This is a genomic window from Herbaspirillum lusitanum, assembly GCF_046025995.1.
GTDB lineage: Bacteria > Pseudomonadota > Gammaproteobacteria > Burkholderiales > Burkholderiaceae_D > Herbaspirillum > Herbaspirillum lusitanum_A.
The window spans coordinates 171149-228819 of sequence record NZ_JAQQFM010000005.1 but is presented as its reverse complement, the minus strand read 5'-3'; the positions used below and the strand labels follow the sequence as shown (position 1 = coordinate 228819).

The window sequence follows — 57671 nt, the reverse complement described above, 5'->3', positions numbered from 1 at the left end:
TCATCAATGGGGCCACTGAATCAGTTAGCAATTGACGCGTAGTGGGAGCAAATTGATGGACCAGCTTGACATCACGCGCTTGTTGCACAGCTTTCCAGTTTTCGCGCACTGCAATAGCACCGTCGGGAAGGGATGCTGCATCTTGCTGAATTTGACCGGATAGTAAATCAAAGGCAGCAAGGTCAGACTTGGCTAATGCGAGAGTCGCGAGCTCGATACGAGCCTCATAGCGGCGTTGCGTCAATGGCTTAGGCGTAGACGGCTCTGCCTCTTCAATATTTAGGTCGTGGAATTCGAAGTTGTTCCAGTGATCAAAGATCAGGAATTCGCCTTTATCCTTTCCAGGGCCGAAGAGGTTTTTGCACAGTCGAGTACCGCGTCCTATCATCTGCCAGAACTTGACCTTGCTTTTTACCGGCTTGGCGAAAACCAAGTTGACTACTTCTGGCACATCGATGCCGGTGTCCAGCATGTCGACGGAGATAGCGATGCGTAGGTCGCCATTCGGTTCTTTGAACTGGTCAATCAGCTCCTCGGCTCGCGCCTCTTTGGAATGGATCACCCGGCAAAACTTGCCGGCAAACTGCGGGTACATCTCGTTAAACAGTTCAGCCATCATCCGGGCATGATCGATGCTACGAGCGAAGACGATACTCTTCCCCGGTAGTTGACCATCGGCGTCACGCACGCCGTGATCCATGAGATTGCGCAGGATGACGCGGTTGGTATCCTTATTAAAGACGGCGTCGTCGATTTCCTTCGCATCGAAATCCAGGGTGTTGGGATCAATACCTTGGTCTTCGAGCTGACCGATTTGCTCGTCAGTCAGATGGGCTGTCTTGATGCCGTCACGAAGAAACTTAGTGGTATGCGTGACGACGCGAAAAGGCACTAGATTGCGATCCTGAATGGCCTGTTCCAGCGGGTAGTTGGCTGTAGGCAGTTTGTAGTCGCAACCAAAAAGGCGACACGTGCTGCGGCTAACCATCTCAATCGGAGTAGCTGTTAAACCTACCTGGATAGCATCGAAGTACTTGAAGAGATCGCCATACAGGTTGTAGATCGAGCGATGCGATTCGTCGGCAATGATCAAGTCGAAGAAACCTACATCGAATGACTCATAGTCGTTGATCAGCCCCTGGTAGATACCGATATAAATACGCGCATCCATCTTGCCTATGTCATTGGTTTGACCAATGACATAGATAGGTTCCTGGACAAAGTCGTTGAACGCATTTTTCGCTTGCTTTCTCAACTCTTTGCGGTCGCAGAGGAAGAGCACTCGCTTAACCCAGCGTGCATCTATCAGCAACTTCGCCAAAGCAATGGCGACGCGAGTTTTTCCTGTTCCTGTGGCCTGAACCACTAAAGCGCGGCGGTGGTGCTGGGCGAACCTCTCAGCAACGCGGGTAATACTCTCAAGCTGATATAGGCGACCAGCAATATTGGCATCTGGGCGTACGCCGTTGAGCAAATCCAACTTCTCGCGGCGCTGAAAACCCACACGGTATTGCAACGTGTCTTTTGAGAAGAAGCCAAATACTGCGCGGGGCGGATAACCTCCGACGTCGTCCCAAACCCAAATATCATGGCCGTTGGTATAGAAAATCATCGGCCGTTGGCCGTGCACCTTTTCCAAGGCATCGGCATAGAGCTTCGCCTGCTCTTGCCCAGCGCGCGCATCGACCAGAGTTTTCTTAGCTTCTACGACCGCTAAGGGTTTGCCGTTGTCATCCCAGAGTACATAGTCACAGTAACCCTTGCCAGTGGCTGTGGGTTGATAAGGTACTTCAATCTCCTGTCCAACAGATTCGCTGCTGGCTTTACCGGGTGGAACGCTCCAACCTGCCATACGGAGATCGCGGTCGATCAACCATTTACGTGTATTGTCTTCCGAGAAGCGCAGTCGGTTGACTGCGTTAATCGAGGCTTGACTGGTAAATTGCAGCGCCTCCGCGCTGATAGGCATGCTGAACTCAACTGCAGGGGCGCTCACCCGGTCAGCAGCTCTCAATGCTTCGAGCTCTTCCAGCGCTTGCCGCAACCGCTCTTCCTTAAGTTTATTTTCCTCCGCAAGGGCTTTTGCTTTGCGCTTGAACTCAGCCTTGCTATCGATGCCTTCGAGAGGTGGCTGCTGGAAATCAGTGAAGTCCTCGATTTTGCCATCGAGAAATGTCACGTGAAGCCACCGAGCGAGCTGCCAAGCCTCCTGAACGCATCGCACGGCATCTGCTGCTTCCACGTCTTCACCGTGCGCGCCGCGATTACCGAGGCGGCGAAGTAGATGTAGTTTGTCCAATACCAGCGGCTGAGCGATAGTTCTAAAACTAGCGTTCTGCAGCAAGTCCACAAAGTTAGACTGTGGAACTCGTTCCAGCTTGAGCTTGAAATACAGACGGTCAACGAGGCGCTCGGAAAAATTGCGCAACTTAACAAGCGCGCTCTCCGGATCCGTGTGAGCGTAGTGCTCCGCGTATCCGCCCATATTGGCAAGTTCAGGATAGACCGCGCGCAGCGGCTCGAAATTCAGCGATTTAATGTCTTGCATTGACATCTGGCTAGCTCTCGTGGCGTTCATGCCTTAGATTCTGCGAAAACCGTGCCAGCCTCCCCTAGTTTATTAATCTTGTGTTTCAAGCCCGAGTCTCTTCATCCAATTCCCCAGCGTTTGATGATTGGAGAACCCCAATATTTTGGCAGCCGCCGTTTTTCGATTACCCGTTTCTTGAAGTGCCCTCAGGATATGGCCACGCGCCATCTCATCTAGAAGCTCTTGCAAATCAAATCCTTGAGCCATCGTCCTACCATCTAGATCTGAGTTAGCAGGCTGAATTGGCAGTAGTGCCGCTTGTAGGTCTTCCCCCTCTATAACGGGGCCAGCAGACCAGATTACAGCCCGCAAAACGGTATGATAAAGCTCTCGAATGTTACCCGGCCAAGAATGCAGCCTGAGAAGTTTTTTTGCATTTTCGGAAAATCTCTTCTCTTGCGCCTCCGGGCGCCCTTTTGCATCAGCATTAATTTGGCTTAAAAACGCTGCGGCTAACAAGTTAACGTCGTCATCTCGTGCCCGCAGCGGCGGCAAACGAAGAATCCCTACCGCTAGTCGATGGAAGAGGTCTTCGCGGAATCGCCCTGCAGCAATATCTGCGACCAAATCTCGATGTGTTGCGGCCACAATTCGTACGTCTATTTTTATGGCTTTAGAATCTCCAAGCGGTGTAACTTCCTTGGATTGAAGCACACGCAACAGACGCACCTGAGTCTCGAGCGGCAGATCACCGACTTCATCAAGGAAAAGAGTACCGCCATGAGCCTCTTGGAAATGCCCCTTGCGGGCTGTGATCGCACCTGTAAAAGCACCCTTTACGTGGCCAAAAAGCTCAGAATTGGCTAGCTCCGGAGCAATTGCGCCGCAATTGACGGCGATAAAGGGCTTTTCAGCTCGTTCGCTGGCGGCGCAGATGGCCTCGGCAAAAAGCTCCTTACCCGTTCCCGTCTCACCAAGAATCAACACTGGCACATCATGGGCAGCAATACGGCGAGCCAGCTTCACTTGTTGACGCACAGCCTCACTGCAATGAAGGATCTTGCTGAACTGCGGGGAGCTTTCCTGCGGCCCTTGAGATAGGCGCTCAATTCTCTCGGCACTACGCTGCAGGAATTCGGGCAAGAAATCGCTGGCTAGGTCAAACGGGAAATCCACAGCTTCAAGGCCGTGCTCTCTCGAGGTTTGAATTAGTCGGGCCGGAAAGCGAGTCTTGGCCAGCATGATCCAGATAGCCGCCATAGCTGGCGTACCTGGACTTAGGTGAAATGTGAGCTCAATCCCCTCACGCGGCAACCCCAAATCTTTGAGGTGCTTGGCAACTTCCGCATAGATTGACGCGTAGTCGATCGGACTACGGAGCGTGACTTCTTGCAAATCGACGGCCAGTGAATCGTAGTTGCACTGTGACTCAAGCCATGAGCAGTAAGCCGAACTGCGATTATGGCCATAATTGGTCAACAAGCATACCCTATCAAAGCGCTCACCATTTAGTAGTGCGGTCGCAATTGGGCCACTGTTTGAGCTTGACGCCTCAACAGATGCCTGATGATCGGCGTTACCGATCCATGAAATGAGCCATTTTTTCTTAATCACCTCAACAATGATAAAGTAATTTTTATTTCGGTAAAAATTTTTATCAAGCGGAATTTGGTGCTCACCCATAGAGGGGTGAGGACAAATGGGTAAATTCCCAGTCGGCCACATAATGGCAAGTACCGCCCATGGCCCGAACCCTTTCTTTCGACTTAAGTGAATTCTCAAACTAGTGAAGCAGCGTTTCGAGAACACTCTAGAATTTTTCATCCATATATCACCTACCTGAACCGGGCCACACTCGCTCGTTCTACCCGCTTTTATTGGGTATTTTTAAAATTCAGGAGCCTTCATGTCATCAACTATCATTTGTCCAAAATGTCAGTCCACCAAAGTCATTACCCGAAACATTGCGCGTAAAGCAAGTAGTGCAGTAGGCGCTGCAGCAGGTGCGGCAGGTGCGGCAGGAAGCGCTGCTGCCATCTGGGGAGGCGCTGAAGCCGGCGCTAGCTTAGGCATGGTAGCTGGTCCGGTTGGCTCGATTTTCGGCGGAGTCGCAGGGGCGTTGATGGGTGCTCTGCTTGGAGGTGCCGCCGGTTCGATCGCGGGCGCAACTGCAGGCGAAGCAATCGACAACAACGTCCTCGACAATCACGAGTGCGTCGACTGCGGCCACACGTTTGGCCATCCATAGGCTGCAGCTTTTCCCTCTACCGTAATTTTCCATTATCCACATCAATGCCTACGGCCTAGCGGCCGTAGGCATTTTTGTTTTCACATCTTCTTCAATAGGATTTTAAATGCATCTGATCGAAACCATGGCCTACGCCAACGCAACGCCTTGGCACGGCCTCGGCAATAAGCTGCCGGCCAAGTCCGCCATTTCTGTCTGGGCTAAACAGGCTGGCATGGAATGGAATATCCAGGAATCTCCGGTCTACTTCCAGGCAAGCGAGGGCGCCAGCCACACAGCATTCAACGAGCAGAAAGTGCTCTACCGCTCCGACACGGGAGAAGCACTATCCGTTGTATCCCAGCGCTTCCAGGTCGTGCAGCCGCGCGACGTGCTCGAGTTTTACCGCGACCTCACCAAGGCCCACGGCTTCACTCTCGAAACAGCTGGCGTGCTGAAAGGCGGTCGCAAAGTGTGGGCGCTCGCCAAGACCAACATGTCCGCCAACATCAAGGGCAACGACACCTTGAATGGCTACTTGCTTCTGGCAACCGGCTGCGATGGTACCCTGGCTACGACCGCGCAGTTCACCAGCATCCGCGTGGTCTGCAACAACACGCTCGCCATCGCTCTGAAAGACGGCACAGCGGCAGTCAAAGTACCGCACTCGACGACGTTCGATCCGAAGGCCGTCAAGCAGCAACTGGGCCTGTCATCGGCGTCCTGGACGGATTTTATCTACCAGATGAAGAAACTGTCGGAACGCAAGGTCAAGAGCAACGAGGCCGAAGCCTTCGTCTCATCCCTTTTGACAGATCCTGCGGCCAAATTTACCAATGAACGTGCGGTAAAGAAAATCCTGGAACTGTATGACGGCCATGGCCGTGGTGCCGACCTGGCGTCATCCAAGGGTACGGCCTTCGGGCTCCTCAACGCCGTCACCGAATTTGTCGACCACGAGCGCCGTGCCCGCAGTACTGACTATCGCCTGGACTCGGCCTGGTTCGGCGCAGGCGCCAATCTCAAGAACGGCGCCCTGGATCAGGCAATTGCGCTGATCGCATGAATCAATCCCGCGTCAACGGCATAGCGCTCAGATCTTGCAATGGGCCGTTTGAGCGGGGGAGAAGAATTGGCTGATGCGACAGAGTTGTTTCAGTCCGCCACAGAGAGAAGATATAAATAGCAAAAAAGCAACTCTCGTGACTTACAGATTGGGATCGTAAATCAAAGATGAAGTCTCCGATCTTTATCATTGATCGAACATTTACCGTTAGGACTTGCCTAGTCTGGCTTGGTACTGCGCCACAAACGCGGCCGCATCAATATCGAGCGCCTCCGTGATCTCGACGAATTCAGCGAAATCCAAACGCCTTTCACCTCTCTCGTATTTCGAAATAAAAGACTGAGGCTTGCCGAGACGCTCCGCCACTTCAGATTGAAGCAACCCTTTTTCAAGCCGTATGTGGGCCAACATCTCCCTGAAAAGCGTGTAGTTCGACTGATGAATTGGATTAGGCATGGCGCCATTTTCAAACCCAATTTAGAATATCCCATAACCCACTATGGGTTACAAACCACAAGGAGAAAAACTTGAAACAAGCATTACGTTCGCTGGCCCTCACGAGCGCTTTGTTCGCCTGCGCCATTGCACATGCGGATGAAGCCCCTTTCGATGTCAACATGCATGTTGAACAAGGCGTCGGAGTTGTTCAGCTTCAAGCTGTGACCGACCAAGTCGTGCTCACCGGCTACAACATCAATCGCGGTAATTGCAAGACTAAGCTTGGTGGCATCTATCCTCTCCCACTTACCTTCAAATACGGCCAAGGCGTCAAGCTCTTTGCGTATACCTGCAAGGTCAAAGAAGTCGTCCTGAACACAAATCAAGGCAACTACACCTATACCTTTAACTAACTACGCTCATCTGCTAAGCCACTTCATATAGAAAGGAAACGGAACATGCTCAATCTTATTAAACTTACTCGCCCACTCGCGGCTAGCCTTGCTACCGGCGCCTTGCTCCTCTTTGGTTTCAACGCTCATGTTCAAGCTTCCGACTACAAAAACACTCGCGCCTACAAAGATGCTTTCGCGTGCGGCAAGGAGTCTCTGGAAGCGGATCCGTCTGGCAATTCGGCGGTGTCTTATTGCATCGGTAACTCACATGATCCGTCCAAGGTCGAACTACAAGCCTTTAAGGATGCTGTTGCGTCCGCAAAAGGCAGCGCCACAAGAAGAGCCGCAAACTCCCGCTAAGTCTCTCAGCTATTGATCCGAATTAAGGAGTAGCCCTCTCGGGCACTCCTCTTCTATTTTTTTTGATCGGATACGAACAGAGCTGCTGCTCCATCGAACATGTTTGATTACACTGAAATTGCCCTATAACCCGATTCGCCGGCATAGATCCGCCGGCAACCTATCGCCTGTAGGTTTTTGAAAAGCACCACGCACTAAATGACTCGTGATTGGCTACTAAATGTTGGTCGCTCCAGTGGCTGGTGCTTGGTACTTGTGTCCGCCATGTGGCATGAGCTCGTTGCAAAACTAGCGCCATCTTACGATCAGCACTTTCGCCTCGCCGGTTGAGCAATTCGTCACTCAGCTTGCTAGTGAAGCTTTCTACGAATTCGTTTTAACACGGGCCGCCTAGTGTAATAAAGGTCAGTGCGGCACTTGCATCACGCAACCAGTGCATCACTTCGCCGAAGTAAATTTCGCGCCATTATGCGCCTGGGGCGAGCATTTGAAGCTAACACAGACCGAAATCACTCAGCGGCTGACCATCTCGCAACCAGCATACGCCAAGCAGGAAAACACAACTCGCCCGGCATGGCAACTATCAATCAGAAGGATTACTACCGCCCTTGAGACCAGCCCCAATCAACTAAACGTCTAATCGGAAACGTCCACTGGAAATTGAACACTGGTCTTCAGACCCCACCAGAACTACGCATCCAAACGTCCGCCGATAAATAAACAGCTATTTATTCGGTACTTGATCCAGCACAAATACCTCCAGCGAACGATCACCATTCGCCTGATAGGTAAAATACGTCATGCCACGCTCTGTATCGTCATACCAGGACATCAGGCACCGACCGAAGGGATTGGTGGCTTGCAACTGGTCGCCATCCCTCAACAGCAGCACCTGCTTCTCGCTCTCACATGCGTTACCGCCAATCCAAGTACTGATTAATAAGATATCTGTCTGGGCATCCAATGAGGAGAGGCTTTGCATTTCGTAAGGCATCTCCATATCTTCCAGAGACGAGGTCGCGACGGTGTTACCACCGATGTCCAGCCTGGTTTTCTTCGTCATAACAGACGTAGACTGCTCCTCGACTATCTTCGCATCCTCGAAAGTCGGGTTCCCATTCGATGCATCCTTGAAGGTCTTCACCTTCAAGGCCGTCATCACTCCGACTACTTGCGCCGCGCTCGGTGGTGTCAGCTTGATCAGCCGGTGCGAGGAAGTCTTTCCGTCGAGGCGAGCAACGAGCGCACCTTCCAGCGCCAAACTGCGGAGCTTCGATATGCCGCTGACAGAGGCAGGTTCAACCTTGCTTGCAACAGCCGCCTCCGTTGTTGACGGAGTCAGCCACCACCCGAGCAGTGGCCCGATCAAACTCGCCAGGATCACCGCCGCCATATAAAAACCCACACGCACCCAGGTTTTGGCCCAGGCGGCTTTAAACCACGCTTGCTCCATCAACCAGCCAAGCAGAACCTTGAATATCCAGACGATCGCGCCCAATACGGAGGCAACGATGATGACGTCGGCCATGCTTGTCTTCGATTTACGCTGCCGATTCCCGTTTTCCATACACAACTTTCTCTCTAAATGATCCTGCTGATCCATACAGGTTGCACACCCGAGCAGGTGTTCACTCGAAAAAACCGTCTACGGCCTCTACGATCAGATTCTGATAGGTACATACCGTTCGCCCATACGAGCATGTACTCCCGACATCAGTAACGCTTATCTTGCCGAGACGATATGGAGCATACCGAGAGCGCGTTTCATCAATCCGATGCATTAACAGACAAGTCAATCTTGAGATATTCCACCAATACAGGAGGTAGCGAAATGACCCGACCACGCCCTTCTTCGGGAAACACGACATCCTCATCGGCATTCAGCTCCATTACATTCACTTCTTCCTCATCGCCGTCGTAGCTTTCTTCATCCACCGTCGTGGAAAAATCAGGCTGACCGAGCAAGACCTCGAATTTCTGCGCGCGCAAGAAGACAAGATCATATTGGTACTTCTCGTAGGCGTTCGCAAGGAACGGGATGCGGATATGCAAAGGCGTACCACGATCAGGTTTGGCCAGGGAGTCGACCCGATCCAGTCGTCCGATACGCTGTTCAAGCCGGGCAGGATTCCACGGTAGATCGTGCAGGATGATCTCGGCGCAATGGCGGTGCAAATCAATACCCTCCGAGCCAATTGACGAGCAGATCAGGATATAAGGCAACAGCGGAGAGTTGAAGGCGGCGCATAAGGAAACACGTTTTTCCGCTCCTACCGAACCGTCAAGCAAGTCGATGTTGCCGACACCCGACATGAACACGCCACGCCAGAGACTCTTGCGTTTCGAGTCCTCCTTGTCCTGCTGGCTGATGGACCCGTCTTCTTCTGCTAAGCCTGTTATAAAGCCGACAAGGCGCGTCAGCATGGTTTCCCCTTCGCCGACGGGCATCCGGGCGAATCCTTGGATCAATGATTCGTCATCGCCCCGAGCCGGTGAAAACGCCTTGTAGCGCTGGAGCAGCTCAGTACGCAATACAATCTTGCGAGCCCCCCCGATGAGATCCTCCAGTACGCCGAAAAATGCGTCCAGCGGCAAGCTAGTTGTGCCCGCTGCGCTCTCTCCCGCTTTATTGTGACGCGCCATCAGTTGCGCCGCTTCCGATTGCAGCAGCGCCCAGAAGGCCTGTTGCAGGTCACGATGCGGCTGTGCACACCAGAAATTGTGCGGCAGGCGATAGAGTCGACTGATGGCCAATGCAATCTCCTCTGCGGCCTCTTCATCGTCATGCGCGTCATGATCTTCGTCGATCGGCTGTACCTCGGTGCGCGTTGTACCGCTCACATAGCTGGGCACTTGGTGAATATCGACGGCGTCATCATCGAGCAACGCCGCAAACGCGGAAAATAAGGCAAGCACCGGCTGCCATTCTGGCGCGTTCAGCGCGTCCTTCACCGCCGCGCTGGCAATGACATGTATATCGGTCAGACGGCAAATGCGGCGCGCAGTCCGTTTGAGGTGCCACCTGGCCAGCCATTTCGCCACCTGCGGCGCAGCCGTATCGAGTGCCTCGTCGATCACGTTCTGCTGCAATACGCCAGCGTGGACCAGCGACAAGGCCCAGAGATTGTCAACGAATCCGGTTTTCTTGAGTAGGTTCTGACGCTCAGCCCCGGATGGTGCCGGCCATATGGCCGCAATTTTCTTATGCAAGGCCTGTTCGATTTCATGCAATGTCTCAAGGCGTTCACAGAAAATCAGCGTCTTGTTGCCCTGCTTGAAATTCTCCAGTGCGCGGCTGACTGTCGCATTTACCTTGGGATGCCCAGCCACATCCAGGATCTCGTCAAACATCTGTTGATATCGCACCAGCTCAGTCGCGTCCGCCTGGCTAAACGTAGGTACACTAATATCCTTGGCCAATTGGCTCTCCCGATACGCACCGATGCTGGATGTCATTCCGCCCATCAAGCGTGCACGCGCCTCCATGGAGCCTTTTTTAAGACGCATCGCCAGTTGCCCGAGACGCATCCCCACGAAGGCCGTGAATGCCGACGTAGTATTGCTGTAACCCTCGCTGCGATACAGGCCGTAGCGTTGCCCGTCGCCGCGCTGTGTCATCTGTTCATCGAACTCGTCGCCAATACAGAAATGACGCTTGGCACGTGGTTTGGTGTGACGCACGATCAGGAGAGAAAGCTTCTCCTGAAGCTGCACGATACACGTGCGATATGCCACTAAAGCCTGTGCGAACATCAATAATGGCGCGCCGGACGATTCGTCCGCGAGGATGCCAGCAGCACGACGACCGATTTCATCGCCATTGGCTGCGGCAAACAGATACTGGCATGCCCGCTCCTGGGCGCTGTCACCAAGTCCTTCCCACGCCGCCGCAAACGCCTTGCTAGCGTCCAGGCACGCAGTGACCAATCGCTTGTCCGCACCGAAGAGTTCGTCCACCAACGACCAACTCTTCGATGTCACGGCACAGTTAGTGATGAAGCTGAACACCTTCCTGATCTCGTCCTCTTCGATCTGAAACGGCGTGGCCGACATGATGAGTTTATGAGGGATCAACGTGCTGCAATTTTTCCTGAACGACTCTGCATTGTGCTTCCCGCCTTTCCAGTTGTGCACTTCGTCGATCACGGCTAAGCCGATGCCAGATCGCTGTAGCTTGTTCTCAAAAATCTGGTCGCGCATCCTGACGAAAAATACGGGCACGCCGGACGCATCTCCGGCAAGCATCGCAGCACGAAGTCGACACCACTCTTCCCAGTGCGCGTCGTGATAGAGCACTTCCCTGGTGGACGTGCGCAAGCCATACAGATCCAGATCGCGTAGGCTGGCGATGTATGCAAGAAAGCCAGCCCATGAACGTATCTGCTTGGCCGGAAAGACGCCGATGTCTGCCAGTATTTTCACCAAGGTCTGCTTTTGGTCATCGCTTCTCCACGCCAAGAGAAATGCCGCCATGTAGCGGAAGAAGAACTGGTTGTTACCCTCATTGCGCCTGGGAGCTGCCAGCGACGACATGGAGATCACAAAGACATTGGGTTCAAAGCTATCCTGGACAGCGGAGAAATCGCGCAACAGCATGGACAATTCTTGTCTCAGATCTCGCCCCTCTTTCAGCGCCAAAAAACGTTGCTTGAACAGCTGAAAGCGCAATGCATATTCACTATCAAGAAACCGCCATAAGGCCGCCATCGAGAACTGAGACTGGAAGGCCAGATACAGAAGATCCTCATCCGACTGAATTGTCAGTGCCGGCCAGTATTGACGGGAGCCGACATGCCTCCGCGATAATGCCCATTTCCGCAATGCGTACAGGAAAGCCGTTCCCGTGTCGGACGTCACCCGACGCAAATCGACATCGCCTACGTCATGCAGATTGCGGAACAACTCCCAATAGCTGCCGATCGCCCAAGGGCGCAGCTCCTTTCCGCCGGTCTCTTCCGGTAGCGCCATCGAGCGGAGATAGGCATGATTGAAACCGCGAATCTCCTGTACCCATTTGTGCCGCAGCACGGCACTCGGTGGCGTCACCAGCAAGACCTTGCGATGATTGGACTGTTCCTGCATCACATAGTGCGCCATTACGGCGAGCGCCACGTAGGTCTTTCCCATGCCGACCTCATCGGCGAGCAACATACTGTCGTATCCCCTTGCAAACTGCTCGCCGATCCGTTTGGCCGACGCACGCTGGCGATCCCAGTCGCCTTGCATAAGTGCTTTTTTGGACGTCCGGCTAACGATGCTGTCGAAAGGTATTTTATTAATCATGATCGCGCCCTCCCCTGATAGTGCGCATAACTCTGCATAGCGTTGTTGCCTGAGCTGCCACAGGCAGCGATCCTCTGTTCCAGCGTGTTCACCAGTTCCTTGATCAGCGGCAGCGACTCGCCCAATTTGCGGCACAACCCTAGCAATTCGCCAGCTTTGAAGAGCCAGATCATGTCTGCCATTTGTGACTCGCCGTGTTTCCGCATGCGGGCCTGCTCGCGATCCAGCAAGCATAGGAAAGTCGTCAGCGGCTTGCCGAAGTGCCGTCGATATCCAGTCTCGCTCAGCGGTTCACGTCCTGCGACCAAGCGCGCGCGTTCGATCAGCGCGGCTTCCGTATCGGCGAACAGATTCAGGTAACGCTGCATCGCAATGACTGGATTGGCCTCGCGATCAGGATAGTCCCCGTCCTCGCCTCCCGCATCATTGGGCAGGCGTTCGTCAGGCCCGCCCGTTGCCACACCGCTGTACGGATTCAAGTAGTAGGCCAGCCATGCTTCCGGATCGGGAAACAGGACCAGATCGGCCTGCTCGCGCAAGCCGTCCTGCAAGATGTAGGGCAGGTAATACCCCGCGATGTCAGGTGCCTCAAGAGGCTGAAAATGCAGATTCTCCCGTTGTAACAGCACGCTCGATGCGGCCGCCCAGGGGAAGGCCTGCGACCGCATCTCGCTTACCTCAAGCACGTGACGCCCCCACTGGATCCGGTAGTGGTCAAATGATGCAGGCTGATCGGGATGCGTCTCGAAGTGAAATTGCATGAACTGCAACGCTTCGCTGCCGTGAAGGGTGATACGGAGGATGAACTCCGGATACGCGATCCCCCCGGCATAGTCGCGATCTTCCTCGCGCTCCTGTTGTATCCGCACCGCAGGCAACGTGTCGTAATGGTTGGCCGGATCGGCGGACACGCCCTCCATCAGGCCACGCGCGACATCGCTGGATGCGCCGTCCTCAAACCAGGCGACACCAAGTTCCTGATTGTCGCCGAGCCAGGCTTTGCGGGTGAAATTGGCGCTGCCGATGTAGTACAGATTGTTCTTGCCTTGTTCACCACACAACACGATCACCTTGGCATGCAATGCCCTTGCCTCCAGCATCACCGTGCCGTCGCGGATATCATTGGCCACGGCGATACGCCGTCGCTCCTGCGCACTCATGTCGGCGTGAATCAGGTGTAAGTAGCGCGTCTCGAGACCACCGCCCGCTTTGCCGAAATGACGCTGGCTCAGATTGCCGACTTCTTTCGCACCGGTCACCACACGCATGGATGCGGGGACACCGATCCTGGCCACCAGATCATCGATCAGGTAGGACGAGGCCTGATCGAAGAAGGGCGACACCGCCACCACTTCGACGGGGGCGCCGCGATGGCGGCTGCGCCATAGAGCAGCCAACTGGTCGATGGCGGCATTGGCCTCCAGATGAGAGAAACCCGACGCGATCAGCACCCTCTGGCCACCGGCGACATCTGCCACCCGGCCCCGGATGGTGGCGGCTGCGCTAGCGAGCTCTGCAGAGTGTTGCGCCGCCCCCCTGCCGCGATAACCCTTCTCCAGAATGGCAGCGAAGTCGCGCCAGACATCGGCGTCTGCATGACTTTCTGGTTTCCCCGTGCTGTTTTGCCGCCACTCAAACTCGGCGAAGACCTCACGGTTGCGGCTCAACCCGGTGCGCGTCAGATTGAAGGATCCCAGCACCAGCCGCATCGACGCACCGGTAATGACCAGATAGGCCTTCGCATGATGGCAACTGTAGGGTGCTGCCTTCACCGGCAGCAGGTTCATGAAATGTGGCAGCGCGTTGAACGCCGAGGTATTGGATGCGTCATAGACAACCGTCGGCTGGCACCCATCCAGAAAACGCAGGCGATTCACGCTCAACGTCGAGTCATCGTTGAGTGGTACACCCGCCATCAGATTGAGCAACTGGCGGTCATCGAACTCGAAGGTCAGCGCGAGCAGTTGCTGGATCGGATCTTGGTCGGATTCGATGGCCAAGTCGGCAAACAACTCGGGCAGCGGACGATGCTGATAAGCGATGCTCATAGCGCCTCCGCATAAGCCTGATAACGCGATGCCCGCCCGAAATGCCAGTCGCGACGGTAGCGAAATGTCAGTTCGGCCTGCTGACGATCGGTGTCATCGTGTTTGTACACGTCGTCGAACATTCTAGCCACTTGTCGCGGATCGTACCGCTCGGCGATCACGACCCGGCCCTCGACGATAAAGGGTGAGACCTGCTTGGCGCGCTGATGTCGCTGATGATGGTGCACGATGAAATCGGTGACCTCGCGCGAACCGTGCAGTCGCGCCAGTCCCGCAAACATCCCCTTCGGATCGATATGCTCTGGGACGTCAACGTACTGGGCAGCGATGTCGGTGAGGCGCTTCACCAGCAACGGGTTGACTTCCTTGAGCACCAGGCCGTGCGCAGCCGCGCCACCGCAAGCGACATATTCAAGTTCAAACAGGAACTGGATCGTAGCGCTCATTTGCTCGAACTGGCGGATCAGCCCCAACTCGCTGCTCAGCATGTTGTAGCGCTGGGGCAGCAGCATACAGTGTGCGTCGTAAGTGCTGGCCGATTCGTGCAGTTTCTCCAGCTCGCGGGTGGTCAACGGAGCGGTCCACAGTGCCTTGGTCCGGGGATGTGCATCACAATAGGTCGCGATGACCTCCTGCCATACTCCGGCTTCCTGCCTCGATCGCGATTCGCGATCCAGCCGAAAAGCCCGAGCCTCGCCGATCTCCGCGATCGAGATAGCTTTGCCAGCCAGCCAGCGCTTGAAGATGTCGGTGCCCGACGTTTCATTGCGCTCGCCGAAGGCATCCGCCAGTTTTCTGCCAAGCGCCGTCAGCGTCTTGCCCCCTTTACCCAGCAAACCCCATTCGATAGACGGCCCTGAATAATGCCCTAGGGTACCGTAACCGAGGCGACGATAGATATCGCTTCCCTTGGAAATATCAGACAAGCTGATCCGTTCACGCCCCTGTATCAGACTGGCATATTTGGTGACATTGAGAATGGAGGTGCTCGGCGCGCTGGCATGGATAAGACCCCAGCAAATTTCCAGCTCACGAAATTTCTGTGCAAAATCTTTGCGGTTCGGAGTGATACCCTGACGTTCCAGCATCTGATAGAACAGGCACAAGGCCCCGTGATACGCAGGATAGTTCGACAGCACGGTAAATTGGCGGAACAGCTTGTCCTGCAAACGGGAGTATGGAATCGACAACCCCAATGGATCCGTGATCAGACCGGGCTTCTCTAGGATCGTATATTCTGAAAAAAACATCATGCCCCGATTCCTTTCTTGATTTTTTTAATAACGCCGGACCGCTCTGATGAGGAAAGTGCCGTGCAGGAAAAGGCGTCTACCCAACCATCCTGCCAGCCCAGACCGCTATCTTTGCCATTGCCATTGCCATGCTTCATCGTAAGCCGGGTGCGCTGCGCCAAATAAGCATGCTGGCCAGATACAGGAAAAATAGGCGTCGTAGGCATCACGTCGTGTAGTAATTTTTTGCGCAACATAGTGCACGGTGGCCTCGGCATTTTCGGAGTTCAATCCATACGATCAAACTTGTTCACCAACGCAAACATTCGCCCTTGGGCATGGCTAGAGATTTTCCCTTAATTCGGCAATGAGCTCAGCTTCCGCCTCGGACTTGAGCTGGGTGTAGTCCAATACCGCCAGAACGGCGTTGGCATGTTGCAGCCGTTCCCGGAATATGGTGCGCAACACTGACTGTGCCGTGACTCGTCGCATCCCAGCGTGTCGAGCAGCGCCAGGTTGACGGACTCGTCAAGGCCGTCGTGGCGATCCAGATTCACGAACTCAACCTCGATGAACGAAAAGCCTTCCACCGCGGTGCATTGGATAAAAGGAAACGCGATGTGATAGATGCCGGCTAATCATACGCATAAAGCAGGCCGTACGATTGCAGCAGCAGCCGCAGGAGCTGCAGGTGTCCGCCTGCGCCAACGTGGGTGAAAGTCTAGTTATAGTTACGTTGAGCCAAACAGCACTTTGCAGAGAAAAGGCTCAAGTGCAGTGTCCATGACCCGGACAACTCCACCATTGGGTGTTGCCCACTGAATGACCTCGCCACTACGATTCAAATAGAGGTAATAGTGACCGTCCCCAATCTCCAAAAGCGGAACCGCACCTGCGGGATAAGTGTGATCCTTTACCAACTCCTTGTACTCCTTGAACACATGTAGAAAGTAGTCTTCGGCCATACCCAAACCATACATTTCATGGTGCCCATATTCTATCTGACCAAACTCGGATAAGAAGTTTTTGTAGTCAGCCGACAGCGCAAATCCCAATTTCTGTTCAAGCGTTTGAATCTCAGCGGGATCGACTTTACGCGTATCAGCACCACTGCGAGCTACGAGGGCTTGAAGCTGTTTCATTATGCAGCGTCCTTTTGGTTGATCAGTTGTTCTGCGCGCGCCTGCCAGTGGGCTGCGCGCTCGTCGCCAAATTCCATGCGATCGATGGTCGATTCCCGCTTTTTATCATGCAAAATGCTGTCGTTACCATTGCGGCAATGTTCGTCCCGGGTTAATTCCGCCAGTGGTGCAGTATTCTCCTGGCCGATATGATGCAGTTGCAGTGGCTCACCTTTGCTGTCCAGAGGGGCAAGCCCCTTCTGCATGCGTTCTACGTTCGTCCTGCCACGATCATCTTTTGCGTCCGGGTCAATATCAGTACGTAAAAGTGCATCCTTGCCATTTACCTGGCCCCCTTCCAACGGAGCCTTGTCGTAAATGGCAGCTTCTGCATCGCTGCCAATTGCATCAAGAACGGAGCTCGGGAATCCCTTTCCTTCCAGTTTCTCCCTGGTCTCTGCTGACATCGGCGGCCGACTCTCCCGAGCTTCGGGCAAAATCTCCCGAGCTAACGGGCGATCCAGCGACTTTATATCCAGGCTTTTTTCCGGCATTTCCCTCGATAGTTCGGCCAGCCGGCCAAGCCCTTCCGGGGCGTTCGATACAAAAACTTCCAGACTCATACATTGCTCCTGGTCGTCAATTCAGTTCTCCACGCTGCGTAGATATCAACATGCTCCTCTTTCTGCAAGCTGAAATCCTTCATCAGGCATTGCTGGGTGGCCAGGGAATGGGCAAGGTCAATACCCGGCGCCTTTTGTTCGAGCATGGCATGCAGTGAGTCGCCCAATTGCGGGAAATCGATCGCACTACGAATCAATTTCTGTACCTGCTGCCGGCAGCCCAGCACATCAACGACGACCCGTGCTAACTGATCAAACGCAGCATCGTGCATGAGCAAGGTCTCTTTGCCAGCGCGCCGTGCCGAGATCAATTCGTACAAAACAAGCTTGCTGCTTCCGGACACCACCAATTTGTCGAGCTGCGTCGACAGCTTGTCCAGGTCTACATTCGCCGGTGTCGGAACGCGATGTCCCATCAGAAATTGAAGAAGGCAGTTCAGTATGGTCGCTGACGAAGCTGGCATCGCTCCCGGTTGCTGAACGGGAGCGATGTAGCGCCGCTCTTCCCCCTTGAACTTGCGCACCTGGCATAGCACAGGCTCAAGCCAGTCATTCTGATGGACGATGGCTACTCCCTTGGGCAATCGTGCGATCTCTTCGAGTTGGTCGTCCTTCAACCCGATTGATTTACCGATCAACCGCCGGTCGGCTTCGTCCGGCAAACGCATGATGATCTTGGTGTTGGTATTGCGGATGGCAGCTAAATCCACTGCATGCGGCGACTGGTCCACAATGATGAAGCCTTCTCCGTAAGTACGCATCTCTGCAATCGCATTGGTCAACATTTCAGTGGCTTTGCCGGCGAGACTGCCACCTTCAGCGCCTGTTTCGCCAGCATTGCGTTTGAGTAAGTGATGCGCCTCTTCAAGGACGGTCACATGACGCAACGGATGGTTGATGCCTCCATTTACCATACGATACTCACTCAGGCGCATCACCAGAATACCCATGATCAGCGACTTCGTTTCGGAAGAACCAATACGACTGAGATCGACGATTGCCTTGTTATTGAACAGGATTTCGCTATCGATTTCATCGGCACTGAAGATTTGGCCGTTCAAGCCATTAGTCAGTGATTTGATCCGCGTCGACAATGAACCGATGTAGTTTCCTTTGAGTTCGGCCGAATAGGCCGATTCAGATATGACTTGCTCCAGCGTGATGAGCAAATCGAGGAAGGATGGGAACAAGCTATCGCAGACACGATTAACGGAGGTTTCCAGATCCCAGCCGCACTGAGAATAAGCCTGGAGGATGGCGTCTTTCAATACCGCCGGCATGGCTGCATACATTGGCCAGCAGACGTTAAAGATCTCGATCAGTCGATCCACATGCTCAAGAATATGAATACCAGCCTCGAAGCGGAAAGGATTTATCCTCAGCAAGGTGCCGTACGCAGGATTTGTACCGAATACCTGAACGTCCGGGTGGTGTCCAAAGACATGTTTATACTCACCTTTGGCTGGTTCAATGACCAGAAAGGGGATATTTTCTGCATCGATCTGATGAAGCATCTCGTAGAGCGTGTTGCTTTTCCCGGCACCGGTTGAACCGCTGACGAACACGTGACTCGCCAATTGGTCCATGTCAAGCGAGATGTTCTGGGGCAAATTTTCCCAGAGATGGCGGATGTTGCCGAGCTCAATTCTGCGCTGGATTTTTTCGGGCCCGGACTTTCCATCCATCCGCAATACCTTGCGACCAAATGCCTGCGTGGATACTACGGCCACGGTAGAAGTCGAGCGACGTGGTAGGCTGAGCTGAATCGACAACTCCATACTAGAGACCAGTGTCGCTGGCGTCAGATGTGTAATTGGCAGATGTGGCGAGAACTGCGGCCGCAGGGCAGGATGACTCAGTGTTGAAAGCCAATCGATCACAGCTGACTTGCGGACAGAGTTCCACGTGGTCAGTGCAAAATCTTCGTGACTGGAATTGTTGCCGCGGATCAGACCAAGATACAGACTGGCCAATGTTTCGGACGACGCCACGCTATCCCCGATGAAATAAGCGGCGCTCTGCCACCCACCATAGGTCTGGGCTTCATCGATGCGTTTCAGGTGATGGTCGATCCGCGTCAGGAGTTGTTCAATACCTTTGTCCTGGATCTCCAATGAGTATTGCTTTGTGCTGCCACTGGTGCGATTAATAGAGTGTGTATCCGTATCGCTGCGGGTACGCGTAGTCGAAGAGGTGCTGGAGCGGGCAGTACCCTGGGTATGACTGGTGCTCTCACTGCTGCCTTCAGAGCGGGATTCGCTCGTCCCCGTAGTCTTCTGTTCATTGAGCAAGCCTGACATGGCTGAGCCGACCTGGCTCCCGACCATTGCACCTACGGGACCGCCTAACAACGTGCCGGCAACTGCACCGACCAATGGCGCCAGCGCGGCAGCCTTTGCCACACCTGTTTGCGCACTCAGAGAATCGGATGTTCCATGCGTTTGTGTCCGGGATGTACCGGTGGTCTGTGTCTGTCCCTGGCTTTCAGTGAGCGCAAGACTTTCGCCCAGAGAAGTACTCAAGCTTTGGCTGATGCTCATGCCAACGCTGTCGCTTTCTTGCTCTCCCAGGGAGATAGACATCTTTTGCAACGGCGAAAGTTGCGTGGCGACGCGTTCATAACCGCTGCGGATTTGCTCCAGGCTCCGGGGAGACATGGATTCGGCCAAAATCAGTGCCTGATAAACGCGTCGTTCTGCAGCATCGATGAAGCGCTCCAGACCTTGCATGAAGTGCTCTCGATTGTCGGTGGAGAGTGCCGGCACACCAGTGACGGCCGTCACGCTTGCCGATGTGTTGGTCTTCTCCTTGAGCAGTCGCTCGAAGATGGCATCAGTCTGTTGTGCATCAAGCGGCTGCAGTGCGCTACCGGAGAAATGCCCTTTGAATGCCTCGCGCAGCAACTCACCGGAGTTGTGGCCCAGCATCTGCCCGGATTGGCCGCGTGTACCGATATAAAGATCTGTTTCTACACCATCGCAGATCAGGTACAGGAAGACGGTATAACCTGCCGCCCCCAAGGCGGTATAAACGGCCGTCGTACTTTCCAGCACAGACTGCTTATTGTCCTGGACGATGCGTTCTACACGAAATACCCGTAAGTCGCCAGCACGGTTGAATGGCTGCGCGCCCTTTTCCAACGGCTGCACCTGGTAGCGTTCCATTTCCCCCAGGTAGCTGCGGTTGATCAAGGCCCGCCCGGCCTCCAAAGTCAGTGCCGTACTCTTCAGCGTCTCCTGCAACGTGCTGCTCTTTCCGCTCATTCTTGCCTACCTCCCGATTGTCAACAAGACGATCGCCAGTGCTGCAATGGCGCCTCCGATGAGCAAGGCGGTGCGCATCAGCGAAGAGATACCAGATTCAGATTCAGATTCAGAGGGCCTCGCAGACGCAGCACCCGATTTCGGTTTGGCTCGTGATGAGCTGCCCGATGCCTTTGCTGGTACTGCAACCACAGGAGCGGAAACCGGCTTCTGAATCGATACCTTAAGCTGAGGATGAAAGAATTCGCGAACGGCAACCAGATGCAGGAAACGCTCCTCAGAAAAATTAGCGTTCAGGTAGACGATCTGGGTATTGTAGTAATCAGCGTTCCATTGCGCGCTGTCCTGGTCGATGGCGCGGGCAAAATCGTATTCACGATACGGTTCGAATATGGACGGCAGTTGGGCTTTCGCCCAACTGGCTGCCTTGCGGAGTTCTGCACTATCGAGATGCTGATAATCAAGCTCCAGGCGCAACGCAGTTTGTGCCGCATGCAGATGATCATCTCTCACCGCGTTGCGAAGACTCTCAAATGGTTCGTAGACTGATTGTTCCATGGCTGTATCTGTTCCTTCATTGGACTTGGATGGAGATGACAAAAAGCCTTTATGCCCCTGTTGTTCGAAATAACGGCGAACCTGGATCAGATGATCGAGGCGGTTACGCGTAAATCGTCCTTTTGCCAGCTTCCGTTGCACGGAGAAATAGCGCTCGTCCCAGTTGAGTTTGTCTTGTTCGAACAGGGTCTCCGTATCAACATCATCCTGATCAAACACGCGCGGATGCCGGGCGGAAAGCTCGTTCAGCATTTCACGCAACAGAGCCCCTCCGAAGAAAATCCATCCGCTTCTTTTGCTTTCGCCCACTTACTCAGCTGCGCCAGAAAATTCAAGGCATCGAGCTGCGGTGATTTGGAATATCGACTACTTGATTCAGCCATGACCTGCAGCTGCACTTCGTACGAACGTGGATATTGAGCCCGCTCGATGGGCGATAAACTTTTATAGTGGTCAAGCAGCTCTCGTCCTACGCCCTGAGCATTTGAATTTCCGGTTCGATGGAAGGACTCCATCGACTTCGAGTCAATTTGCTTTCGCCATGCAGACTCCTGGTTTGACGCCTCGCTCCATGCAGCTGCGCGTTCATTCACTGTAAATGGACCACCTTCGTCGTAAGCGATTAACGCCAACTGCTCTCTCGGCATGCCGGCAAAAGGGTTCGCGGCCTTATTGTGGAGGAAATCAGTTGCCTGTTTCGCTCGCGCGCGCGCCGCAGGGTCATCTGTCCCTGGCACTTCCGCATCGTTGCGAGCCTGGTTCGACTGATAGGTCGAACCAACAATTCTGTCGACGCTGGTCTGGGCTGCAGAGGCCAATTCATTCCAACCCAGCTTTGCATCCCGTGCTGCCGCTCTGCTTGCAGCATCACTTATCTGCTGCGCCAGCGTAGAAACCGTCGCCGTTGTGCCGGCCGGCGAATCAAGGGCCTGTGTGTAAAACGCCTTCAGAGAGACAGTCGTCACAGACACGTCAGACGCTGCTGCGGAAGTGGATGTTGTGTATTTTGAAATTTCCGTCACAGCTTCTCTCCTTACACTTGTAAAGAATATTTACGGACGACTTTCTCAACACTTGAGAACATGATTGAATATCGACCTGGATGCGTTCAAAGTCTGCTCCTCCCGCACAATCTGAAATTTGCCCCCTGACCTCCGCCCGTTCGAAAACCGGCCGCTTTCCGGACGTTCTGGCATATGATCACTTTTCCGCGCGCTTACAGCTTGGGATGCCCACATCCTATTCATCAATCAGTGTATGAAAAGGGTTCGAAAATGGCCGTTGGCCTTCTGAATCTGAGCCATCCACAGCGCATAAAAAAAGCCCTCAGGCCTTGCGGCCGAGGGCTAAATCCAATCCCAGGGGAAGAATCAGAGGAGACGATTGAAAGATAATGCGGCGCATCAATCTGCTCAAGCGCAATTTCAATCGCTTACATTTCTCCGCCTTAAGCAGCTGCCGTGCGTGCTGCCGTTTCCGTATCCCATTGCGTCGCGGACGCCTGGTGTATTCTTTCTCTTCGCAAACAAGATAAGGGGAAAGCAATGATAAACGTAGTCGAAGCAGCCATGAAACTCGAAGGAGAAGACGTCGAGTGGCTCATCATCTTTTCTTCTGATCAAAAGCTCGTCGGCCCAGTTAAGCATATCCAGGATGACATTTATCGGATTACCAACGGCAGGAACGAATACTATTTTGATGCCGCGCAGGTGCTCTATATGACGCAACGCCGGACATGAAATGGATTTCTCCCATTCAGCTTCGGAGGCTATCAGACGATATGATGCGGGCTCAACTAAGCCAACGAGGAGAATAGCGTGAATGACACAAGCAGTCCAAGCATCGAAGAATTTCAGCAGCTCCAAAAAACCGTGAACTCGCTGGTAGACAACAATGCTGCGACAGCAGCCTCCGATCTCGCACTTCTCATTTCGATCATCGGCCACTTATCAACGAGTACAGCGAATCCGAGTCATTCGATTCAATCGATCGGCATGCAGGCGGCAGACTTTCTGGCGCCAGTCCTTCAAAGCGAAAAATTTCCGGCGGAATTCAAAGCACTGATGAAATCCCGCATTGATGCCATCATCGGCAAAGCGCTAGAGACCTATGCCACACAAGAAAAAAGCGTCGACCGGTAAACATTCAAGGCCTAGGGTCTGCATGAACGGCGCCTGAAGATTTGCTCAAGCATGGCGAGATCATTTGCCATGTCTGGTGCCAGGCAAGACTCGGCCATCCTCATATATGGACGTTCCTCTGCTTGGGGAATGTCTGCATATTTTCTAGCCCTGGTCGAATCCATATTGTTCGATGGCACTGACGCGCACGTCGCATTGGCCACTACGAAAGATTCATAGTCTTGCCGCCCGTCGCATGCTTGCTCATGTTGTCAAAAAACCATACGTCATCTCGAATAAATTTGATGCAGTGCCGCGTATACGAATATCATTAATGAAAATTATTCTCATTATCAATAAAAAGAAACTTCATTACTATGGTCTCTTCTCGCACTCGCGCCAAGCTTGCAGGTCTGGCTGCCTTGGCTCCCTCCATTCTTTTCGCCCAGACGCCGTCCGCAGCTTCTGCTGATTCAGCGACCACAGCCTCCGAAGCGAATCAACTTCCTACGATTGACGTTGTCTCCGAGAGCGGCCCTGACACCGGTTTCAATGCAAGCAAGCCGCAGGTCAACAAGTCCTCTACATCTCTGGCGCAGACTCCGCAGACCATCTCAGTTGTTCCACGCTCAGTACTCGATAGCCAGCAGGCGGTGTCATTGTCTGATGCGCTTGAGAATGTGCCGGGCGTCGTCTCTAACCAATATGGCCGCCGCGGCTGGGATGACCTCATTATTCGCGGTCAGGTTGCTTCGGATTCGCTGTATCTGGATGGATTGCGCACCGCGGCATCTAACCGCGTTGCCGAGCAGCTGTTCGGCCTGGAGCAAGTTGAAGTTCTTAAAGGACCGGCTTCGCTGCTGTATGGCCTGGTGTTGCCGGGCGGCCTGGTCAACATGGTCAGCAAGCGACCGCAGGGCTACGATTTTGCCAATGTGGATGTCACCGTCGGCAGTCATGATTTTTATCAGACCACGGTCGATCTGAATAAAGCGCTGTCGGAAAACGGCAAGCAAGCCTTCCGCATCAACGGCCTGATTTCGAACTCGAACGACGCCACCGATTATGTGTGGTTCAAGAACCGCTACATCGCACCATCGCTGTCGCTGGATCTTGGCGCAAACACAGACTTCACCATCCTCACCAGCTTCCAGGAGCGCGGCTACATCCGTCAGCAGGGTCTGCCGCTGTCTGGTTCGATCAACAGCAATGTCAACGGCAGTTTGCCCCGTAGCCGCTTTATCGGTGAACCTGCCGCCAAACCGTATAACGCGACCGAAACACGTCTGGGCTATTCGCTGACACACCGTTTTGAAGATGGCTGGACGCTGCATAACAACCTGCGCTTCCAACAATTCACCATGAGCGGCCAGCTGGTCGCCAACAATGTGCTCAATGCCACCAGCCGCAGTCTCACTCGTACCGGTACGGATCAGACCTACAACGGACAAACCTTCACCATGGATACCAACCTGCAGCGTAAATTCAACACTGCGTTTGGCAAGCATGAAATCACCTTCGGTACCGACTATCTGAATACGCGCGAAGATGTGCGCTCATTCACTTGTACGGTGGCGGCTCTCAATGTCTACAGTCCGGTCTACGGTGCACGCCTGGTTTGTCCCGCCACACCAACGACCAACACCGCCACGACGGTGCGCGATCTGGGTATTTACGCACGTGACCAGATTCAATTCGGTGATCGCTGGCAACTGGTAACCGGCCTGCGCCGTGACAATGCATCCACCTATTCGACCAACAATCGCACTGCAACCCATACAGATAATCCGGCCACAGCCACCACCGGTTCTGCGGCATTGATGTATGAAGTCCTGCGCGGCGTGCGCCCTTACGTCAGTTACGCCACATCCTTCTATCCAAACAGCGGCACTGACATCAATGGCGGCACCTTCAAACCGGAAACGGGCAAGCAGTGGGAAGCCGGCGTCAAGGTGGAAATGGATGAAGGTCGCACCAACCTGAACCTGGCCGTTTTTGACCTGCGTCGCCGCAATGTGCTGGTCAGCGACACAGCCAACACCGGTTTCAGCGTGGCGGTCGGCGAGCAGCGTTCACGCGGCGCAGAAGTCGGCATCACATCAGACTTCAGGAATGGTCTCAGTCTGATGGCGGGTTATGCCTACACTGCCGCCACTGTGACCGATGACGGCGGCCAGACCGTGACCACCGTAGGTCAATGGCTGGATAACGTACCGCGCCACAGCTTCAACACCAGTGCCCGTTATCGCTTCAAGGGCGCACTGAACGGATGGGAGGCGAATGGTGGCGTGCACGGTCAAGGCATGCAGCACACCAACGGCTATACCTTGCCAGGCTATGTGCTTGCTGACCTGGGCGTCGCCTACAATGCCGCGCACTGGCGCGCTGCGTTGAACGTGAAGAACATCTTTAACACCGAGTATTACGCAGGTGGTCTGGCACGAGCAGTTGCCCTGGGCGATGACCGCACCATCTTGCTGACCCTGGGTTATCGATACTAAGTGCTCAAATCCCGTGCTGCAGGGATGCCTGAACAAAAAACGCCCGATATCACTATCGGGCGTTTTTCTTGAAGCGGCGCAATTGCAGACGTCCAGTTTAAAACTCGCCTGACCGCACCGTAACGATCACATATGCATAAGCTGCCTGGCAGCTGACAATTAGTTCACGTAAAGCAGTCATTCAATTTTGATGCAGCATGCATCTGCCTGGCAAAGTTCATCTTCCGTCGCTTGAAAAGAATTACTCAAAAAAGCTTTCACAAGAAAACTTTGAAATGTAAAACTGGTCATCTGGTTTGACCAGTTGTTGACACGCATTGAATTCAATTTGTATGATGACCTAATCACTTACGCCTTGAATTTGCAAAACAGTTACGTCCTTGACAAGCTTATTGCAATGCGCAACGGCAGGTGAACAAAGCAATCAACAAGACAACCAACAACAACTGTCATAGAACAGAAAAACAGGAGACAAGCATGACCAAGCCGTCCATGCGCGCGCTGACTTTGGCCGCGTTCGCCAGCACTTTTGCTGTTGCTGCAATTTCTCCATTAAGCGCCTCCGCTCAATCCGCGACGGGCGATACCTCGTCCAAGAAGATTGCGCTGTCCAACAATTACGCTGCCAATGCCTGGCGCCAGTCCATGCTGAAAAGCTGGGAGACTACGGCCAACGATGCGGTCAAACGCAAGCTGATCGGCAGCGCGCCCGCCTTCACTACGTCTGAAAACCAGGCCACCGAACAGGCGCAGCAAATCCAGAATCTGATCCTGCAGGGTTACAACGCCATCGTGGTCGATGCAGCTTCGCCCTCAGCGCTGAACGGTACGATCAAGAAGGCCTGCGGCGCCGGCGTGGTGGTGGTGTCGTACGACGGCATCGTGACCGAGCCTTGCGCATATCGCGTGACCTTCAACTTCCGCAAGATGGGTGAAGCGCAGATCGATTATCTGGCCGAGCGTCTCGGCGGCAAGGGTAATCTGCTGGAGATTCGCGGCCTGGCCGGCGTTTCGGTCGACGGTGAAATTCACGCCGGCATCCTGGATGGCCTGAAGAAGCACCCGGGCCTCAAGGTGGTCGGCTCGGTCAATGGCGACTGGGCCCAGACCGTGGCGCAAAAGGCGGTCTCCGGCATTCTACCGACGCTGCCCAAGATCGACGGGGTGGTCACGCAAGGCGGCGACGGCTTCGGTGCGGCACAGGCCTTCAAGGCGGCCAATCGCCCTCTGCCCATCATCATTCTGGGCAATCGCGAAGACGAACTGCAATGGTGGAAGACACAGATCGGCACCGGTTACAAGACCTATTCCGCCTCCAATCCTCCGGGTGCAGTGACGGTGGCTTTCTGGGTTGCGCAACAGGTGCTCGCCGGTAAAAAAATCCCCAAGGACATCGATATCGTGGCGCCGATTCTGACGCTGGATGAAAAACAATTGCCGGGCGCGCTTGCCAAGACGCCACAAGGCGGTGTTGCCGATATCACGTTCTCGCAAGAAGAGACCCTGCGTTTGCTCGACGGCAAAAAGTAAGCAGGCAAGGCTGATGCACAGCCGGTGAACCCAGGTGGGCCGGCTTGCGAAGCGAAGCTGCCGCGGACGTCATCCGCTTGCGGCGCTTCGCGGCAAGCGGCGGATGCATGCGGATTTCAGTCCTGAAAAACATGCTTTGCAATCGACAGGATCGCAAGCGCATTTCATTTTTCATCGTCAGCAAGACACATTCCGCACTGTTCGCTTCCCGGCGCTCTACCCCGCTTGCACGCCGCCGATTGCAAAGAATCCCACTCCTCCAACGGACAGGTGCACTATCGTGAATGCCTTATGCAGTCTGCAACAGATCAGCAAATCCTTCGGCCCGGTCAAGGCGCTGCAGAACGTCAGCCTGAATATCGGGCATGGCCAATGCTGGGGCCTGGTCGGGCATAACGGCGCCGGCAAGTCGACGCTGATGAATGTGCTGGCCGGCGTCTTTTCTTCGGATAGCGGGCAGCTCGCCATCGAAGGCCAGGCGCTCTCTTCCTACTCGGGCCAGGTCGCGTATCAGCAAGGCATACGCTGCGTGTTTCAGGAGCTTTCGCTGTGCCTCAATCTGAGTGTGGCGGAAAACCTGTGCGTGTTTCATCCGGCGCTGAAAGGCTGGGGCTGGCGCAATCGCGCACGCGCCCTGATCCGCGCGCAACTCGATGAGATCTTCACAGGCCATGGCATTTCTCCGGATCAGAATGTCGGCGAACTGACGCTCACGCAAAGACAGATGGTGGAAATCGCCTGCGCCTTCACCGTAGTGGATAAGCCGGTGCGCCTGCTGATTCTGGACGAGCCGACTTCCAGCCTGGACGCGCAGACCGCCAAACAACTGACCGCCTATATCGGCAAACGTCTGCAAGGCGGACTCAGCGTAGTGTTCATCTCGCACATGCTGGGTGAAATTTTCGACTGCTGCAATCAGATCGCCGTGATGCGCGACGGCCAGATGGTGTTGCAGCAAGCTGCTGCCGAATTGAATCGTGAAGCGCTGGTGCAGGCCATGGGGCATGCCGATCATGAAAAAGTACAGTCGGCGGCCGAGCAGCAGAGTCGTGCGGAAAGCGCCGCCGAGGTTCGCGACGCGGATGACATATCCGCGCATCCAATACTGCTGGAACTGAGCATGCCGCAGGGTTCGCCGGTCAAGTCCATGCGGGTGTCCACGGGTTGCGTGGTCGGGCTGTCCGGCCTCGCCGGTCAGGGCCAGACCGAGGTGCTGGTGAATCTGTTTGCGCAATATCAGCAGCGCTTGCGGATTGCTTTCGTGGCGGGTGACCGTGCGCGCGACGGCAATTTCCCGCTGTGGTCGATTGCCGAGAATCTGTCGCTGCGCAGTCTCTCGGCGCTGGCAAGAATGGGCCTGATTGATCGCGCAGGCGAAAAGCGCCTGACCGCTGAATGGCATGAGCGCATCGCCATCCGTACTCCGGACATGAACAACAACATGCTCTCGCTTTCGGGCGGTAATCAGCAAAAGGTCCTGTTTGCGCGCGCCTTGTCTTCCGATGCCGATCTGATCCTGATGGACGACCCCATGCGCGGGGTCGATTTCAACACCAAGGTCGACATGTATCGCCTGATCCGCGCCGAGGCGGCCAAGGGGCGCAGTTTCATCTGGTACACCACCGAGAACGATGAGCTGTCCTATTGCGACCGCACCTACGTGTTCTATCAGAACCGCATCACGCTGCAACTGGCGCGGCATGAGCTTTCGGAAGAAAAAATCATTGCCGCCTCCTTCGGCGCGACGTCGGCGCGGGCGGAAAGCAAAGGCCCCTTCGCAACCGGCGGCAACAAGGCAGGAGCAACAGCATGATGATGCGACTTTCACGCGGCGAACTGCAGACGACTCTGCTGCCGGTGTTTTCTCTGGCGGCGGTGCTGCTGCCGATTTTCTGGATCAATCCCAATACGCTCAGCTATTTCGGTCTCGGTCTGCTGCTCAATCTGGCAGTGCCGATGATTCTGGCGACGCTGGCGCAGTTGTGCGTGATCACGGTCAACGATCTCGATCTGTCGATCGGCGCCTTCGTCAGTCTGATCGCCTGCATCGCGGTCAGCTGGCTGCCTGAGCAACCGCTGCTGGCGATCGCGGCGATGGCGGGCTGCGTGCTGATCTATGCCGCCATCGGCGTGCTGATCGAGATGTTCAGCCTGCCCTCGATTGTGGTGACGCTGGGTCTGTCTTTCGTGTGGAGCGGCTGGGCGCTGATCCTGATGCCGACGCCCGGGGGCACCACACCGCAATGGCTGCAGGATGCCATGAACGCCGCAGTACCTCTGATCCCCACGCCTATCGTCTACAGTGCCGTCATCGCGCTGGTCGCGCACTGGTATCTGATGCGCTCCTCGCGCGGCGTGCGGCTGCGCGGCGCCGGCGGCAATCCCAAGGCGGTGCTGCGCAGCGGCGGCTCCATGCTGCGCGCCAAGGCCGCCATGTATGCGCTGGCCGCACTGCTCGGCATCTTGTCGGCGCTGACGCTGGTGGGGCTGACCACTTCCGCCGACGCCAACATCGCACAGCGTTACACGCTGGTATCGATTGCGGCGGTGATTCTTGGCGGCGGCAATTTCGTCGGCGGCAAGGTGTCGCCGGTAGGCGCCGTGCTGGGCGCCATCACGCTCGGCATCGCAGCCTCATTTCTATCCTTCCTCAGCATCCAGCCGAAATGGCAGATCGGGCTGCAGGGAGCGATCCTGATCATCGTATTGTCACTGCGCGCACTGCTGGCGCGCAAAGGAGCATGAACATGCGCACCCAGCTCTCTCAACGTCCCTGGATCTGGTCGTTTCTCGGCGCCGTGCTGGTGTGGCTGAGCACGGTCGGCGTGGCCGGCATCGATGCCTCCGCCAACATCGCGCTGTCGGCGCTGTCGTTCGGCGCCTTCATGGTGCTGGTCGGGCTGGGTCAGATGCTGGTGGTGACCTGTGGCCCCGGCAATATCGATCTGTCGATTCCCTCCACGATCGCGCTGGCGGGCGCGGTTTCCATGCGCCTGATGGGTGCCGACGACGGCTTGCTGCTGGCCGGCGTGGCGGCAGCCTTCGGTGTCGGCGCCGCGGTCGGCCTAGTCAACTATCTGCTGATCCGCGCGCTCAGCATTCCGCCGATCATTGCCACCTTGTCGTCCAGCTTCATTTTGCAATCGCTGGCGATTCATTACGGACGCGGCGTCAAGATCGAACCGCCGCGCGTGATCGCCGATTTCGCTACCGGCTGGCTGGTGCAGATTCCGCAAGTGGCCTGGCTGGCGCTGGTGGTGACGCTGGCGCTGTCCTGGCTGCTGGCGCGCACGCTGTTCGGACGCCATCTGTCGGCGGTCGGCCAGAATACGCGCGCCGCCTGGCTGGCCGGCGTCAAGGTCGAGCGCATCCGCTGCCTGTGCTACATCGCCAGCGGTCTGTTCGCGGCGCTGGCGGCGCTGCTGATCGCCGGTTTCAGCGGCGGCGCTTCGCTCGACATGGGCAATGAATATCTGCTGATGTCCGTGGCCGTGGTGGTCATCGGCGGCACCAGCGTCACCGGCGGCAAGGCCAGCGTGGCCGGCATCTGGGGCGCTTCGCTGCTGCTGTATTTCACCAATACCCTGCTCAACGTGATAGGCCTGAGCGCAGGCGGCCGCGCAGTACTCTCGGGCCTGATCATCATTCTGGTGATCGTGCTGTCGGGCCAAAGGCGCGCTTATCGCTGACGGCAACATCATCAAACAACCGCTTAAAAATCCAGGAGGAGACAAGCATGACCATGCCGGACACCCCTTTCGAATTCCATGATCCGCGCTTTCGCCGCATGGTGGTCGCCACCACTACCATCGAACGCCTGTATCAGGGCTGCCTGTGGGCCGAAGGACCGGTCTATCTGCCCGCGACTGACGAACTGATCTGGAGCGATATTCCCAACAACCGCATGATGCGCTGGGCGCCTGAAATCGGCGGCGGCGTGTTCCGGCGCGCTTCCGACTTCACCAACGGCAATACCCTGGATCGCGAAGGCCGCATCGTCAGTTGCCAGCATGGCGGACGCCAGGTGGTGCGCACCGAAGCCGACGGCAGCATCACCGTGCTGGCTTCGCACTGGCAAGGCAAGCGCCTCAATTCGCCGAACGACGTAGTCGTCAAATCGGATGGTTCGATCTGGTTCACCGATCCTGACTACGGCATCAACAGCGACTACGAAGGCTACAAGGCCGAGAGTGAAATCGGCGCCTGCAACGTCTATCGCCTCGACCCGGCGACGCAGGAACTGAGCATCGTCGCCAGCGATTTCGAACGTCCCAACGGGCTTGCCTTCTCAGCCGATGAAAGCAAACTGTACATCGCCGACACCGGACTCACGCACCGTGCCGGCGGCCCGCACCACATCCGCGTATGCGATGTGATCGACGGCAAGCGTCTGGGCGAAGGCAAGCTGCTGGCAGAGATCAACCCGGGTCTGGCCGACGGTTTCCGTCTCGACAGCAACGGCAACATCTGGACCAGCGCCGGCGACGGCGTGCATTGTCTGTCGCCCGAGGGCGAATTGCTGGGCAAGATCCGGATTCCGGAAGTGGTCTCCAATGTGGTCTTCGGCGGTCCGCGCAACAATCGCCTGTTCATCACGGCGACGACTTCGGTGTATGCGGTGTATGTGGCGGTGAACGGCGCGCAGCGGCCCAGAAACTGATTGTCTTGCGGCGCCTTGCCTGAGCCGCCTTCGCAGGACTAGCTGCGCGCTGATCCTGGCCCATTGCTGCCGCATTCTTCTTTTCCCGTTTTGCTGTCATGATTCAGCTTTCAACGGATCGCGTACATTCCCGTGCGCGATCCCCGGAGCATGCGATGCAATTCGCTTCTCAGCTGAATCACTCCATAGACATGACAGACTATTTTGACATCTCCTGCCGCCTGCTGGTGGCGATGCTGATCGGCGCCGTCATCGGCATCGACCGCAATCTGCGCGGCAAACCGACCGGCATGAAAACGCTGGGTCTGGTGTCGCTGGGTGCCGCACTGGCGACCATGGCCAGCATGAACTTTGCGCTCAACGATGGTGAATTCAGCCACGAAGCGGTCAGTCGCGCGATTCAGGGAGTGATCACCGGCATCGGCTTCCTCGGCGCAGGAGTGATCATCCACGACCGCACCAGCGAACGCGTGCGCGGCCTCACCACCGCCGCCTCGATCTGGGTCACCGCCGCCATCGGCATCGTGTGCGGCGCCGGCTGGTGGAAGATCGCGCTGATCGCCACCGCGCTGGTGCTGATCCTGTTCATTGCCGGCCGTCCCCTGGAACGCTATCTGCACAAGCGCTGGATGCGCAAGAGCGATCATGAGCGAGCCACGATCAATCTGCATGAAGACTGAATACCGCTGCAAGCGAACTCAATGAAAATGAAGACTCGCCAGCATCTCATTGAAATCCAGATGGGAGGCGGCGAGACTATAGCGCTCCGTACAGAAGTCATGATTGCGAACCGCTTTCGCTTGCAAGGTCGCCAGATCCAGATTTTTCGTCAGCAGCTGGTAGATCTGATCGACGTAGCTATCCGATGGCCAATCTGAAAAGGGAATGCAATTATCTGCAATCCAGCCACCGCTCTGATTGCGATACACCTGATCGCGAACCCCTTTAATTTGCATGACGCTATCAGCGACAGGCATTACATATTCCTCATATCCCAGCGCGTCGGTCACAATAGGAACGCATCCATGCGACATTGCGTTGAGCAAACTATAGGAATGCAAGCATGCCGACGGCAGCGCAAAAATATGATGATTCAAATAGAGTTCGGTCATCTCAGCATCTGAAACCCGCTCACGAAGCCAACTGACTCCTTCGAATTCTTCCAGAGAAAAGCATATTCCGAGATTCTTTGGCAATGACGACAAGATCGTCAATTCGACATGTTTGTTCTCTTGGCGAATTCTGTGAAAAGCCTTCAGTAAATTATGCCCCCCTCTTATATAAAACGAACCGGCATCATTGTGATGTGAGTTCGTGAAAAGGATGCGGATTTTGCCTTGCCTGGAAAATTTTGGAAGAATCTGAGACTGCGATCGGGATTCAATACCAAGCCGTACAAGTCTCAATTTTGCGGCTATTTTCGGGCTGTCGAAAACGTTTGCTGCGATTTGCAAACTGGATTTCATGTGCGTGAAGATCGCACGACACTGATCCGATTCGAAGGCCGCTTTGACTTTCTTGAAATACTCGGTTTCGCGAAGATTCACGTCGGCAATTTTGCCGGTAAAGAAGAAAGGATGAAAAAGCGAAGGAAAACTTTCGAAGTGAAAGATCCAAGGCTTTGTTCCGTGATAAAGCGGCGTCGTGTGCAAAAACAGCGTGTCGAAATCCGCTCCTCGTGCATCGATCGCGCATTGATCCATCGCATTCGACCACGCCAGGTAATCTTGTTTTTGCTTCTGCGGAAGAGACGCCGTAGCCTGTTCGCGTGACTGCAAAATACTGTGCAGATGCCGCTCGGCACCTGCTGCAAACGAAATTTCGACGGGTGTAACGCCTGAATTTCTATCGATGAACGAAGCGACCAGTGGATGATAACCGTTCAAATTCTTGAAAAACTGCAGCCGCCAGGGAATTCCCAGCGTATGGCTGGTGTGGCTCATGGAAAATATTTTCGCTTTTATTTTTTGGCAATGAGAGCTCGATATAAGTTGATTTGGCTCCCTCCTCACTGCATTCGCGGCACTTTGGCGCAGCACAACGAACCGTTGAAGTGTTCCGTATATCATTCAGTAATACAAGACCGATTCGCGCCGGTGACAAAAAATTTTAATTTATGTGCTGTCGCAGCAACGTGACTACCGATACTCGGATTGCGTACGTTGAACGCCACATCAAAATAAATAGATGCTCATGAGAAACACCTCCTGCCAATGAAGACGTTCTTGCTTTATCTCGCGACCGCACTCGCCGAAATCGTCGGCTGCTACCTGCCCTATCTCTGGCTCAGAGAAGGCAGATCGATCTGGCTGCTGATCCCGGCGGCACTGAGTCTGGCTTTGTTCGCATGGCTGCTGACGCTGCACGATGCGCCATCCGGTCGCGTCTATGCCGCTTACGGCGGCGTTTATATTGCAGCGGCGATGTGCTGGCTATGGCTGATGGATGGCGTACGACCGAGCGGCTGGGACATGGCCGGTGTGGGCGTGGCGCTGCTCGGCATGGGCCTCATTGCATTTCAGCCGCGCTGAAGCGCGATCTCAAATACGGCCTGTAAATCAGACCTGACCCGCTTCCCTGTTCCGCTCATCTGATCAACCCATTCAACCATACGGCGAGTCACATGCCGCGCCGCTCCCGACCATGAGTACCGCTTCTCTTTCACTGACGCCCGAACAAGCACGCGCCATCTGGCTGCATGCACAACGACTGGATGAAACTGCGCCCTTCGGTGCCGGCGCTGACGCCGTCAAGCTGGCTACCGAACATCTGGGCTATGTGCAGATCGACACCATCCATGTCATCGAGCGCAGCCATCATCACATTCTGTACACGCGCATTCCTGACTATCAGTTAAGCGATCTGGAACAGGCGCAGTCGCAAGACAAGTCGGTGTTCGAATACTGGACGCATGCATTGTCCTATGTGCCGACCTCGGAGTTTCGTCATTTTCTGCCGGCGATGGAACAGCGGCGGCTCAAGCCGCATGCCTCCTTCGCCGGCATTGATGCAGACGACTATCAGGCGCTCTTGCAACGCATCCGCAAGGAAGGCGGCCTGTCGATACGTGATATCGATGACGAAGTGCTGGTCGAAAAGACCCATCCCTGGGGCAGCCGCAAGCCAAGCCGACGCGCCTTGCGCTGGGGCTTCTTCATCGGCGATCTGGTGATCAGCAAGCGCACCGGCATGCTCAAGACTTATGAACTGGCCGGCCGCCATTTCGGCTGGCGGCGCCGGCCGCAGCCGGTCAAGGAGCAACAGTTCGCGCAATATCTGCTGCGGCGCGCCTTGCTGGCGCAAGGCATGGTCAGCCTGGATTCGATCTGCTACGGCAACCTGCAGATCAAGCCACTGGTGAAGGAATTGCTGGCGGCCGCGGTAAAACGCCGGCAGCTGGTGCCCGTGCATATTGAAAGCGCGCCCGGAATTCAGCATTGGGCTGCGGCGGAGACGCTGGAGCTGATCGTGGAGCCGACACCGTCCTCGCGCGTACATATCCTGTCGCCTTTCGATCCGCTGGTGATTCAACGCAAGCGGCTGGAGTTGTTTTTCGGCTATACGCATCGCTTCGAAGCCTACGTCCCGGCCGATAAACGTGTGCTCGGTTACTTTGCCTTGCCGGTGCTGATGGGCGACCGCATCGTCGCCGCGCTTGATCTCAAGATGGACCGGCAGGCAGGCAAACTGCTGATACAGAAATGGAGCTGGAGTGAAAAGAAGTCGGCGCCGCTGAAATCGGCCATCGAACAGGAGCTGCATCGCTTCGAACAATTCCAGAAGCAATCAATGCGCGCCCGGCCGTCTCCCGACACTTGATTTCCACCGGGAAATTATTTTTTTCTCTCCGCAGCGCGGCAGTTTCATTTCATAGCAGCAAGGGCAAAATCTGCAGCTGCTGAGCCCGCGCGCGATGCCCTACCCAAAATCGCACCATGCATTGCACTATTAGTGCGCGAGCTGCACCGCAATACATCACAGCATGACATGTATTTTTGTCATCATCGTTTCCGCGATATCCCCTCTTCCCTCTGAAACCCTTCCCCATCAAGGGATTTGGCGCGCCTGGCACAGGCTTTGCATATGAGGGCTTACGGATCAAAGGCGATCCACCCAATTTTGATGCCGATCTAAAGATGGATCTGCAGCGCACAAGGACAAAGGCGTCCGCTTAAGCCCAGGGAAACCCGGGATGAAGCGGACGCCTTTTTGCATTTTTACAGGGTGAATACACATGAGCAAAGCCAGCAGTATCAACTTGTTTTCGATACGCACGCCACAAATGCGCGCCTTCCATCTGACCTGGATGGCCTTCTTCGTCAGCTTCTTCGCCTGGTTCGCCTGCGCGCCGCTGATGCCGGTGATCAAGGGCGAATTCAATCTCACGCCCGGCCAGATCGCCAACATCAACATCGCTGCGGTGGCGGTGACGATACTGGTGCGCCTGATCATCGGCCCCATGTGCGACCGCTTCGGTCCGCGCAAGGCCTACACCGGCTTGCTGCTGGTCGGCGCGATCCCGGTGATCGGGGTCGCGTTTTCGCAGAGCTATGAGAGTTTCCTGTTTTTCCGTCTGCTGATCGGCGCCGTCGGCGCCAGCTTCGTGATCACCCAATACCACACCTCGGTGATGTTCGCCCCCAACGTGGTCGGCACAGCCAACGCAGCGACCGCCGGCTGGGGCAATGCCGGCGGCGGCGTGGCGCAAGGCCTGATGCCGCTGCTGCTGGCGGCGCTGCTGATGATGGGCGTGAGCCACAGCATGGGCTGGCGCATTGCGCTGCTGGTGCCGGGCCTGCTGATGATCGTGATGGCGGGTCTGTACTGGCGCTATACCCAGGATTGCCCGCAAGGCAATTACGCCGATCTGCGCGCAGCCGGCATCCCCATCGAGAGCGGCAAGAAAGGCGGCTGGGCCAGCTTCCGCGCCGCCGCCGCCAACTATCGCGTATGGATGCTGTTCGTCACCTACGGCGCCTGCTTCGGTGTGGAAATCTTCATCCACAACATCGCCGCCATCTATTACGTGGATCACTTCGGCCTGTCGCTGGAAAGCGCCGGCATCGCCGCTGCCAGCTTCGGCCTGCTGGCGCTGTTTGCCCGTGCACTCGGCGGCTTCATCTCGGACAAAGTTGCATTGCGCGGCGGCCTCAACCGGCGCGCCACGCTGCTGTTCGTCATGATGCTGGGCGAAGGCCTGGGCCTGCTGTGGTTTGCGCATGCCGGCAGCGTCACGCTCGCCGTGATCGCCATGCTGTGCTTTGGCCTGTTCACCCACATGGCCTGCGGCGCGACTTATGCGCTGGTGCCCTTCATCGACCGCAAGGCGCTCGGCGGCGTGGCCGGCATCATCGGCGCCGGCGGCAATGTCGGTGCGGTGCTGGCGGGCTTTCTGATGAAAGGTCTGGGCAACACGCAAGCGACCCTGAGCATGCTCGGCGTGCTCGTCACGATCTCGGCGCTGTGCGCCGTGGCCGTCCGTTTTTCAAGTTCCGACCCGGCGGACGATGCAGTGCTTGCCCAGGCACTCGCAGACAAAGCTGCCGCCTGATTCGCCTTAAGGAGAAGAGAACATGAACATCATCGTCATCGGTCACGGCATGGTCGGCCACAAGTTTCTGGAGTCGCTGGCAGAAAGCGGCGCCGCCAACATCAAGGTCACGGTGCTATGCGAAGAACCGCGCCCGGCCTACGACCGCGTGCATCTGTCCGAATTCTTTGCAGGCAAGTCGGCCGACGATCTGTCGCTGGTTGCGCCCGGCTTTTTCGACGCCGGCAAGAGCAGCATCGATTTCGAACTCAGGCTCAACGCTAAAGCCCAGAGCATCGACGTCATCGGCAAGACCGTGACTGTCAATATCAATGGCATGGTCGAAACGCTGGCGTACGACAAGCTGGTGATGGCCACAGGCTCCTACCCTTTTGTTCCTACCGTCGCCGGCAACCAGCGCAAGGATTGCTTCGTCTATCGCACCATCGAAGATCTGGAAGCCATGCTGGAATGCGGCCAGCGTTCGAAGACCGGCGTAGTCATCGGCGGCGGCCTGCTGGGTCTGGAATGCGCCAAGGCTTTGCGCGACATGAATCTGGAGACCCACGTGGTCGAATTCGCGCCGCGCCTGATGGCGGTGCAGGTGGACGACAGCGGCGGCCGTATTCTGCGTCAGAAGATTCAGGATCTCGGCGTCACCGCCCACACGCAAAAGAACACCCTGGAAATCGTCGACGGAAAAACCGGCACGCACCGCATGAACTTCGAGGACGGCACCCACCTCGACACCGACATGATCGTGTTCTCGGCCGGCATCCGCCCACGCGATGAACTGGCGCGCGAATCCGGCCTGAAGGTCGGCGACCGCGGCGGCATCGTGATCGACGACAGCTGCATCACCTCCGATCCGAACATCTACGCCATCGGCGAATGCGCGCTGTGGAACGGCAAGATTTTCGGCCTGGTGGCGCCGGGCTACGACATGGCGCGCATCGCTGCCAGACACGTGCTGGCGCATCTGGAGGAAGACGCCGCCGGCATTCCGCAATTCAAGGGGGCGGACATGAGCACCAAGTTAAAGCTCATGGGCGTGGACGTTGCCAGCATCGGCGACCCGCATGGCAAGGAAGCCGGAAGCCGTTCGTTTCAGTTCACCGATGAACGCAGGCAAATCTATAAAAAGATTGTGGTATCGGAATCGGGCAAGCATCTGCTGGGCGCGGTGATGGTGGGCGACGCCGCCGAATACGGCACGCTGCTGCAGATGATGCTGAACCGCATCGAACTGCCGGAGTCGCCTGAATTCCTGATCCTGCCGCAGGCCGACGGCAAGGCCAAGGTCGGCCTCGGCGTGGACGCCCTGCCCGACAGCGCGCAAATCTGCTCCTGCAACAATGTCTCCAAGGGTCAGCTGTGCGCAGCGGTGGCGTCCGGCGTCACCGGCATCGGCGAGCTCAAGAGCTGCACCAAGGCCGGCACCGCCTGCGGCGGCTGCGTGCCGCTGGTCACGCAGGTGATGAAGGCCGAGATGAAGAAGCATGGCATGGCCGTCAATAACCATGTCTGCGAACACTTCCCCTACTCGCGCCAGGAAATCTATCATCTGGTGCGCGTGAACAAGATCAAGAGTTTCGGCGAGCTGCTGGCGCAGCATGGCAAGGGTCTGGGCTGCGATATCTGCAAGCCGCTGGCGGCGAATGTTCTGGCGTCGTGCTGGAATGACTTCGTGCTGAAAAAAGAGCATGCCAGCCTGCAGGATTCGAACGACTACTTCCTCGGCAACATCCAGAAGGACGGCACTTACTCGGTGGTGCCGCGCATGGCCGGCGGCGAAGTCACGCCGGACGGCCTGATCGCAGTCGGACAGATCGCCAAGAAATACGGCCTCTACACCAAGATCACCGGCGGCCAGCGCGTCGATCTGTTCGGCGCCCGCGTCGAGCAATTGCCGGACATCTGGGAAGAACTGATCAACGCCGGCTTCGAGACCGGCCACGCCTACGGCAAGTCGCTGCGCACCGTCAAATCCTGCGTCGGCTCGACCTGGTGCCGCTACGGCGTGGGCGACAGCGTCGGCCTGGCAATCGAACTGGAGAATCGCTACAAGGGCCTGCGTTCGCCGCACAAGATCAAGTTCGGCGTCTCCGGCTGCACCCGCGAATGCGCGGAAGCGCAAGGCAAGGATGTCGGCATCATCGCTACCGACAAAGGCTGGAATCTCTACGTTTGCGGCAACGGCGGCATGAAGCCGCGCCATGCCGAACTGATCGCCTCCGATCTCGACAAGGAAACCATGGTGCGCTACATCGACCGTTTCCTGATGTTCTACGTGCGCACCGCCGACCGTCTGCAACGCACCAGCACCTGGCGCGAAACGCTGGAAGGCGGCCTCGATTATCTGAAGAGCGTGGTGATTGACGACAAACTCGGCATTGCCGCCGAACTGGAAAACGACATGCAGCACGTGGTCGATACTTATGAGTGCGAATGGAAGAAGGCCGTGACTGATCCGGAAACGCGCAAGCGCTTCCGCCACTTCGTCAACAGCAAGGAAGCCGACCGCAACGTGAAGTTCGTGGATGAACGCGGGCAGATTCGTCCGGCGACGGTGGCCGAGCGCAAGCTGATCGAAATCCCGGTGGTCGCTGAAGCGATCTGATGAAATGAGCATCAAGGAGGAAGTCATGCACAGCGACCGACAAATCGAACACTGGACTGAAGTCTGTGAAATCGGCGACATCGTGCCGAACACCGGCGTCTGCGCCCTGATCAACGGCGAACAGGTGGCGGTGTTCCGCCTCATCGATAGCGCGCTGCAGGAAACGCGCGTGTTCGCCATCGGCAATTACGATCCCAACTCGGACGCATCGGTGCTGTCGCGCGGTCTGGTGGGCAGCCTCGGCGAGCGCATCGTGGTGGCTTCACCGATCTACAAACATCACTTCGATCTGCAGACCGGCGAATGCCTGGAAGCGCCGGAACATTCGGTCAGCGCCTACCCGGCGCGCATCGCCGACGGCAAGGTCTGGGTGGGCGCATGACGGCGCTGCCGGCATCTGCTGACGCTGCAACGATCAAGAAACCGTCGCTGGTGGTGATCGGCAACGGCATGGCCGGCATGCGCACGGTCGAGGAGTTGCACAAGCTGGCGCCGGATCTGTATGACATCACCGTGTTCGGCGCCGAGCCGCACGGCAATTACAATCGCATCATGCTGTCGCCGGTGCTGGCCGGCGACAAGAGCATGGACGACATCATGCTGCATACACGCGAGTGGTATCAGCAGCATGGCATCACGCTGCATGCCGGCGACCCGGTGGTGAAGATCGACCGCCGCCGCCGCACCGTGCTGTCGCAATCCGGCGTCGAAGTGAGTTACGACCGTCTGCTGCTGGCGACCGGCTCCAGGCCCTTCATCATTCCCGTGCCCGGCCATGAGTTGCCGGGCGTGATCGCCTTCCGTGACATCCAGGACGTCAACGCCATGCTCGATGCAGCGCGCAATCATCGTCATGCGGTGGTGATCGGCGGTGGTCTGCTCGGGCTGGAAGCGGCCAATGGACTGATGCGCCAGGGCATGGACGTGACCGTGGTGCATGTCAGCGATACGCTGATGAATCAGCAGTTGGACAAACCGGCCGCTGCGCTGCTCAGGAAGGCGCTGGAAACCAAGGGCCTGCGCTTTTTGCTGAGCGCCCATACCGCCGAGATCGTCGGTCCGGATCGCGTCACGGCGGTGCGCTTCAAGGATGGCAGCGAGATCCCGGCCGACCTCGTGGTGATGACTGCCGGCGTGCGCCCCAACATCGTGCTGGCCCGGGATGCCGGCCTGCATTGCGAGCGCGCCATCGTGGTCGACGACACGCTGCAGACTTACGACCCGCGCATCTACGCCGTCGGTGAATGCGTGCAGCATCGCCAGGCCACCTTCGGTCTGGTGGCGCCGATCTGGGATCAGGCACGGGTCTGCGGCGCCCATCTGGCCGGCGCCGGCCATCGCCGCTACGTGCAGCAAGCCACCGCCACCAAGCTCAAGGTGACCGGCGTCGATCTCTATTCGGCCGGCGATTTCATCGGCGCCGAGGATACCGAAGATCTGGTTTTGCGCGATCCGCGCCGCGGCATCTACAAGCGGCTGGTGCTCAAGGGCGGCCGGCTGGTCGGCGCGGTGCTGTACGGCGACGTCAAGGACGGCCCCTGGTATTTCGATCTGATCCAGAACGGTTCGGACATTTCTGCGATGCGCCATCAATTGCTGTTCGGGCAGGCTTTATGCGTGCAGGCAGCTTGATGTACATGAAGCTGCACACCCGACATGAACGATACTGAACGGACTTCATCGTGAATCTCTCCCTCACTCCGATTGCCAATCTGGTCACGCAGACCACCTGCCCGTATTGCGGTGTCGGCTGCGGCGTCAAGGCCAGCCTGAAAGCCGACGGCGGCATCGCCATCGCCGGGGATGAGAACCATGCCGCCAACCAGGGCCGGCTGTGCGTGAAAGGCTCGGCGCTGGGAGAAACCGTGGCGCTGGACGGCCGCCTGCTGCATCCGAAAATGCGCGACGCCGACGGCGCAATGCAGCGCGTGAGCTGGGATGCCGCGCTCGACAAGGTCGCCGGCGGCCTGAGCGACATCATCGCCAGACATGGCGCCGATGCGGTGGCCTTGTATGTCTCCGGCCAGTTGCTGACCGAAGACTATTACATCGCCAACAAGCTGCTCAAGGGCTACATCGGCAGCGCCAATATCGATACCAATTCACGCTTGTGCATGTCGTCGGCGGTGGCCGGCCACAAGCGCGCCTTTGGTGAAGATCTGGTACCGGTCTGCTACGAGGATCTGGAGCTGGCCGACATGGTGGTGCTGGTCGGCTCCAACACCGCGTGGTGCCATCCTATTCTGTTCCAGCGCATCGCCAGGATGAAAGAACAGCGGCCGGCGATGAAGCTGATCGTGATCGACCCGCGCCGCACCGCCACCTGCGAACTGGCCGATATGCATCTGCCGGTCAAGGCCGGCACTGATGTCTGGCTGTTCAATGGCTTGCTGAGTTTTCTGGCGCATCGCGGCGGCCGCGACAATGCCTTCATCGAAGCGCATACCAATGGATTCGACGAAGCGCTGGCGGTGGCCGATGCCGAATGCGCCGATCCCGCCACGGTGGCAAAAATCTGCAAGGTCGACGTACGCGACCTGCTGGATTTCTACGAATCATTTGCTGACACCGAAAAAGTCATTACTGCGTTTTCGATGGGGGTGAATCAGTCGACCTCCGGTACCGACAAGGTCAACAGCATCATCAATTGCCATCTGATCAGCGGCCGCATCGGCCGTCCCGGCATGGGGCCGTTTTCGATTACCGGCCAGCCCAATGCGATGGGCGGACGCGAAGTCGGCGGCCTCGCCAACATGCTGGCGGCGCACATGGATCTGGATCAGCCTGTCCATCGCGACATCGTGCAAAGCTTCTGGCAATCGCCGCAGATTGCCGACCGGCCGGGACTGAAAGCGGTGGATCTGTTTCGCGCCATCGAGGATGGCCGCATCAAGGCGGTGTGGGTGATCGCCACCAATCCCATGGTGAGCCTGCCGGACGCCGACCAGGTCGCGCGTGCGCTTAGTCAATGTGAACTGGTGGTGGCCACCGATATCATCGAAAAGACCGACACCAATGCCTTTGCGCATGTGTTGCTGCCGGCCTTGGGCTGGGGCGAAAAGGACGGCACCGTCACCAATTCGGAACGCCTGATTTCGCGCCAGCGCGCTTTTCTGTCGGCGCCCGGCGAAGCGCGTCCGGACTGGCAGATCCTGTGCGCGGTTGCGCAACGCATGGGCTATAGCGGTTTCGATTTCAGCAGTGCGCACGAGATCTTCGACGAACACGCGCGCCTGAGCTCTTATCGCAACGGTCTGCCGGATGCGACATCGGGCATTGCCGGCAAGAGCCCGCGCCTGTTCAATCTGTCCGGCCTGACCGGCATGGGACGCAAGGACTACGACCGCATGGCGCCGGTGCAATGGCCGGTGCAGCGCCTGCCGGACGGCAGCATCAGCGGCACCGCGCGCCTGTTCGGCAATCTGCAGTTCAGCCATGCTGACGGCAAGGCGCGCTTCGTGCCGACCGCGCCGCGCAGCCCCGCACATCTGCCGGACGAAGACTATCCGCTGACGCTCAACACCGGCCGCGTGCGCGACCAGTGGCACACCATGACGCGCACCGGCAAGTCGGCGACGCTGGCCAATCACATTCCGGAATGCTTCGTCGACATGCACCCGCAGGACGCGCTGCTGTATGGCGTGCGCGAAGGTGCTCTGGCGCGTATCAGCACACGCTGGGGCGCGATGGTGGCGCGCGTGCAGCATGGCGGCGGTATCGCACGCGGCAGCCTGTTCGTGCCTATCCACTGGAACAGTCAATCGGCCTCGGATGCGCGCGTCGGTGCACTGGTCAATCCCGAAGTCGACCCGGTCTCTGGCGAGCCGGAATTCAAGCACACGCCGGTGCGCATCGAAGAATTCCGCGTGGCATGGCATGGCTTCATCCTGACCCGGCAAGACATGCAGGCAGGGCAGCTGAACGAACTCACGCACTGGACCCGGATTCAGGGGCGCGAATTTTCACGCTACGAGCTGGCGGGTCGCAATCACATCGCCGACCACAGCGCCTGGGCGCGCGAGCTGCTAGGCGTGGACGATCTGAATGCCGACTGGCTGGAATACGAAGACGGCACCGCAGGCGTGTACCGCGCGGTACATCTGGTGGATGATCGCATCGACATGTGCCTGTTCCTGTCGCCGCGCCCCGACCTGCCTTCGCGCTCGTGGCTGGCCAGCCTGTTCGACAAGCCGCAGCTGGAAGAAGCAGATCGCGTCGGCCTGCTGATCGGCCAGCCGCTGGAAAAAGGCATCGATGCGGGACCGACGGTGTGCTCCTGCTTCGGCGTCGGGCGCAACACCATTTGCGACGCCATCCGCAGCCAGGATCTGAAGGAAGTTTCGCAAGTGACCGCTTGCCTGAAAGCCGGCGGCAATTGCGGCTCCTGCGTGCCGGAAATCAAGAAGCTGCTGGTGCAGATGAAGCTCAGCGAAACGCTCTGAGTGCGATGTGGATGCATTTTTCAGGCAAAAAAAAGCGAGCTCCATGCTCGCTTTTTTTTATCGATACAGTCTGGATCAAATTATCGTTCAGCCCCCGGCGACGCCACCGGCATTCTTGTCGGAGCTCAATTCCAGACGCTTGCCGGACATCAGCATTTCATGGAATTTCTGCGCCGGCACCGGCGGCGAAAACAGATAGCCCTGCAACTCATCGCAGCCGGCGTCCTTGAGGAATTGCAGTTGCTGTTCGCTTTCCACGCCTTCCGCGATGACCTTGTGACGCAGCTGCTTGGCGATGCCGATGATGGCGCTGGCGATGGCGCAATCGTTGGTGTCTTCGGGAATGCCCATGGTGAATGAGCGGTCGATCTTGAGCGTGTTGATGGGGAAGCGCTTGAGATAGGACAAGCTGGAATAGCCGGTGCCGAAGTCATCCAGTGAGATCGTCAGCCCCAGATTGCACACCATTTCCATGATGGCAATCACGCGGTCGGTGCCATGCATCAGCATACTCTCGGTGATCTCCAGCTCCAGCCATTCGCCATCGAGCTGATAACGGCTCATGGCGGCGCGCACGCGATCCGGCAATGAGCGAGTGAACTCGCGCGCGGTGATGTTCAGAGCGATGCGCACCGGCGGCAGGCCCGCTTCCTTCCAGGCGCGCGCCTGGGTACAGACTGCGTTGAGAACCCAGTCGCTGAGCTGCACGATGAGGCCGGTTTCTTCCGCGATCGGAATGAATTCGCCGGGCAACAGCAGACCGCGTTCGGGATGCTGCCAGCGCACCAGCGCTTCGGCGCCGGTCACGATGCCGGTGTGCATGTCGACCTTCGGCTGGTAGTACAACAGCAGCTCGTCGTACTCAAAGGCGTGCATGAGCCCGGTCTCGATGCGCAGCAGATCGAGCTTGTTGCGGCTCATTTCTTCGCTGTAATAAGCGTAGCCGCCTTCATTGTTTTCGCCGCCCTGCTTGGCGCGATACATGGCGATGTCGGCCAGGCGCAGCAGAGTTTCGGTGTCGGCAGCATCCTGCGGATACATGCTGATGCCGATACTGGCGCCCACACGCAATTCGTGGCCGTCAATGAAGAAGGGTTCATCGAACAAGGCCAGCAATTTCTGCGCGACGAAACCAGCGTGGTAATCGCGGTCGATGTTGAACAGCGCCACCGCAAATTCGTCGGCGCCCAGACGCGCAACCACGTCTTCATCGCGCAGTGCGCGGCGCAGACGAATCGCGACTTCGACCAGCAGCATGTCGCCGGCCACATGGCCCAGCGTGTCGTTGATCGGTTTGAAGCGGTTCAGGTCGATGAACATGATGCAACCGTACTGGCTGTTTTCCTGCGATTCGCTCAGTGCCTGATCCACGGTGCGCGTGAGCAGCGTGCGATTCGGCAGGCCGGTGAGCGAGTCGTAATAGGCCAGGTGGTGAATCAGCTTTTCGGCGTTCTTGCGTTCGGTGATGTCGTTGATGTATCCGATCAGGCCGATCGGCTGACCGTGCTGATCGCGCATCACAGAGAGGGACAGGCTGGCCCAGAAGGTTTCGCCGGATTTCTTGCGGCGTCGCACTTCCATCTCGCGCCCGCCCTGCGACATGAAAATATCGGCCAGCGCCGAATCGTCCTCGTCTTCGCTTTCGTACAGAAACAGCACGTTGCGGCCGATGGCTTCGATCGCGGTGTAGCCGAACAATTGCTCGGCGCCGCGATTCCAGCTGGTGATGAAACCGGCCTGATCCATCGTGATGACGGACTCGTGCATCTGATTCAGAATCTGCGCCTGCTGTTCGAGCTTGGCCTCGATCTGATCCAGCGCCCTGACCCGTTTCTCGGATTCAGCGCGGGTCTGCAACAGACGCGCCGTCAGCCCGGCCAGCGTATGCAGGCGCTCGCTCTCGGTCGCGGTGTAGGCAGTCGGCGCTTCAGGAAAAGCATAATGGCCATACTGCACGCCTTCGTGACGCAACTCCTGCGTCAGAGAAATCGGCGCCTCCGGTGCGGCATCGGGAAAATACTGGCAGCCGGGACGCTTGACGAAACCGGAAGCGATATCGCCCAGAGCGGCGTGCAGGGCCTGGCCCTGCAGACTCTGCACGACGTCGAGCAAAGCCGTGCAGGCCGCCAGATCGTCGCCGCTGAGCGTAGTCATCATGATGTCAGGCCTCGCTGCTGACGAGGGAGGCCCAGCGATATGCCTGAATCAGACATTCGCAGTAAGTTTCGGCATCCAGACCGGCAGCTTCCAGATCGCTGTGCCGCAAAGGCTTGCTGCCGAACTCGGCACGCTCGACCAGATCCAGCACCACGCCCAACGGTCCGGTGCGATGCACGAGTGCATCCACGATATCGGCCGGCAATCTGAGCGGTTCGAAAATCTGTTCCAGCGGCATCGACAACAGGATGTCGAGGAAGGAAAACATGCCGACGATGAAGGCCCGATCCTGCTCGCTGCGGTCGTAACCCATGCGCTGCGCCAGCGCTTCCATCAAGGCAGCGCGCGCGGCGGCGCGCGGCAGCAGCGGATTGGCCATTTCGTCGCCGGGGAAGCGTGCATACAGCAGCAATTGCAACCAGCGCTGCAACTGGCGTCGTCCCAGCAGATTGATGGCTTGCGTGAAATTGGTGATGTGCGCAGAAAAACCGAAGGCGGCAGAACTCACCAGCTTGAACAATTGATACGACAAACCCGGGTCTTGCTTGAGCAGTGCCTGGATTTCGGTGGCGTCGGCATCGCGCGCCACCAGCTCCAGCAATTTCAGCAGACGAGCGCGCGAAATGGCATTTTTTTGCGAGGGGCGGCTATCTGGATGCAGCGGATATTCGCCGGCAAACCAGCGGAAGCCTTGCGCGCGGCAAGCATCGAACTGCACCGGATCGGCCACGTTTTCAACCAGATGCGGTCCGCGCAAACGCTGCAGCCAGTCGGCCGCCGCCGGCAAATTGCCGACGCTGGACTCCAGCAACAAGGAATCGATATGTTCGTAGACGGTGGATGCAGACGCCGGCAGGCCATCGGCGATGATGGAAAAACCTTGCGCGTGCAAGCGATCCAACGACGCCAGCTTGACTGCCGCCACGCAATGCTCGACCGGTATCCGCAGAATCACGCGGCCGGCCGGCAAGGGACGGGTAAATTCCGGGAAGAAACGTTCGGGGTCATGCACCGGGAGAATGCACGACAGTTCGCCGAGCGCATCCTTCAGGCCGAATTCATTGAAAAGGCGTGAAAACAAGGCGCCGCCATCCCCATCGATCGGTGAGATATGGAGCGACAGCGCAGTCCAGACATAATGGACATCAGCAACGGGCTGCAGAAAGACGAGAGGAAAGGGAATGCTTTTATCCTGAACAGCCATATTTTTAGCGGTCGCTCCGTTGTTGTGGCGACAATCGGTTGGCGACAATTTTGTAAATTATTAATTAATGAATAAAAAAGTTTCCCTTGAGAACTCTTGATTAAATCAAAATATTTTCTAAATATAACCCATAAAGATGAGCTTGCATCACGCTTTACTCACTGAGAAAAATTTCTTGTAAATCATTCAGAAAACGGCGGCCCAAATCGGTGGGGCGGATGGAAATGTGGTCGCGGTGCAACATCCCCTTGCGCTCGGCCTCATCGAGCGCTTGTTCGATCTGATTGATGCTCATCCCGGTGCGCTCGCTGAACAGATTTGCGGGAAAACCTTCGTTGAGACGCAAAGCGTTCAGCATGAATTCAAAACCAAGCGCATCGCGACCGATTTCGGCCTCTTCCTGCACCGGGACGCCGGCCTGCGTTTTTTCCAGATAGGTCTGGGGATGCTTGTAACGCATCTGGCGCACGATGCGATGTGGAAACGACAACTTGGAATGCGCACCCGCGCCTATGCCCAGATAGTCGCCGAATTGCCAGTAGTTAAGATTGTGGCGCGCGCGCCGCTCCGGTTTGGCGTAGGCCGAGACTTCATAATGCTGATAGCCGGCATTGGAAGTGAGCTCGGCGATCATGTCCTGGATGTCGGCGCTGGCGTCGTCGTCCGGCACCGCCGGCGGATATTTGGCGAACAGCGTGTTCGGTTCCAGCGTCAGGTGATACAGCGACAGATGCGGCGGCTGGAAGGCGATGGCGGTTTCGATATCGTGCCGCGCCTCGGCCAGCGTTTGCGAAGGCAAGGCGTACATCAGATCCAGATTGAAGTTATCAAAATTGGCTTGCGCAATGTCGACCGCCTTGAGCGCCTGCGCGCCGTCGTGAATCCGGCCCAGCGCTTTCAGATGCTGCGGATTGAAACTCTGAATGCCGATCGACAGACGGGTGATGCCGCTGGCGCGATACGACTTGAATTTTTCAGCTTCGAAGGTGCCGGGATTGGCTTCCATCGTGATTTCGATGCCGTTATCCAGTGGCAACAAGGTGCGGATATCGGAGAGCAGACGATCCAGCCCCTGGGCGGACAACAAGCTCGGCGTGCCGCCGCCGATGAAGATGGAATAGACCTTGCGGCCCCAGATCAGCGGCAAAGCCAGTTCCAGATCGGTGCGCAATGCATCCAGATAAGCTTGTTCGGGGAACGCGCCGCCTTTGGCTTCATGCGAGTTGAAGTCGCAATAGGGGCATTTCTTGACGCACCAGGGAAAGTGCACGTACAGCGATAGCGGCGGCAAGGCGCTCAGTTGCAGGCTGCCCGGCTTGAGAAACGCCAGCGCAGCGCGTGCCGCACCCGGTTGCGCCTGTTCCGGCGCGACGTTGGCGCCGATCGGTTTGATCGGAATCATTTCAACTTCCCGACCAATGCGCGCAAGGCCTGGCCGCGATGCGAGACGGCGTTCTTTTCGGCGCCCGACAACTGCGCTGCGGTCTTGCCCAGTTGCGGCAGCAAGAAATACGGGTCGTAGCCGAAACCGCCCTCGCCTTGCGGCGCGGCAACGATTTCGCCGGGCCAGACGCCGTCAGCGATCACCGGTTGCGGATCGTCGGCGTGGCGCACATAGACCAGCACGCAATAGTAGTACGCCGATTTGTCGGCATGTGCGGCAAGGTCGGCCACCAGCTTGGCGTTGTTGGCGGCGTCCGATTTCGGTTCGCCCGCATAGCGCGCCGAATACACGCCGGGTGCGCCGCCCAGCGCGTTGACGCACACGCCTGAGTCATCCGCGAGCGCCGGCAGGCCCGTCAGGCGCGCCGCGTGACGCGCCTTGGTCAGCGCATTTTCCACAAAGGTGGCGAAGGGTTCTTCCGCTTCCGGCACATTGAATTCAGCTTGCGGACGCACGTCCAGGCCGATCTCGCCGAGCAGGCTGGCGAATTCCTTGAGTTTGCCCGCATTGTTGGAGGCAAGAACGATTTTCTGTGTCATGGCTGATGGCTTTCTGCTTGGATGATGTGCGTCCGGAGTGGTCGTAAATGTGTTTGCTGCGTTGTCCCGATAGCTGATTCAGACGGTCGGCGACGCAAATAAAAACGCCATGTCGGAAGCGCTCAACATGGCGTTTTCTATGGATATCCTATGTGTTCAGCAAGCTTGGCGGCGCCGGATTTGATACATGCTTGATAACTCGGCCCGATGACGCACGCAAGCCTGAATTGTAAAAGGATTCGGCGCCGGCCGCTTGCTGCAGCCGGCTTGTTGATTAAAGAGCGAGCGCCTTTTTCTGCAATTGATTCAGCTCGGCAATGCCTTGCTGCGCCAGATCCAGCAGGCTGTTCAGGGTGGCGCGATCAAAGGCGGCTCCTTCTGCCGTGCCCTGCACTTCGACGAAATGGCCGGCGTCGGTCATCACCACGTTCATGTCGGTGTCGCAGTCCGAATCTTCCAGATAGTCCAGGTCCAGCACCGGCACGCCCTTGTAGACGCCGACCGAAATCGCCGCGACAAAATGCTTGATCGGAATGGTGGTGATCAGTCCGCGTTGCAGCAGCACCGAGAAGGCGTCATGCGCGGCCACCATGGCGCCGGTGATCGCGGCGGTACGGGTGCCGCCGTCGGCTTGCAGCACGTCACAGTCGAGATGCAGGGTGCGTTCGCCGAAGGCTTCCAGATCGAAAGCGGCGCGCAGCGAGCGGCCGATCAGGCGCTGAATTTCCTGGGTGCGGCCGGATTGCTTGCCGCGTGCGGCTTCACGATCCATGCGGGTATGCGTCGAACGCGGCAGCATGCCGTACTCGGCGGTCATCCAGCCCTGCCCCTTGCCTTTCAGAAAACCCGGCACCTTCTCTTCAATACTGGCGGTACACAGAACGCGGGTATCGCCGAATTCGACCAGCACCGAACCTTCAGCGTGCTTGGTGTACTGGCGCGTCAGCCGCACGTCGCGCAGTTGGGAGGTCGAGCGGCCGCTGGGGCGATGTGAATTTGACATTAAAGATTTCCTTTTGAACATGTGTAGTGTGCGCGACTGCGCAGCCGGATTCTGTGCAAAGCCCGCTCAGATCTGATGCAGCGGGCCCGCAGTTCGAAGCTGACGCCGGATCAGGTTGATGTGCCATGCGAGACTCGCAGCACTAAAAAGATCACCCGGCGCAAAGCGGGCATCATCTGCAGATCATTTAATAGCCCGCAGCCGGTAATCTTCATTAAAATGCGATATCCGACGAGATGATGCTTGCACGCACCACGAAAGCGGATGCGTTTTGACCCGGCATTGTGTTGACAAACGGCGTCTTTGTAAAGGAAGCCGGCCACCAAGCACAATATAAGCACGCCATGCGGGACATTCGCGCAAGGGCTCATCTCGCTCATTTCCCTATGGACATACATGTTGCATGCCGCCCCGCATTCCGTGCGCCGAGGCATGCCTCACCCGGAGTTGAATTTGACTATTTACAGCATGACCGGCTACGCGGTCAGCACGCGCGAAAGCACGGCAGGAACGATTACGGTGGAACTCAAGAGCGTGAACTCGCGCTTTCTGGATCTGCAATTCCGCATCAATGACGATCTGCGTTCGGTCGAACCGGCACTGCGCGAAGCTATCATGGGCCGTCTGGTGCGCGGCAAGGTGGAATGCCGCCTGAGCTTCGGCCGCAAGGTGGCCGGCGGCAGCACGCAAGCCTTGAATGCCGGCCTGATCAATGGTTTGGCGGCGATGCAAGACCAGCTGCGCGCGCAATTTCCGGATGCCCCACCGCTGTCGGTGAATGAATTGCTGCGCTGGCCGGGCGTGATCGAAGAAGCGGAAATCAGTCAGGAGAGCTTGCAGGCCGATATTCTGGCCTCGATGACACAAACGCTGGATGCTTTCGTCGACAGCCGCGCGCGCGAAGGTGCGGCCTTGCAAGCCGTGATTCTGGCGCGGGTCGATGCGATGGAAGCCATCGTTCAACGCATTACGCCGCTGGTGCCGCAACTGGTGGCGCAATTCCAGCAAAAAGCCACTGACCGCATGACCGAGGCGCTGGGACTAGCGACGCAAAAAGAAGGCAATGTCGCGCCGACGCTATCGCGCGAAGAGTCGCTGGAGCGCATCCGCCAGGAAGTCACGCTGTACGGCATCCGCATCGACATCGCTGAAGAACTGGCCCGCCTGGCTACGCATCTTTCGGAAACCCGGCACATCCTGAAAAAAGGCGGCCAGGTCGGCAAGCGCCTGGATTTCATGATGCAGGAACTGAATCGTGAAGCGAATACCGTCGGATCCAAGGCGGCAATGAAGGAACTGGCCGATGCATCCATGGAGCTCAAGCTGCTGATCGATCAGATGCGCGAACAGGTTCAGAATCTGGAGTAATTCTCAGACTTGCCGGCCGCGCCGCCAAACGCGCCCGGCAAGCCAGCCACACCCGTCATATAAAACCATTTACGCGAGAGATCTCATGCCCGCAAAATCACATACCTCCGGCAGCCTGTTCATGGTGGTGGCACCGTCCGGCGCCGGCAAATCGACACTGGTCAACGCCCTGCTGCAACAGGAGCCGGCCATCAAACTGTCGATTTCCTACACTACGCGCGCACCGCGCCCGGGCGAAGAACATGGCCGCCAATACTATTTCACCGACGCCGAGGATTTCCTCAAGCGTCAGGCTGAAGGCGAGTTTCTGGAGTGGGCGGAAGTCCACGACAATTATTACGGCACCTCGCGCCTGATGATCGCCGATCAGATCGCCAATGGCACCGACGTGCTGCTGGAAATCGACTGGCAAGGCGCGCAGCAAGTGAAGAAGCAATTCCCGAATGCGATCGGCATCTTCATTCTGCCGCCGTCGATTGCGGCGCTGGAAGAGCGCCTCAAGAAGCGCGGCCAGGATGAGCCCCATGTCATCACGCGCCGCATTCTGGCAGCCGGCGGCGAAATCGCGCACTCTCCCGAGTTCGAATATGTTATTATTAATCAAGAGTTTGCAGTCGCTTTGTCAGAACTGATGGCAATCGTGAAAGCAGCAAGATGCCGTTTCCCGCAACAAGCAGCGCGCAATACGCATCTGTTCAACCAGCTTGGCATTCACGCCAACCAGTAATGCCAGGTGCAAGCAGGTGCAGGAAGCATCGAGAAGCTTTACAAGGATTGCCGGAGATGGACCGAAAGCCCGCTGAAAAGCGGGCTTCTAGCTTGGCAGGCAGACAGCGCAAACAGCTCAGGTAAAAGCAGCAAATTCAGTAGCAGATTCAGCCCGGAGCATTCCGGAACCGATCAGATTTCACCGCATTTCAGGAGTTCTTATGGCCCGTATCACCATCGAAGATTGCCTCAAGCATATCCCTAACCGTTTTCAACTGACGCTGGCTGCGACTTATCGCGCACGTCAATTGCTGCAAGGCCACACGCCTAAGGTCGAAGCCAAAGACAAGCCAACCGTGACCGCGCTGCGCGAAATCGCTTCCGGCAAGGTCGGCATCGAAATGCTCAAGAAGGTTCCGGCCTAAGTTCCCTCGCCCCTTCCATGAAGCTGATATCGATCAAGTATGAGCCTGACCCCAACAGATTCTACGTTATCAGCTACGCCTAGCAGCAAACGAGCACCCGGATCCGGGCGCTCGTCTTCCCCGACAGAAGCCGCCCCACCTGCGTTGCACAGCGGGGTAGCGACTTTTGCTCACCTGATTCCCAAGCTCGAAGAGTACCTGACGCCTTCCGAACTGAAGAAGGTCAAGGAAGCCTATCGCTTTGCCGATGAAATGCATCTGGGTCAGATGCGCAAATCCGGTGAACCTTACATCTCTCATCCGCTCGCAGTCGCCGAAATCTGCGCCGAGTGGAAGCTGGATGCGCAAGCCATGATGGCCGCCTTCCTGCACGATGTGATGGAAGATCAGGGAGTCAAGAAGGAAGAGCTGATCGAGCGCTTCGGTGCGCCGGTGGCGTCGCTGGTTGACGGCTTGTCCAAGCTGGACAAGATCGAGTTTCAGAGCCAGGTCGAAGCGCAGGCCGAAAACTTCCGCAAGATGCTGCTGGCGATGGCGCGCGATGTGCGCGTGATCCTGGTCAAGCTGGCCGATCGCCTGCACAACATGCGCACGCTGGGCTCGATGCCGCCGGAGAAAAAACGCCGCATCGCCCGCGAGACCATGGAAGTCTACGTGCCGATCGCGCACCGGCTCGGGCTCAACAATATTTATCGCGAGTTGCAGGAGCTGTCGTTTTCGCACCTGCACCCGCTGCGTCACAAGACCCTGCTGAAAGCGGTGAAAGCGGCGCGCGGCAACCGTCGCGAAGTGGTCACCAAGATCATGGAATCGGTGACCAGCACGCTGATCGCCGCCGGCATCTCGGCCCAGGTCGACGGCCGTGAAAAAACCCTGTACGGCATCTACCGCAAGATGCGCAACAAGCATCTGTCGTTCTCGCAGGTGCTTGACGTCTATGGTTTCCGCGTGGTGGTCGACAGTTTCGCCAACTGCTACGTCGCGCTGGGCACCCTGCACTCGCTGTTCAAACCCATGCCGGGCAAGTTCAAGGATTACATCGCGATTCCCAAGCTGAATGGCTATCAATCGCTGCACACCACCCTGATCGGCCCCTACGGCACACCGGTTGAATTCCAGATCCGCACCCAGGAAATGCACCGTGTCGCCGAATCCGGCGTGGCTGCGCACTGGCTGTACAAAGATGACGAAGGCAGTCTGACCGATTTGCAACAACGTACCCACGCCTGGCTGCAATCGCTACTGGACATACAGAAACAGACCGGCGACTCGGCCGAGTTTCTGGAGCATGTCAAGGTCGACCTGTTTCCCGATTCGGTCTACGTGTTCACGCCCAAGTCGAAGATCATTGCACTGCCGCGCGGCGCCACGGCGCTCGACTTCGCCTACAGCATTCACACCGACGTCGGCGACCAAACCACCTCGGCCATCGTCAATCACGAACCGGTGCCGCTGCGCGCAGAACTGCATAATGGCGACATCGTCGAGATCATCACCTCGCCGAGCTCGCGCCCCAGCCCGAACTGGCTGGGCTATGTGCGTACCGGCAAGGCGCGCTCGGCGATCCGCCATCGTCTGCGCACGGTGAATCAGGTCGAATCCCAGGCGCTGGGCAAGCGCCTGCTCGGCAGTGCGCTGCAAGCGCTGGGGCTGGATGCCGAATTGCCGCCGCACATCATCGATCGTCTGCTCAACGAGTCCAGCGCCAAGACCATGGAAGACCTGCATGCCGAAATCGGCATCGGGACGCGCATGGCGCCGCTGGTGGCGCGCCACATCATGGGCATGTTCGACACCAACACCAGCGTGCCGCAACTGGATGTGGAAGGCCACGTGCTGCCGAGCAAGCCTGATCCGGTCGTCATCACCGGCAATGAGGGTGCATCTGCGCAGTTGTCGCCGTGCTGTATGCCGATTCCGGGCGACCGCCTGACCGGCTATCTGAAGCCGGATCAGACCCTGGTGGTGCATACCGAAGAATGCGAAACCGCCAAGCGCCTGCATGAAAAAGAACCGGATCGCTGGATCGATCTGGTCTGGGGCCACGATCTGAATCGCCGCTTCGATTGCCGCATCACCATCCTGATCCACAATCAGCGCGGCACGCTGGCGCGCATTGCCGCCGAAATCGGCGAGGCCGACGCCAACATCATGTCGGTCAGCATGGACGACGAAGGCGATGCATCGATGAAGTATCTGCGTTTCACCATTCAGGTCGAAGATCGCGTGCATCTGGCGCGCACCATGCGCGGCATCCGCAAGATCGACAGCGTCGCGCGCATTTTGCGTGAGCGCGGCTAGGCTGCTCAGATCGAGCACTGCAATGTATTCAACTGCAAAAACAGAAAGAGGCCTGCATTTCCGTGCAGGCCTCTTTGCTTTGTCTGCCACGCCAGACAGAAAGTCGGACGACGCCTCAGCGACTAGGCCATCTGCTCCGCAAAAATACGCATGCGCGGCGGCGCGTTCGTCCCGGTGATGCCGCCGTCACAAGCTCCATGCTCTACCTTGCCGGCCACAAAGGCGATCATGGCGCTGACTGCCGGCGCCAGTTGACGCCGATGCGGGTAGACCGCATACAGCGCAGTCAGATCGCGCTGATAGCTCGGCAGCACGTGAATCAGGCTGCCCTTGCGCAAATCCTCGGCCGCCAGCAGGGACGGCAGCAAGGCCACTCCCAGGCCTGCGCGCGCGGCACGCAACTGACCTTGGGCAGTGTTGATGCACAGACGTGGCGCCACCCGCACACTTTCCATGCCGCCCGGCCCCTCCAGCTTCCACGTGGTGTGTTGCGTCGCATGTGAGGCCGCCAGGCACTGATGCGTAGCCAGGTCGGCCAGACTCTGAGGCGCACCGTGCTGCTCCAGATAGACCGGACTGGCTACCAGCCCGCGATGACTGTCCGCCAGCTTGCGCGCCACCAGCGTGGAATCGGGCAGATGTCCGCCGCGAAACGCCAGATCGATGCCTTCGGCAATCAGGTCGGCGCGGCTGTCGCTGAGGAGAAACTCAAGCTGGATCTTGGGATACATGCGCATGAATTCCTGTATCCAGTCCATCGAGAAATTGTCGAAGAAATCGGCCGGCGCCGCCACCCGCAAACTGCCGCTGGGCTCGCGGCTGAGTTCATGGAGGCTGGCGCTGGCCTGTTCGATGTCTTCAATGCCGGGGGCACAGCGCTCGAAGAATTCACGTCCGGCGGCAGTCACATTCAGTTGCCGCGTGGAACGCTGCAGCAACCGCAGGCCGAGATTGGACTCCAGCGCCTGCAAGCGACGGCTGATGGTGTTGGATGGCATGCCCAGCTTGCGGCCTGCCGCAGCAAAGCTGCCGGCCCGCACCACCTGGACGAACAGGGAAATATCGTTGAGATCGGGCATGGATGAACTCATTACTCATAAAAATGGATGAGTGAAATCATACTCCCCTATCTTATGTTGCGAATGAAATCTCTCTATGCTCACTTCATCGCCAGAAAGCCTGCATGCCTGAGTCGCTGCCAAAGCCCTCTTCACCAAGCAATCCGGCGCGGTCTGATCGTCGGGGCTTGGGCAAACACCCTTCCCGGCGAATCGGCGCCGAATCATTGAACATCAACCGGAATTGCCGTTGTGCGCCAGGCGCCTCCTGCGGCATCCTCCCAACCCAAGGAATCAACATGAGCACCTTATTGCAGATCGACTCCAGCGCCCGTACCAACGGCTCCATCTCGCGCCAACTGACCGCGTCCTTCGCGCAGCAATGGCAAGCCAAGAACGCCGGCGGCACCGTGGTGCATCGCGACCTCGCCGCTGAGGCCTTGCCGCACGTCACCGAAGCGCTGCTGGGCGCCTACTTCACGCCTGCAGAACAGCGCAGCGCCGAGCAGCAAAGCCTGATCGCGCTGTCCGACAAACTGGTGGACGAACTGCTGGCGGCCGACACCATCGTGATCGGCGTGCCGATGTACAACTTTGCGCCGCCATCGGCCTTCAAGGCCTGGATCGACCATGTGTTCCGCGCCGGTCGCACCTTCCGCTATTCGGAAACCGGCCCGGTCGGCCTGGTCACCGGCAAGCGCGTGGTGGTGATCTTGTCGCGCGGCGGCATGTACTCGGAAGGCCCGATGGAAGCACTGGATTTCCAGGGCAAGTACATCAAGAGCGCATTCGGCTTCATCGGCATGACCGAAGTCGAACTGGTGATCGCTGAAGGCGTCGCCATGGGTGAAGAAAGCAGCAAGAAGGCGATTGCCCAAGCTCAGGAAAAGATCGCCGCTGCAATCTGATCTGCACCA

45 protein-coding genes (1 of these 45 cut by a window edge) are annotated in these 57671 nt (G+C 57.2%); 24 read left to right on the top strand and 21 right to left on the bottom strand.

Features of this window, described 5'->3' with window-relative positions; genetic code table 11:
- Together PQR62_RS12315 and PQR62_RS12310 are read right to left on the bottom strand one after the other, a co-directional pair.
- On the bottom strand, positions 1-2578 hold the 5' portion of the coding sequence (locus PQR62_RS12315; protein ID WP_408158239.1) for a DEAD/DEAH box helicase family protein. Its footprint begins 872 nt before the window's first position; 2578 of the gene's 3450 nt are visible here — the first part of the coding sequence; its start codon is at positions 2576-2578; its stop codon lies off the left edge, out of view.
- 42 nt (positions 2579-2620) lie between these two features.
- Entirely contained in the window at positions 2621-4354 is a 1734-nt protein-coding gene (locus tag PQR62_RS12310) for an RNA repair transcriptional activator RtcR family protein (protein ID WP_408158238.1), read from the bottom strand.
- Between the two features lie 530 nt (positions 4355-4884).
- Between PQR62_RS12310 and PQR62_RS12305 the strand changes: the two genes are divergently transcribed.
- A complete protein-coding gene (locus PQR62_RS12305; protein WP_408158237.1) occupies positions 4885-5823 on the top strand; it encodes a DUF932 domain-containing protein in 939 nt (312 codons plus the stop codon).
- Positions 5824-6030: 207 nt separating this feature from the next.
- Here PQR62_RS12305 and PQR62_RS12300 read toward each other — a convergent pair whose 3' ends face one another.
- Entirely contained in the window at positions 6031-6279 is a 249-nt protein-coding gene (locus PQR62_RS12300) for a helix-turn-helix domain-containing protein (RefSeq protein ID WP_408158236.1), read from the bottom strand.
- A 71-nt stretch (positions 6280-6350) separates the two neighbouring features.
- Between PQR62_RS12300 and PQR62_RS12295 the strand changes: the two genes are divergently transcribed.
- Together PQR62_RS12295 and PQR62_RS12290 are read left to right on the top strand one after the other, a co-directional pair.
- Positions 6351-6674 (top strand): hypothetical protein, encoded by a 324-nt coding sequence (locus PQR62_RS12295; protein ID WP_408158235.1) that lies wholly within the window; start codon positions 6351-6353, stop codon positions 6672-6674.
- Between the two features lie 45 nt (positions 6675-6719).
- Positions 6720-7016 carry a hypothetical protein gene (locus PQR62_RS12290; RefSeq protein ID WP_408158234.1) on the top strand — a complete coding sequence of 99 codons (297 nt, stop codon included), beginning with the start codon at positions 6720-6722 and terminating at the stop codon, positions 7014-7016.
- A gap of 724 nt (positions 7017-7740) precedes the next feature.
- Here PQR62_RS12290 and PQR62_RS12285 read toward each other — a convergent pair.
- The 10 genes from PQR62_RS12285 to PQR62_RS12240 form a co-directional block, all read right to left on the bottom strand.
- Positions 7741-8544 carry a hypothetical protein gene (locus PQR62_RS12285; protein ID WP_408158233.1) on the bottom strand — a complete coding sequence of 268 codons (804 nt, stop codon included), beginning with the start codon at positions 8542-8544 and terminating at the stop codon, positions 7741-7743.
- Positions 8545-8783: 239 nt separating this feature from the next.
- Positions 8784-12299 (bottom strand): DEAD/DEAH box helicase family protein, encoded by a 3516-nt coding sequence (locus tag PQR62_RS12280; protein WP_408158232.1) that lies wholly within the window; start codon positions 12297-12299, stop codon positions 8784-8786.
- Positions 12296-14347, bottom strand: a complete 2052-nt coding sequence (locus tag PQR62_RS12275; protein ID WP_408158231.1) for a phospholipase D-like domain-containing protein — start codon at positions 14345-14347, stop codon at positions 12296-12298. The genes PQR62_RS12280 and PQR62_RS12275 overlap by 4 nt, the downstream gene beginning before the upstream one ends.
- On the bottom strand, positions 14344-15600 hold the full coding sequence (locus PQR62_RS12270; RefSeq protein WP_408158230.1) for a hypothetical protein: 1257 nt from the start codon (positions 15598-15600) through the stop codon (positions 14344-14346). The genes PQR62_RS12275 and PQR62_RS12270 overlap by 4 nt, the downstream gene beginning before the upstream one ends.
- Positions 15597-15836, bottom strand: a complete 240-nt coding sequence (locus PQR62_RS12265) for a hypothetical protein (protein WP_408158229.1) — start codon at positions 15834-15836, stop codon at positions 15597-15599. The genes PQR62_RS12270 and PQR62_RS12265 overlap by 4 nt, the downstream gene beginning before the upstream one ends.
- 474 nt (positions 15837-16310) lie before the next feature.
- Positions 16311-16721, bottom strand: a complete 411-nt coding sequence (locus PQR62_RS12260; RefSeq protein WP_408158228.1) for an SMI1/KNR4 family protein — start codon at positions 16719-16721, stop codon at positions 16311-16313.
- Positions 16721-17323 carry an HNH/ENDO VII family nuclease gene (locus PQR62_RS12255; RefSeq protein WP_408158227.1) on the bottom strand — a complete coding sequence of 201 codons (603 nt, stop codon included), beginning with the start codon at positions 17321-17323 and terminating at the stop codon, positions 16721-16723. Before PQR62_RS12255 ends, PQR62_RS12260 begins: the two co-directional genes overlap by 1 nt.
- Positions 17320-20586, bottom strand: coding sequence for a helicase HerA domain-containing protein (locus tag PQR62_RS12250; RefSeq protein WP_408158226.1), 3267 nt, complete (start codon positions 20584-20586; stop codon positions 17320-17322). Before PQR62_RS12250 ends, PQR62_RS12255 begins: the two co-directional genes overlap by 4 nt.
- 6 nt (positions 20587-20592) lie before the next feature.
- Positions 20593-21405: a hypothetical protein gene (locus tag PQR62_RS12245; RefSeq protein WP_408158225.1), complete on the bottom strand. Its 813-nt coding sequence runs from the start codon at positions 21403-21405 to the stop codon at positions 20593-20595.
- Positions 21390-22166, bottom strand: coding sequence for a hypothetical protein (locus tag PQR62_RS12240; protein ID WP_408158224.1), 777 nt, complete (start codon positions 22164-22166; stop codon positions 21390-21392). The genes PQR62_RS12245 and PQR62_RS12240 overlap by 16 nt, the downstream gene beginning before the upstream one ends.
- 522 nt (positions 22167-22688) lie before the next feature.
- Here PQR62_RS12240 and PQR62_RS12235 point away from each other — a divergent pair.
- The 9 genes from PQR62_RS12235 to PQR62_RS12195 all read left to right on the top strand — a co-directional run bounded on the left by PQR62_RS12235 (position 22689) and on the right by PQR62_RS12195 (position 32635).
- Positions 22689-22883, top strand: a complete 195-nt coding sequence (locus PQR62_RS12235) for a hypothetical protein (RefSeq protein ID WP_408158223.1) — start codon at positions 22689-22691, stop codon at positions 22881-22883.
- 78 nt (positions 22884-22961) lie between these two features.
- Positions 22962-23285, top strand: coding sequence for a hypothetical protein (locus tag PQR62_RS12230; RefSeq protein WP_408158222.1), 324 nt, complete (start codon positions 22962-22964; stop codon positions 23283-23285).
- A 356-nt stretch (positions 23286-23641) separates the two neighbouring features.
- Entirely contained in the window at positions 23642-25765 is a 2124-nt protein-coding gene (locus PQR62_RS12225) for a TonB-dependent siderophore receptor (protein ID WP_408158221.1), read from the top strand.
- A gap of 477 nt (positions 25766-26242) precedes the next feature.
- On the top strand, positions 26243-27295 hold the full coding sequence (locus PQR62_RS12220) for an ABC transporter substrate-binding protein (protein ID WP_408158219.1): 1053 nt from the start codon (positions 26243-26245) through the stop codon (positions 27293-27295).
- Positions 27296-27575: 280 nt separating this feature from the next.
- On the top strand, positions 27576-29108 hold the full coding sequence (locus PQR62_RS12215; RefSeq protein WP_408158217.1) for a sugar ABC transporter ATP-binding protein: 1533 nt from the start codon (positions 27576-27578) through the stop codon (positions 29106-29108).
- On the top strand, positions 29105-30040 hold the full coding sequence (locus PQR62_RS12210) for an ABC transporter permease (RefSeq protein WP_408158215.1): 936 nt from the start codon (positions 29105-29107) through the stop codon (positions 30038-30040). Before PQR62_RS12215 ends, PQR62_RS12210 begins: the two co-directional genes overlap by 4 nt.
- 2 nt (positions 30041-30042) lie before the next feature.
- Positions 30043-30984 carry an ABC transporter permease gene (locus PQR62_RS12205; RefSeq protein ID WP_408158213.1) on the top strand — a complete coding sequence of 314 codons (942 nt, stop codon included), beginning with the start codon at positions 30043-30045 and terminating at the stop codon, positions 30982-30984.
- 53 nt (positions 30985-31037) lie between these two features.
- Entirely contained in the window at positions 31038-31955 is a 918-nt protein-coding gene (locus tag PQR62_RS12200) for an SMP-30/gluconolactonase/LRE family protein (RefSeq protein ID WP_408158542.1), read from the top strand.
- Between the two features lie 191 nt (positions 31956-32146).
- On the top strand, positions 32147-32635 hold the full coding sequence (locus PQR62_RS12195) for an MgtC/SapB family protein (protein WP_408158541.1): 489 nt from the start codon (positions 32147-32149) through the stop codon (positions 32633-32635).
- An 18-nt stretch (positions 32636-32653) separates the two neighbouring features.
- On the opposite strand, the gene PQR62_RS12190 is transcribed toward PQR62_RS12195, so the two are convergent.
- Positions 32654-33898 (bottom strand): glycosyltransferase, encoded by a 1245-nt coding sequence (locus PQR62_RS12190; RefSeq protein WP_408158211.1) that lies wholly within the window; start codon positions 33896-33898, stop codon positions 32654-32656.
- 270 nt (positions 33899-34168) lie between these two features.
- Here PQR62_RS12190 and PQR62_RS12185 point away from each other — a divergent pair, with 270 nt between their 5' ends.
- The 7 genes from PQR62_RS12185 to PQR62_RS12155 all read left to right on the top strand — a co-directional run bounded on the left by PQR62_RS12185 (position 34169) and on the right by PQR62_RS12155 (position 44547).
- The gene (locus tag PQR62_RS12185; RefSeq protein WP_408158209.1) at positions 34169-34486 is read left to right on the top strand and encodes a YnfA family protein; all 318 of its coding nucleotides are present in this window, start codon (positions 34169-34171) and stop codon (positions 34484-34486) included.
- A 112-nt stretch (positions 34487-34598) separates the two neighbouring features.
- Positions 34599-35774 carry a winged helix-turn-helix domain-containing protein gene (locus PQR62_RS12180; protein WP_408158207.1) on the top strand — a complete coding sequence of 392 codons (1176 nt, stop codon included), beginning with the start codon at positions 34599-34601 and terminating at the stop codon, positions 35772-35774.
- A gap of 415 nt (positions 35775-36189) precedes the next feature.
- Complete coding sequence (locus PQR62_RS12175; RefSeq protein WP_408158205.1) at positions 36190-37506, top strand: MFS transporter; 1317 nt, start codon at positions 36190-36192, stop codon at positions 37504-37506.
- Positions 37507-37528: 22 nt separating this feature from the next.
- Entirely contained in the window at positions 37529-40105 is a 2577-nt protein-coding gene (nirB, locus tag PQR62_RS12170; RefSeq protein ID WP_408158203.1) for a nitrite reductase large subunit NirB, read from the top strand.
- A 25-nt stretch (positions 40106-40130) separates the two neighbouring features.
- Positions 40131-40487: a nitrite reductase small subunit NirD gene (gene nirD, locus PQR62_RS12165; RefSeq protein WP_408158201.1), complete on the top strand. Its 357-nt coding sequence runs from the start codon at positions 40131-40133 to the stop codon at positions 40485-40487.
- Entirely contained in the window at positions 40484-41737 is a 1254-nt protein-coding gene (locus PQR62_RS12160) for an NAD(P)/FAD-dependent oxidoreductase (RefSeq protein ID WP_408158199.1), read from the top strand. The genes nirD and PQR62_RS12160 overlap by 4 nt, the downstream gene beginning before the upstream one ends.
- A 50-nt stretch (positions 41738-41787) precedes the next feature.
- Positions 41788-44547: a molybdopterin-dependent oxidoreductase gene (locus tag PQR62_RS12155; protein WP_408158197.1), complete on the top strand. Its 2760-nt coding sequence runs from the start codon at positions 41788-41790 to the stop codon at positions 44545-44547.
- An 87-nt stretch (positions 44548-44634) separates the two neighbouring features.
- Here PQR62_RS12155 and PQR62_RS12150 read toward each other — a convergent pair whose 3' ends face one another.
- From PQR62_RS12150 to PQR62_RS12125, 6 genes are all read right to left on the bottom strand, one after another.
- Entirely contained in the window at positions 44635-46704 is a 2070-nt protein-coding gene (locus PQR62_RS12150) for a putative bifunctional diguanylate cyclase/phosphodiesterase (protein ID WP_408158196.1), read from the bottom strand.
- 4 nt (positions 46705-46708) lie between these two features.
- Entirely contained in the window at positions 46709-47908 is a 1200-nt protein-coding gene (locus PQR62_RS12145; protein ID WP_408158194.1) for an EAL and HDOD domain-containing protein, read from the bottom strand.
- A gap of 154 nt (positions 47909-48062) precedes the next feature.
- Complete coding sequence (gene hemW, locus PQR62_RS12140; RefSeq protein ID WP_408158192.1) at positions 48063-49310, bottom strand: radical SAM family heme chaperone HemW; 1248 nt, start codon at positions 49308-49310, stop codon at positions 48063-48065.
- Complete coding sequence (gene rdgB, locus PQR62_RS12135) at positions 49307-49891, bottom strand: RdgB/HAM1 family non-canonical purine NTP pyrophosphatase (protein WP_408158190.1); 585 nt, start codon at positions 49889-49891, stop codon at positions 49307-49309. The genes hemW and rdgB overlap by 4 nt, the downstream gene beginning before the upstream one ends.
- A gap of 274 nt (positions 49892-50165) precedes the next feature.
- On the bottom strand, positions 50166-50894 hold the full coding sequence (rph, locus tag PQR62_RS12130) for a ribonuclease PH (RefSeq protein WP_408158188.1): 729 nt from the start codon (positions 50892-50894) through the stop codon (positions 50166-50168).
- Positions 50895-51004: 110 nt separating this feature from the next.
- Positions 51005-51274, bottom strand: a complete 270-nt coding sequence (locus tag PQR62_RS12125) for a hypothetical protein (protein ID WP_408158187.1) — start codon at positions 51272-51274, stop codon at positions 51005-51007.
- A gap of 73 nt (positions 51275-51347) precedes the next feature.
- On the opposite strand from PQR62_RS12125, the gene PQR62_RS12120 reads away from it, so the two are divergent.
- From PQR62_RS12120 to PQR62_RS12105, 4 genes are all read left to right on the top strand, one after another.
- Positions 51348-52262, top strand: coding sequence for a YicC/YloC family endoribonuclease (locus tag PQR62_RS12120; RefSeq protein ID WP_408158185.1), 915 nt, complete (start codon positions 51348-51350; stop codon positions 52260-52262).
- A gap of 85 nt (positions 52263-52347) precedes the next feature.
- On the top strand, positions 52348-52989 hold the full coding sequence (gene gmk / locus PQR62_RS12115; RefSeq protein ID WP_408158183.1) for a guanylate kinase: 642 nt from the start codon (positions 52348-52350) through the stop codon (positions 52987-52989).
- A gap of 202 nt (positions 52990-53191) precedes the next feature.
- Positions 53192-53395, top strand: a complete 204-nt coding sequence (rpoZ, locus tag PQR62_RS12110; RefSeq protein WP_408158181.1) for a DNA-directed RNA polymerase subunit omega — start codon at positions 53192-53194, stop codon at positions 53393-53395.
- 39 nt (positions 53396-53434) lie between these two features.
- Positions 53435-55696 (top strand): RelA/SpoT family protein, encoded by a 2262-nt coding sequence (locus PQR62_RS12105; RefSeq protein WP_408158179.1) that lies wholly within the window; start codon positions 53435-53437, stop codon positions 55694-55696.
- 122 nt (positions 55697-55818) lie between these two features.
- Here the strand turns inward: PQR62_RS12105 and PQR62_RS12100 are convergent, their stop codons facing one another.
- On the bottom strand, positions 55819-56775 hold the full coding sequence (locus PQR62_RS12100; protein WP_408158177.1) for a LysR family transcriptional regulator: 957 nt from the start codon (positions 56773-56775) through the stop codon (positions 55819-55821).
- A 278-nt stretch (positions 56776-57053) separates the two neighbouring features.
- Between PQR62_RS12100 and PQR62_RS12095 the strand changes: the two genes are divergently transcribed.
- Complete coding sequence (locus PQR62_RS12095; protein ID WP_408158175.1) at positions 57054-57662, top strand: FMN-dependent NADH-azoreductase; 609 nt, start codon at positions 57054-57056, stop codon at positions 57660-57662.
- Positions 57663-57671 lie beyond the last annotated feature (9 nt).

What these genes read in the sequence shown, in the direction of transcription:
- PQR62_RS12310 (WP_408158238.1), bottom strand. Translation starts at nt 4,354, where the DNA reads ATGAAAAATTCTAGAGTGTTCTCGAAACGCTGCTTCACTAGTTTGAGA.
- PQR62_RS12305 (WP_408158237.1), top strand. Translation starts at nt 4,885, where the DNA reads ATGCATCTGATCGAAACCATGGCCTACGCCAACGCAACGCCTTGGCAC.
- PQR62_RS12300 (WP_408158236.1), bottom strand. Translation starts at nt 6,279, where the DNA reads ATGCCTAATCCAATTCATCAGTCGAACTACACGCTTTTCAGGGAGATG.
- PQR62_RS12290 (WP_408158234.1), top strand. Translation starts at nt 6,720, where the DNA reads ATGCTCAATCTTATTAAACTTACTCGCCCACTCGCGGCTAGCCTTGCT.
- PQR62_RS12285 (WP_408158233.1), bottom strand. Translation starts at nt 8,544, where the DNA reads ATGGCCGACGTCATCATCGTTGCCTCCGTATTGGGCGCGATCGTCTGG.
- PQR62_RS12280 (WP_408158232.1), bottom strand. Translation starts at nt 12,299, where the DNA reads ATGATTAATAAAATACCTTTCGACAGCATCGTTAGCCGGACGTCCAAA.
- PQR62_RS12275 (WP_408158231.1), bottom strand. Translation starts at nt 14,347, where the DNA reads ATGAGCATCGCTTATCAGCATCGTCCGCTGCCCGAGTTGTTTGCCGAC.
- PQR62_RS12270 (WP_408158230.1), bottom strand. Translation starts at nt 15,600, where the DNA reads ATGATGTTTTTTTCAGAATATACGATCCTAGAGAAGCCCGGTCTGATC.
- PQR62_RS12265 (WP_408158229.1), bottom strand. Translation starts at nt 15,836, where the DNA reads ATGTTGCGCAAAAAATTACTACACGACGTGATGCCTACGACGCCTATT.
- PQR62_RS12260 (WP_408158228.1), bottom strand. Translation starts at nt 16,721, where the DNA reads ATGAAACAGCTTCAAGCCCTCGTAGCTCGCAGTGGTGCTGATACGCGT.
- PQR62_RS12255 (WP_408158227.1), bottom strand. Translation starts at nt 17,323, where the DNA reads ATGAGTCTGGAAGTTTTTGTATCGAACGCCCCGGAAGGGCTTGGCCGG.
- PQR62_RS12250 (WP_408158226.1), bottom strand. Translation starts at nt 20,586, where the DNA reads ATGAGCGGAAAGAGCAGCACGTTGCAGGAGACGCTGAAGAGTACGGCA.
- PQR62_RS12235 (WP_408158223.1), top strand. Translation starts at nt 22,689, where the DNA reads ATGATAAACGTAGTCGAAGCAGCCATGAAACTCGAAGGAGAAGACGTC.
- PQR62_RS12225 (WP_408158221.1), top strand. Translation starts at nt 23,642, where the DNA reads ATGGTCTCTTCTCGCACTCGCGCCAAGCTTGCAGGTCTGGCTGCCTTG.
- PQR62_RS12220 (WP_408158219.1), top strand. Translation starts at nt 26,243, where the DNA reads ATGACCAAGCCGTCCATGCGCGCGCTGACTTTGGCCGCGTTCGCCAGC.
- PQR62_RS12210 (WP_408158215.1), top strand. Translation starts at nt 29,105, where the DNA reads ATGATGATGCGACTTTCACGCGGCGAACTGCAGACGACTCTGCTGCCG.
- PQR62_RS12205 (WP_408158213.1), top strand. Translation starts at nt 30,043, where the DNA reads ATGCGCACCCAGCTCTCTCAACGTCCCTGGATCTGGTCGTTTCTCGGC.
- PQR62_RS12200 (WP_408158542.1), top strand. Translation starts at nt 31,038, where the DNA reads ATGCCGGACACCCCTTTCGAATTCCATGATCCGCGCTTTCGCCGCATG.
- PQR62_RS12195 (WP_408158541.1), top strand. Translation starts at nt 32,147, where the DNA reads ATGACAGACTATTTTGACATCTCCTGCCGCCTGCTGGTGGCGATGCTG.
- PQR62_RS12190 (WP_408158211.1), bottom strand. Translation starts at nt 33,898, where the DNA reads ATGAGCCACACCAGCCATACGCTGGGAATTCCCTGGCGGCTGCAGTTT.
- PQR62_RS12185 (WP_408158209.1), top strand. Translation starts at nt 34,169, where the DNA reads ATGAAGACGTTCTTGCTTTATCTCGCGACCGCACTCGCCGAAATCGTC.
- PQR62_RS12180 (WP_408158207.1), top strand. Translation starts at nt 34,599, where the DNA reads ATGAGTACCGCTTCTCTTTCACTGACGCCCGAACAAGCACGCGCCATC.
- PQR62_RS12175 (WP_408158205.1), top strand. Translation starts at nt 36,190, where the DNA reads ATGAGCAAAGCCAGCAGTATCAACTTGTTTTCGATACGCACGCCACAA.
- nirB (WP_408158203.1), top strand. Translation starts at nt 37,529, where the DNA reads ATGAACATCATCGTCATCGGTCACGGCATGGTCGGCCACAAGTTTCTG.
- nirD (WP_408158201.1), top strand. Translation starts at nt 40,131, where the DNA reads ATGCACAGCGACCGACAAATCGAACACTGGACTGAAGTCTGTGAAATC.
- PQR62_RS12160 (WP_408158199.1), top strand. Translation starts at nt 40,484, where the DNA reads ATGACGGCGCTGCCGGCATCTGCTGACGCTGCAACGATCAAGAAACCG.
- PQR62_RS12150 (WP_408158196.1), bottom strand. Translation starts at nt 46,704, where the DNA reads ATGATGACTACGCTCAGCGGCGACGATCTGGCGGCCTGCACGGCTTTG.
- PQR62_RS12145 (WP_408158194.1), bottom strand. Translation starts at nt 47,908, where the DNA reads ATGGCTGTTCAGGATAAAAGCATTCCCTTTCCTCTCGTCTTTCTGCAG.
- hemW (WP_408158192.1), bottom strand. Translation starts at nt 49,310, where the DNA reads ATGATTCCGATCAAACCGATCGGCGCCAACGTCGCGCCGGAACAGGCG.
- rdgB (WP_408158190.1), bottom strand. Translation starts at nt 49,891, where the DNA reads ATGACACAGAAAATCGTTCTTGCCTCCAACAATGCGGGCAAACTCAAG.
- rph (WP_408158188.1), bottom strand. Translation starts at nt 50,894, where the DNA reads ATGTCAAATTCACATCGCCCCAGCGGCCGCTCGACCTCCCAACTGCGC.
- PQR62_RS12125 (WP_408158187.1), bottom strand. Translation starts at nt 51,274, where the DNA reads ATGAGCGAGATGAGCCCTTGCGCGAATGTCCCGCATGGCGTGCTTATA.
- gmk (WP_408158183.1), top strand. Translation starts at nt 52,348, where the DNA reads ATGCCCGCAAAATCACATACCTCCGGCAGCCTGTTCATGGTGGTGGCA.
- rpoZ (WP_408158181.1), top strand. Translation starts at nt 53,192, where the DNA reads ATGGCCCGTATCACCATCGAAGATTGCCTCAAGCATATCCCTAACCGT.
- PQR62_RS12105 (WP_408158179.1), top strand. Translation starts at nt 53,435, where the DNA reads ATGAGCCTGACCCCAACAGATTCTACGTTATCAGCTACGCCTAGCAGC.
- PQR62_RS12100 (WP_408158177.1), bottom strand. Translation starts at nt 56,775, where the DNA reads ATGCCCGATCTCAACGATATTTCCCTGTTCGTCCAGGTGGTGCGGGCC.
- PQR62_RS12095 (WP_408158175.1), top strand. Translation starts at nt 57,054, where the DNA reads ATGAGCACCTTATTGCAGATCGACTCCAGCGCCCGTACCAACGGCTCC.